We start from the raw sequence: 57,671 nt of genomic DNA on the forward strand, positions 1-57,671 counted from the left end.
GGCGTGCCGAATTCTCCGCTTTCGTTCTTTGAGGACAGCGAGTACCGGCGGCTCTATCACCACACCATCGATCGGCTGGCGGGACTAGGTGTCGAAATCACCCCGTTCAACTACACGCCATTTCGCGATACCGCGGCGATGCTCTACGACGGCCCATGGGTTGCCGAGCGGCTCTTTGCGACCGACGATTTAGCGGAGCATGATCTCAATCCGGTCGTTGCCGGCATCATTCGTGGCGGAAGGGCGAAGACGGCCCTGCAGACATTCGAAAGCTTCTACCGTCTGGCCGAGCTTCGCCGGGCAGCGGACGCCGAGTGGAAGCGCATGGACGTCATGGTTTTGCCGACGGCGGGCACGACCTACAAGATCAACGATATGCTGGCAGATCCGGTCCGGCTCAACTCGAACCTCGGCGCCTATACGAATTTCGTCAACCTTCTCGACCTCGCGGCGCTCGCCATCCCGGCGGGTTTTCGAGACGATGGCATTCCGTTCGGCGTCACCCTGATCGGCAGGGCATTCTCGGACGGCAAGCTCGCGACGATCGGCGATGCGGTTCACCGTGCCTTGCTCGGAGCCAAGATCGGAGCCACGGAGACGGCGCTCGACGATACGGTGCGGGTCGCCGTCAGGCCGGCCAAAAAGAAGACCGTCGAGGTTGCGGTCGTCGGCGCCCACCTTTCAGGGCAGCCGCTCAACAGCCAACTGACCGAGCGCGGGGCTATCTTTCGCGAAACATCACGCACAGCGGCTGGCTACCGGCTTTATGCGCTTCCCGGCACGTCGCCGCCGAAGCCGGGCCTCGTTTACGAAGGCACGGGGCCGGGAGCCATCGAAGTTGAAATCTGGGAAATGGACGACGCCGCCTTCGGTTCGTTCGTGGCGCTCATCCCCGCACCTCTCGGAATCGGAACGCTGGTGCTCGAGGATGGTCGGCGGGTCAAAGGGTTCCTTTGCGAGAGCCACGCCATCGTCGGCGCCGAGGACATAACGGGGTTTGGCGGCTGGCGGGCGTGGCTTGGTCGGGTGGCGGTAGCCTAACCTCCACAGCGCTCTGCTCGAATTCGTAACGAACGCCTGAGGTTAGGCGTATCCGAGTGAGAGGCGTGGCTCCCCACTCGCAAAAGATGACCTGATCCCCATGTTAGTGTAGTATTATATTTCAGATTTGGCTTACGTGGCGCACAAGACCGCCTGAAAGGCGGCGAGCGAGGAAACAATGCGGAAGGCTCTAGGCGGCATTTTCGGAACGGCCGTGCTGGTCGCGGCGATGAGTTTTGGCGCGCTCGCGGAAGACGGCAGTCCGACCGTCGCCAACCCCAGCGCGTGGGACGGGATTCGAAAAGACGCGTTCGGCCAGCGCGAGATTCTCGATGGAGCGGGCAAGATCGTTCTCGAAGCTCCGGTGCGAGCCGAGGACGCCGCGACGGTTCCGATTACGGTGCGCATGCCCGCTGCTTTTGCGGCAGGCGTCAAGAGCTTGACGCTCATCATCGATCAGAACCCGTCACCGGTGGTCGCAACGTTCAACTACGGCGACGCGGCCGGAAACGGGGAGCGGATGCTTGCGACGCGCGTTCGCGTCGACCAATATTCCGACGTCCGGGCGATCGCGGAAACAAACGACAACAAGCTTTACATGACCACCGCCTTCGTCAAGGCGTCGGGCGGATGCTCGGCGCCGGCCAGCAAAGACGCTGAAGAAGCCGCCAAGACGATGGGCAAGATGCACATCAAGACCGCTGTCGCGAAAGAGGACGGCAGCGAAGTCGCACAGGTGATGCTGAAGCATCCCAATACGTCCGGCATGGCCATGGATCAGATCACACATGCCTATCCGCCGGCGCGCTTCATCGACAAGCTATCTGTGACGACCGGAGGCAAGCTGATCTTCAGCATGGAAGGCGGCATCTCGATAAGTGAAGACCCGAACTTCCGCTTCACGTATCAGGGCAATCCTTCCGACGAGATGGCCGTCAAGGCTGAGGATTCAGCCGGAACGCAATTCAGCGGCCACTCGACTCCGAGCCAGTCCTGACCAGAGAGAGTCGGCCGCATGGCCGGCAAATTCTCAGACGATGAGTTGACGCCTGTCGCGGGCGGTGGGCTGTTGCACCGCCGCCTTTTTCTCAAGGCTGGCTTAGCGCTGGCGACCGCATCGAGCGCTGCGCCGGCTCTGCGCGCCAACGAGACAGCAACAAAAACGCAAGATCCCGCCGATCCTTCGTGGCTGCACGAAACCGGCGGCCCCTTCACTACATACGGCCAACCGTCGCCTTATGAAAAATATGTCATCCGCAATATCGGGGGCAATCGCCATCCCGCGGGCGATGGCGTGTCGTGGACGCCGCTCGAAGACCTCGAGGGCATCGTAACGCCCAGCGGATTGCATTTCGAGCGTCACCATGACGGTGTGCCGGCCATCGATCCGGCGCAGCACCGCCTCGTCATTCACGGTCTCGTTCGGCAACCGCTTGAATTCAGCGTCGAGAGCCTGCTGCGCTATCCGATGCGATCGCGCTTTCTCTTTATCGAGTGCGGCGGCAACAGCAACGCCGGATGGCATGAAGAGCCTATTCAGCGACCGGTCGGCGCGTTCCATGGGCTCGTTTCGTGCTCGGAGTGGACCGGCGTTCCGCTGTCGATCCTCCTCGATGAAGCAGGCATCGACGCGAAGGCATCGTGGGTTATCACAGAGGGCGCCGACGCAGGTCTTCTGAACGTCAGCCTGCCGGTTTCCAAGCTCGTCGAGGATGCTTTCATCGGCCTTTATCAGAACGGCGAACGACTTCGGCCGGAGAACGGCTATCCGATGCGGCTGATCGTGCCGGGGTGGGAAGGAATAACCAACGTCAAATGGCTTCGGCGCCTGCACGTGACCGACGAGCCGTCGATGACCCGCAACGAAACGGCGAAGTACACGGATCTGCTGCCGTCGGGCAAGGCGCGGATGTTCACGTTCGTCATGGACGCCAAGTCGCTCATCACGTCGCCGTCGCCGGGACAGAAAATGTACGGCCCGGACGTCTATGAAATTCGCGGGCTGGCGTGGAGCGGGCGCGGCAAAATCGCGAAGGTCGAAGTTTCGGCGGACGGCGGCAAATCATGGGCGGACTTCTCATCTTGAAGACCCCGTCATGGCGCAATGCTTCACCCGCTTTCGCAGCCCGTGGAAGTGGGACGGCAAACCGACAATCCTCAAAAGCCGAGCGACGGACGAGACCGGATACGTCCAGCCGGAGCGCGACGTTCTGGTGAAGGAACGCGGCCGCAATGGCTATTTCCATTACAACGCCATCGTCTGCTGGGCGATCGATGAAGACGGCGAGATCACGCATGTCTACGCTTAGGCAGTTCGCGCTGGTGTTGGGGATTGCCGCGCCATTCGGAATGGCAACGGCGGCGGAGCATAGCGGCAACTCTCCGCAGCTCGGACGTCCCATGACGGCAAGCGAAGTCGCGAAGTGGGATCGCACGATTTTCCCCGACGGACGCGGACTTCCATCCGGAAGCGGAACCGCCAAAGACGGCCGCGCGCTCTATCTGGAAAAATGCGCGAGCTGCCATGGCGACCACGGTGAAGGCGCGACAGCGGAAGACCTGATCGGTGGGCCGAAGCCTCCGACGGCGGACGACCCGAACAAAGCCATCGGCTCCTATTGGCCGTTCGCAACGACGATTTTCGACTTCATCTCTCGCAGCATGCCGCCCGCGGCGCCCGGCTCTCTGTCGGCCGATCAGACGTATGAGCTTACCGCCTATCTGCTGGCGGCAAACAGGGTGGTCGGCGAAAGCGATCCGATGACCGCCGAAACCCTTCCCAAAGTCAAAATGCCGAACCGCGACGGCTTTATCTGGATCGACGTCAAGAAAAAGAAATGAGCATGGCAATCAGGGCAGCGCCGTATCGTAGCTGAACCGCTTGGCGACCCAATCCAGCATCTCGCCGAGTTGCGGCCTGATCGATCTCAGGTAGGCGATCCGCTGGGGGTCGTTTTTATATACGTTCAGCGATCGGGTATCGATGCCGCGCAAGCCGTGCATTGCAGATTCGGCCTTGCCTGACGGCTTGAAGACTGAGGCGAGTTCGCTGGCCGAGGATGCGACTTCGAGGCCGAGTTCATTGGCGAGTTTTTTCTGAACGCCCGCGGCATCACCTGCCAAGTCTTCGTAGCGGATAATGCAAAAATTTTGTCTGCCATCTTCGAGCGCTGCTCGCAGCGCCGACATTTCACCGAGCCAACGCGCGACGTCGATATGATAGACGTGCGCGCTCGTTGGATTGTGGCTGGTCAGAACATCGAATGGATGCCGGATCGCGTAGGCGATCTTAATGCGAGCGGGAATCTGGGACAGTCGTTCAAACGAGACATTGTTGCGTTTCAAAACGAGCGTCCGCCCGGTCGTTGTCAGCTGTGCGAATAGCTCGACCGGAACTTCCTTGGCGACGACGCAAGTGTCCTTGAACGTCGACATCAGCCCCGTCAACAACCACGTACCCGAGCGGCCGCATCCCATGACGAAAATACGATCAATCGGCCGATGCCCGTCGATTCGATCGAGGCGGCCTTCAAGAGCGCCGGCATCGACGAATGCCGTCACATCCTTCTTCTTTACACGAAAGCTCAAAGGCTGAAGGCGTGCGTCGCCAGACGTGTGAAACCGCATCGCGCCAAAGTACATTAGCCCCCGTGCGATGAGTGGATTGCTCCACGCCGCCATCCATCCTCCGATGATTTGCTCTCCGTCAAAAACTTGATCCTAGTGTCATAAACGAGGCAAGCGTCGGGCGCTCCAGCAGCATAGGCGACGGCGCGACACAATATTTATTTCGCTCCCAAGATCAGCAAGATAGTCTATGTTGCGAGGATGGATGCCTGCTGCAATCGCATGCCGTAAGTCAATCCGATAACTGTATGTCAGTGGCGCAGGATGATCCGAATGGGGGTAATTACGCTTCGCGGCGTCTTGAAACGCCTGTCCAACGCCAAGGGCGCTGCAGCCGGCAAGTATACGGACCTTGTGCTCGATGAAAAAGCCATCGCGCGGGGCGATTACAAACAGCATCTCGGCGGAGGTAGCGAAGGGTGGGATGCGCGTGGGCGCTTCCAACTCGAACTGCTGCGGGCGGGTGGCCTGCAAACGTCTTCCAATCTGCTCGACATCGGCTGTGGCCCGTTGCGCGCAGGGGTCCATTTCATCCGCTATCTCGATGCCGGCCATTACTATGGCTTCGATTACAATCCGTCGTTCGTCTCAGCGGGCCAGCGCTTGATTGCCGAAAACAGTCTCGAAGAAAAGCGGCCGACGATCGTCGCACTCGCGAATTTCGAGCTGAAGACCATCGACCGGATATTCGACCACGCCATCGCCTTTTCGGTGCTCAATCATTGCAACGAAGCACAGCGGAGCATGTTCTTCGCCAACATCGGACGTTGCTTGGCGCCAGCCGCCAAACTTTTCATTTCGCATGCCAATTGGCTTAAGGAGGAGGATCTCGGCCCGGCCCGGCTTGCGATCCTGCGCCGCTTTGAGGCGGCCGATCTCAATCTCGGCCAGTACGGCTGGCCGCCGGAGGAGCAGCGTTCGGTCTGCCCCATCTATGAGCTTGGCCGGCTTCCGGATTGAGGAACGAGCTTCCGCGGCCTGTGGCGCCAGCTGTCCGCGTCTCGGTGAACGACCCGGAAAGAATCTGTCACAATTCTCTTTTTGCAGGAATTGTATCGACTTCGACGTCGTTCGCGGCCGCAAACAACGGAACGTATTGAATTAGTTGCCGGTCTGCCCTATTTCCCGCCCCCAGCGCGATTTTTCTCTGCGCGCTTTCTGGAGCCGGCAGGACCGGCCTTTCAACTCTGGGAGCAGCCGTTGGACAACGTACTCATTATCGGGGCAGGCGCTGCGGGCTCGGTCGTCGCCAAGAAGTGCGCGATGAACCGAGATGTGTTCAAGAAGATCCATCTCGCGTCTCGCCGTCTCGAGAGCTGCAAAAAGGTCCAGGCCGAATGCAAGACGCCGATCGAGATCCATCAGCTCGACGCCGATGTCGTCGCCGATACCGTCAAGCTCCTGAAAGAGATCAAGCCCGATCTCGTCATCAACATGGCGCTTCCCTACCAGGATCTGGCGATCATGGATGCCTGCCTTGAAGCCGGCGTCCACTACATGGACACCGCCAACTACGAGCCGCGCGAGGAAGCGAAATTCACCTACAAATACCAGTGGCCGTACCACGAGAAATTCAAGGCCAAAGGACTGATGGCTGTTCTCGGCTGCGGGTTCGATCCGGGCGTTACGAATATCTTCTGCGCCTATGCGCAGGAGAACCTTTACGACGAGATCCACACCATCGACATCATCGACTGCAACGCCGGCAACCACGGCAAAGCTTTCGCGACCAACTTCAATCCCGAGATTAACCTACGGGAAGTGACGCAGCGCGGCAAATACTGGAAGGACGGCGAGTGGATCGAAATCGATCCGCTGTCGATCCATACCATGATCGATTACCCCGAAGTCGGGCCGGTCAAATCCTACCTCATCTATCACGAGGAAGAAGAAAGCCTGGTCGAGAACATCAAGGGTCTGAAGCAGATCCGGTTCTGGATGACGTTCTCGGACAACTACATCAAGCATCTCGAAGTGCTGCAGAACGTCGGCATGACGCGGATCGATCCTGTCGACTACAAGGGCACACCCGTCGTTCCGATGGAGTTCCTGAAATCGGTACTGCCCGCCCCCTCCTCGCTTGCCGAGAACTACACCGGCAAGACGTCGATCGGCGTGGTGCTCAAGGGCGAGAAGAAGGGCAAGAAGAAGCGCTACATCATCTGGAACGTTTGCGACCACGCCGAAACCAACAAGGAAGTCGGCGCTCAGGCGGTGTCCTATACCACCGGCGTGCCGGCCGTCACCGGCGCGATCATGATGTTCAAGGGCATCTGGAAGGGCCAGGGCGTGTTCAACGTCGAGCAGCTGCCGCCCGAGCCGTTTCTGGAGGAACTCGCCGAGCAAGGTCTTCCATGGCACGCCAAGGAGATCGAGAAATCCGACCAGAAGAAACTGTTCGCGGTCGAGACCTGATGAGCGAAGCCGAGATTCTCTCAATCCGCAACGAACTGACGGGGCTTGTCATCTCTGTCGTTTCGGTGAGCTTCGGGATGATCTCGGCTTACATCGCCGGGCTGTGGCTTTTCCTCAGGGAAGCGCCGATCTCGCTGCGCCTGCTCGCGTTCTTCCTGTTGTCTTGCGGTCTGGCTTTCATGGGCGCGCTGACGGCTGGGCTCAACGCCCTCCTGCTCGGAACCGAGACGGCGTGGGCGAAGCTTTCAAACCCCGCAAGCGAAATTCCGGGTTTCGGCAACGTCCGGCCGGATTGGCTGCATGGACTGAGCCTTTATGATGCATCGGCGCTCCTTGGCGGATTGGCATTTGCGGCCATATACGTGTCGCTTGGCTATTTGACCTTCGTTTACAAATGGCCCGGCGCGACGGCGGGCGAGGTTCGCGTGTCGCGCGACTAGCTTTCAACATCAGCCGGTGACCGGAATTGTCCGACCTTTCCAAACTCAATTTGCAGTCCTTCGATTGGGCGCAGTCGATCGCCACGCCGTCCTATGTGCTCGACACGGCGGCGCTAAAGCGCAATCTGGCGCGGGCGGCGGAGGTCAAACGCGAAGCGGGCTGCAAGATCCTGCTCGCGACCAAATCGTTTGCGCTTCCGGCGGCCTTCCCGCTGATGCGCGAGGTGCTCGACGGCACAACGGCCAGCGGTGAATACGAGGCCCGGCTCGGACACGATGAGTTCGGCAAGGAAGTCCATGTCTATTCGCCGGCTTACGCGCCGGGCGAGGTCGAGCGGCTGACGAAGCTTGCCCAGCACATCTATTTTAATTCGCCTGAGCAGCTCACCGAGCATTTGCCGGTCATCCGGAAGCACCCCGGCGTCAAAATCGGGATCCGCATCAATCCGGGCTATTCGAACGCCACGCTCGGCGGCGCGCTTTACGATCCGTGCGCGCCCTTTTCACGCTTCGGTGCGACGCGCGACATGCTGGACCGCGTGCCGTGGGACGAGGTCGAGATCCTGCACACGCATGCCTTGTGCGAATCGGGAGACGAGGGCTCTGTCGGCCTCATCGAACACGTGGGGCGGGAGTTCGGCGACTATGTGCGGCGGGTGAAGACCGTCAATTTCGGCGGCGGTCATTTCATCAACAAGCCGGGCTACGACATCGCGAAGCTGATCGCGGCCATCAAGGCATTCAGAACGGAGTTCAATGTCGACGTCGTGCTGGAGCCGGGCGCGGGTCTGGTGGTCGACACAGGCTATCTTGTCGGTTCGGTTCTTGGCCTGCATCACAACGATAAGAATATCGCCATTCTCGATGCGTCCGCTTCGACGCATATGCCGGATGTTCTAGAGGTGCCGTACACGCCCAAGGTCGTCGGCGCAGGCGAACCCGGCGAAAAGCCGCACGGCTATATCCTTGGCGGCAAGACGTGCATGACCGGCGACATCATCGGTGAATACTCATTTGACCAGCCGTTGAAAGTTGGTGATCGGATCATTTTTACCGATATGATGCAATATTCGTTCGTAAAGAATAACACGTTCAACGGCGTCCCTCTGCCTGACCTCGCAATCCTCAACGAGGATGGAACCATCAGGGTCCTTCGGTCATTTGGCTACGATGATTTCCGGCATCGTCTCGGCTAAAACCTCTGCCCGCCGGGACGCTTGGAACTTTCTTTGAAAGCGCCTATGACGTTCGTTGTGGGGTGCCATGAAAGCAGACAATCCAAAGCCCGTTCTTCTTGCCGACTACAGGCCTCCTGAATTTCTGATCGACAGCGTCCATCTCGACATCGCGCTCGCGCCGGTTAAGACGCGCGTCACATCGAAGCTTCACATCCGGCGCAATCCGGATTCGGAGGCGGCCGGCAAGGTCCCGCTGAAGCTCGACGGCGAGCTTCTTAAGCTCGAAAGCGTCACACTCGACGGGAAGAAGCTCAAGCCTTCCTCCTATCGGGTCACCGAAACGGGGCTGACGATTTCGTCGCCGCCGAAAGAGCCGTTTACGCTCGAAATCGTAACGACGATCAATCCCAAGGCCAACACGGCGCTCCAGGGGATTTATCTCTCGCGTGGGGTTTACTGCTCGCAATGCGAGGCGCAGGGCTTCAGGCGCATCACGTATTTCCTCGACCGGCCCGACGTGCTGGCGAAATACACCGTGCGGCTCGAAGCCGATGTCGCAACCGCGCCGGTGCTGCTTGCCAACGGCAACCCCGTCGAGCGAGGCACGCTTTCCGGCGGAGACCGGCACTATGCGGTCTGGGAAGACCCGCATCCCAAGCCCTCCTATCTGTTCGCCGTGGTCGGCGGAGACCTTTCGTCGATCGCCTCGACATTCACCACGCAATCCGGCCGCGAGGTCGATCTGCGCATCTATGTCGAGCATGGCAAGGAGGCTCGCGCGCACTGGGCGATGGAGTCGCTGAAACGCTCCATGCGGTGGGACGAGACCCGCTTCGGGCGTGAATACGATCTCGACGTGTTCAACATCGTGGCCGTGTCCGACTTCAACATGGGCGCGATGGAGAACAAGGGGCTCAACATCTTCAACGATCGCCTGATTCTCGCGTCGCCCGAAACGGCCACCGACGCAAACTATGAATCGATCGAAAGCGTTGTCGCGCACGAGTACTTCCACAACTGGACGGGCAATCGCATCACCTGTCGCGACTGGTTCCAGCTATGCCTGAAAGAAGGCCTGACGGTTTTCCGGGATCAGGAATTCTCTGCCGATCAACGCAGCGCGACCGTGCAGCGGATCGGCGACGTCCGCCAGCTCAAAGCGTTGCAGTTTCCCGAGGACCAGGGGCCGCTCGCGCATCCGGTCCGGCCGGAGAGTTATGTCGAGATCAACAATTTCTATACGCCGACCGTCTACGAAAAGGGCGCCGAAGTCGTTCGCATGATCGAGACGATCCTGGGGCCTGAGAAATTCCGCGCCGGCATGGATCTCTATTTCGACCGCCACGATGGCCAAGCGGTCACGATCGAGGATTTCGTCGCCTGTTTCGAGGACGCGAGCGGACAGGACTTATCGCAGTTCCATCGCTGGTATTCGCAGGCAGGCACGCCGGAGCTGGTCTGCAATCTGACTTACGACAAGCGCAAGAAGTCGGCGGAACTCACGGTCCATCAGGTTTTGAAGCCATCGCCCGGGAAGGCGAAGAAGCAACCCTACTTCATTCCGATCAGCATGGCGCTGCTCGGTGAGAACGGCAAAGAAATGGATCTGGAGGTCGAAGGCGGCGTCCAAATTCGCGACGGCGTGGTCGCGGTGACGGATCGCACGACGACTTTCAAATTCAAAGGCGTCTCGTCGCGGCCGGTGCCGTCGATGCTGAGGGGCTTTTCGGCTCCGGTCATGATCAACATGCCGCTTTCCGATCAGGATCTGGCGTTCCTGATGCATCACGACAGCGACCTCTTCAATCGCTGGCAGGCGAGCAACGCCTATGCGACGCGAAGCATCCTGGCGCTGCTCGATGCGAAAAGGCCGAAGACGGTGGTAGCCTCCAAGGCCGTCAAGCTCGCCGACGCCCTTCGTTATGCCTTGCGCAATTCCGATCTCGACGACGCGTATAAGGCCGAGCTTCTGAAGCTGCCGTCTGTCGCCGACGTCGCGCGGGAAAAAGCGACCAAGGTCGATCACGCGGCGATCTTCAACGAGCACCGGGCCTTTAACCGTACGATCGGCGAGAAGCTGGCCGAGGATCTGGAAGCCATCTACGCCGCCTCGCGTGACAACAAGTTTTCACCCGACGCGAAGAATGCCGGCCGCAGGGCGCTGCGCAACGCGGCGCTGAGCCTACTCACCACCCGCGGGACCAAAGACGACATGGACCGGCTCGAAGCGCATTACTTCAATGCCTCGAACATGACGGACGCGTGCCATGCCATGTTCCTGATCGCGGGCGTCGATGCCGCCGGCCGCGACGGCGTCCTCAATGATTTCTTCGAACGCTGGAAGGACGACCACCTCGTCATCGACATGTGGTTTGCGGCGCAGGCGCAATCGCCACGAGCCGAAACGCTCGACGAGGTGAAGGAGCTTTGCCGGCATCCGTTGTTCAAGATCACGACTCCGAACAAAGTGCGTGCACTGATCGGAACGTTCGCGGCGAGCAACCCGCTGCAGTTCAATCGCACCGACGGCGCAGGCTACGAGTTCCTCGCCGACAAGGTGCTCGAGATCGATCCGCTCAATCCGCAAGTCGCGGCGCGCATGCTCGGGGCATTTCGCAGCTACCGGGCTCTCGAACCCAAGCGCAAGACGCTGGCGAAGGCGGCGCTGAAACGGGTCGCCGGGGCCACGAAGCTGTCTCGCGACTGCCTGGAGATGGTCACCCGGATGCTCGACGACTAGGCGCATTCGGAGCATTTTCGCCACAGATCGCGAACGTTCTGCTCAAGCTGTCCAAAGAGCGACAAATTTGATTCTCCGGCGATTTTTTCTCCCTCGACAGGTGAGTCGCAAATCGGCCAAGCTCAGATCATGCTCGGAGACATGATCGTCTTCGGCCTTGTGGGGCGGGGCACTTAGATCAAAATTCAGCAGGGGAATTTGAGGATGGCTCGGACCGTGTCCGTTCCTCAACGGGGAAGCATTGCCGTCGTCGGCGGCATCGGAACTCGTCACCAAGGCCAGCTTCTGGAGCTGGCAGGCAGCCGTCATCTCGGCCATCGCGGCTTGTTTTTGCTTCTCGGTGCAATGCTGACCGGGACGGGCGTTCTGATCCCTCACCTCGACTCCCAGCTTATCTCGACGTTATTCTTCGTGACTGGCGCCGGGCTGGCGATGCTCGTCGTCGTCCTCCCCTGGCAACCGGCAGAACAAGTCCGCGAAACGGACGAGCGCGGGCGAGCCGATATCCGGCCGGCGTTCAACGCCGAAACAGGCCGCCAGGTCCGCTTTCCCGAGCTGCTCGCCACACCGGCGCGCTCTGGCCTCGATCGCGCGGCCTGGGCGAAGCTCACGGCCCACATGAGCCATGAGTTGCGCACGCCTCTCAACGCGGTTCTGGGCTTTTCCGAGCTGATGTCGAATGAGGTCTTCGGCCCTCTCGAGTCGAGCTATAGCGCCTATGCCCGCGACATCCATGCCAGCGGCCGCATTCTTCTGAAGTCCGCCGAGGATGCGCTGGCGATCACCGCGCTGTTGACGGCGCCGGAACGCAAACGCGGCCGCGAAACCTGCTGCCTCCGCACCATCATTGACGACGCGTGCGCCTTCGCAGCTCCTGATCTTGCCGCCAATGCGGTGGCGGTTGCGGTCGACATCAAGGGCGACACCCTAATCGCGGCCGATTATCAGGCGACCCGGCAAATGCTCATCAACCTCATCGTCGAAGCCACCCGGCGCGCCGCCAACGGGGCCATGCTTCGGATCGAAACGCAGACCGGCTCGGAAGCCGTGTCCCTCTCGCTCGCTCTTCTCTCCGACAGCAAGCGCTGCCCGCGGGAAGAAGGCTTCGGCATCATCCTCGCTCGTACGTTCTGCGAGCTTTCGGGGACGGAACTCACGAGCCGGGTGAATGCTGCCGGCGAATGGACTTCGACCGTCGGCCTCCCGCGTGCGGTTCAGGCCGACCTTTTCGCAGCGGCCTGAATATCACCGGCAATAATCACTGGCGGGAAATCAGCTTAATTGGGCTTGCTGTCGCCGTCGCCGGGTTCGGGCTGCGGCTTTAGCAGCCTCGAGTGGCGTTGCTCGCGCCATGCCTGCAACAGCTTGCGTTCTTCCGGCGTCAGGTCCTGGGCAGTCTCGGCGACGCTCTTATAGATGGCGCTCTTGAAAGCATCCTCGGATGAGCGGAGCTGCATCAGCGCGGCGAGAAACTTATCCTTGTCGAAGGGTTCAGCGGTCAGCAGCTGATTGGCGTCGATCCAGGACTTTCGCATGTCGTCGCGCAAATTCTTCATCGACAGGCGGGCGGCGAGGATCTTCTGCTTTATGACGTCGCGACGCTCGGGCGACAGCTTATCGACGAAGCCGAGGAAACCATTGTCCCTCGGTTTCGGCGCTTCATGATCGTGATGCCAAATCGCCGCCGCCGCGAGGCCGATGAACAGAAGGTTCAGCGCGAGCGAAGCGATAAAGCCCGGATAGAGATATCGCGGACGTTGCGTCGGCAGCGAATGGTTGATTTCGGCCGTCACAGCAGGTCCTCATCAAGAAAACTATCGCCGTCATCCGTCAGCGCAACCTGCCTGCCGACGGACGATTTCGAGCTGTTGCCGTCGAGCAAAGCATCGGCCGTCGTATTGAACATGTTGAGCTGGCCGGCAAACACGCCAAGCACAAGCGATGCGGCGAGCGCGGTGGCCGCCACGCCGTGATGGCGGCGAATGCTGGACCATACGGAGCCGCTTTTCTTTGCCTGTCCGGCGCCGGTCGCAACAAGACGCGGCTGACGTTCAGCCGCCGCAGCGATGCGGTCGCTCAACTTGTCGAGGCGGGCAACGTCGTACTGCGGAGCGGTGTCCAGCAGCCGATCGAAGGCCTCGGCATCTTTCAGCATCTTCTGGGCGTCTGGATTGCCGGCGATCAGGCCGGACAATGCGAGACGCAGCGGCGCCGGCCATCGCGTGCGGTCCGCTCCGTATGTATCGAGCGCCGCCTCCAGTTTATCGAGCCCCACGGGGCTTAAACCATTGCGTGACATTGCCTTGCCGTCTCCTGCACTTCAGGGATCGCTATCATTGCGCAGCGATTCCCATTCCGATTTCAATTCCGCCTTCAATTGCCTGCGAGCGCGGCTCAGCAGCGACTCGATGGCTTCGTCCGACACGCCCATTACCTGACCGATCTCGATCTGGCTCATGCCCTCGAAATGGAAGAGCGTGAGCGCCAGCCGCTGCCGATCCGGCAGTTTCTGCATCGCCGCTTCGACCCGGCGCTGCGTATCCCTGCTCTCGAGGCCCGTCAGCTGCTTTGCCGGCTCGGGCACCTCGGGTAATTCCTCGACGACCGTCACGCGGCCCTGGCCCCGGACCCGGTCGAGGCACAAATTCGAAACCACGCGGCGCAACCAGGGCCTGATGCCGGCCGGGCCGATCTCGAGCGTTCCACTCGAACGCCAGAGCCGCAAGAATGCTTCCTGCGCCACGTCTTCCGCCTCCGCGTCGTCCCTGAGCATCCGGCGCGCCACGGCAACGATGCTGCCGAGGTGGCGTGCCATCAGCACGCGGAACGCGTTGCCATCGCCGCTTCCGACGGCGGCAACGAGCTTGGCCTCGTCGGCTCGACTCTCGGCTGCCGGCCGCGGTACGGCCGGAGTGCCATCGGTCCTGATCGCCGCCACTAAACCCCTCGACATTCTAGCCGCAGCCTCGCGTTCCAACGCCCCGGACGCCGCCGCCTAGTGGCGAGCTTTCCGTGTCGGTTGTCGCAAGAACGTTGCAGCCTGCCACAATCCGTCGCCGAAGCGGAGAAACTCCTAGGCGACCAAACGGTTAAAGGCCTCGAAAACGTCGGCAAGTGCCTTTTTCAGTTTCATTTCCAGGTCTTGGAACGTGTCCACTCCTCCCGACCGGGCGAGAAGGGATTTAAGGCCCTTAGGAGCCGTGGCCGGGTTGAAGGGGCCCTCGATCGTTAACCGCAGAACCTGGGTCAGATCGTGCAGCAATTGTCCGGCTTCCGCCAGCTGCCGATAGTCGTTGCTGTCCACCAGCCCCTGGGAGGCGGCGGCCGCCAGCGAAACCAGGGTCGTCTGGCTTAAAATCTCTGGATGATCGGCGCCGTGAACGAGTTGCAGGAATTGAACGATGAATTCCAGATCGACGAGGCCGCCGCGAACCTGTTTCAGGTCCCAGATATCGGCGGCGGCCTTTTCCCTCTCAATGCGGCGGCGCATGTCGTGAACGTCGGCAGCGATCCGGGAGCGGTCGCGCCTTGCCGTCAGAATTCTGTGAATTTCGGCATCGACGAGGCCTGAAAGTCCGCGCGAACCGGCAATGACGCGGGCGCGTGTCAGAGCCATATGCTCCCACGTCCAGGCCTCTTGCGCCTGATAGTCGATGAAGCTCGACAGGCGCGTGGCGACCGGGCCTTTCTGGCCGGACGGGCGCAGGCGCATATCCACATCGTAAAGGGCTCCTTCCGCCGTGCGCGCCGATATGGCGGTGATCAGTCGCTGCGTCAGGCGCGTGTAGTAGTGGGGCGGCGACAAGGACTTGGGCCCGTCCGACTGCACGGCCGCGGGCTCGAAATCGTAAATCAGGATGAGATCAACGTCGGAAGACGCCGTCATTTCGCGGCCGCCGAGCTTGCCCATCGCCAGAACGGTCGCTGCTCCCCCCGGCACGCGGCCGTGGTCGTCTTCGATCTCGCGGGTGACTTCCGCGAAGAGGGCCGAAATCAGAGACTGGGCGATCGTGGCGTAGGCGTAACCTGCTTCCTCCGCCGATATGCTACCTGCGAGGATTCGGACGCCGACGAGAAAAGCCTGCTCGCTGCCGATCCTGCGCGCGGTGTCGAGGATCTCTTGCATCGGCTCGCCGACGCTCGTGGCGCGGACAGTGGCGAAGGCTTTGCGGACGACATCGTCGATCGCGGCGCCGTTGAGTTCGCCGCCCATCACCTGCGGGTCGAGGACAGCATCCAGCAGGCGGCGGCGGCGGGACAGGATGTGTGCCAGCCGCGGTGCCGATCCCATGATGTCGGCGATCAGGCGGATCAGCGCCGGCTGCGCCTTGAGCAATGAAAAGAGCTGCACGCCAGAGGGAAGTTCGGCAAGGAAACGATCGAAGCTGGCGATGGCGGCGTCGGGATCGACGGTGTCGGCGAGCGCTTCGATCAAGAGCGGCTGGACTTCGGTCAGCCGTTCGCGGGCGCGCGGCGAGCGCACGACCGGCGTGCGGCCATGATGCCAGCCGCGGACGATCGCCAGGACCTGCGGGGGCTGCGAGTAGCCGAGGCGTTTCAATTCCGCGAGCGTGCGCGGATCGTCCTTGGCGCCGGCGAATACGAGGTTTGCGCCCGACGGCGTCAGTTGCGGAGCGTCGGCGAAAAGGCCGTCGTAGTGCTTTTCGACGGTCTCGAGCACCGGCGTCAGGCTGGCTGCCAATTCCGCGACATCAGCATAGCCGGCAAAGCGCGCAAGGGCTTCGAGGGCTTTGGGATCGGATGGCATCTCGTGCGTCTGCTCGTCGGCGACCATCTGCAGGCGATGCTCGAGACGGCGGAGATAGCGATAGGCGTGGTCGAGTTCGGCGCGGACGTCGGCCCTCACCCAACCGCGATGTTCGAGCGCCGATAAAGCGTCGAGCGTGGCGGGGACGCGAAGGTCGGGTTGGCGGCCGCCCGCGATGAGCTGCTGGGTCTGAGCAAAGAATTCGATCTCGCGAATGCCGCCGCGTCCGAGTTTCAGGTTCTGTCCGGCGACGGCGATGGGGCCGATCTCCTTGTGGGCGTGGATCTGCCGCTTCATTGCGTGGATGTCGGCGATAGCCGCGAAATCGAGATACTTGCGCCAGACAAACGGCGACAGCTCGGAGAGGAATTCGGCACCGGCTTCAAGATCGCCGCCGATGGGGCGGCCCTTGATCATCGCAGCGCGCTCCCAGTTCTGCCCGACCGTCTCGTAATAGCCGTGGGCGGCCACCGTCGCGAGCGCGATCTGGGTTGCGCCCGCGTCGGGGCGGAGGCGAAGATCGGTGCGGAAGACGTAACCATCCGGTGTGCGTTCATCGAACAGAAGCACGAGATCGCGCGTCAGACGCACAAAGAACGATTGCACGTCGCCGTCGCCGACGATGCGGGTCTTGTCGCGATCGAAGAAGACGATCAGATCGACATCGCTCGAATAATTGAGCTCGAACGCGCCGAGCTTGCCCATGCCAAGCACGAAATAGCCTGAGCCAAGCTCGGGCGCTTCGGGGTCGAGCGGATTCCACTGGCCGCGGGCCGAGGCCATGCGGAACAGAAAGCGGACGGCCGTGGCGACGGCGGCATCGGCGCATTCGGACAGCGTGCGGGTGACGATCATCACCGGCCAGACGCCGCCGAGATCGGCAAGCGCGGTGAGCAGCGCGACCGCCGACTTGTAGATGCGAAGCGCGCGCTTGGCGGCCGCCATATCGGTTGCCATCGCCATGGCTACCGTCAATTCATCGGTCAGCGCGGAAAACAGTTCCGCGGGCGGCTCGGCGAGAATGCGGAGAAGGCGCGCGAGGTCGCGCTTCGCCAAGGTCGTGAGATAGGGCGATCCCTCAAAGACGCCGGTCAGCAGGTTTTCGACGCGCTGATCATCAAGAAGCGTGGCCAAGCGAGGTGCGCCGCCTGAAGCTTCGGCTTTCAGCGCAGCGAAATGTTCAGCGCCGCGTCCACCCGGCAGAGCGCGCGGCCATTCGGTGATGCGTTCGGTGAAGCTTCGGGCGAGAGACTGGTCCATACTCTCATTGTGCCGCAAGCTCGGGCGCGGCGTCACCCTCCCGATCGGGCACCGCAACGAGACAGCGCTCGGACAGCAGAAGGACAACTTTCAGGCCCGGCTGGTTATCCTCGAGCCGGATCTCGCCGTGGTGCAGACGAGCTACGGCGGCGACGAGGCTCAGGCCGAGACCCGTGCCGGGCTTGGTGCGGCTTGCTTCCAGGCGGACGAAGCGTTTGAGCACGCGCTCGCGGTCGGCCGCTCCGATGCCCGGGCCGTGATCGCCGACCGAAATCGCGGGACGGCCGTCGAGACGAAAGGCGCGGACCGTAATGGCGCTGCCCGGCTCGCCGCCGCGTGAATACTTGATGGCATTGTCGATCAGATTGGCGAGCGCCTGACCGATCAGTTGCCGGTTGCCGCGAACGAAGACGTTCTGCTCGACGTCGATCGCAAGCGCGAAGCCTGATTCCTCGGCGGCAGGCAGATAAAGCTCGCTGACGTCGGCAACGAAGCGGCCGAGATCGAACGTCTCGGTGCTTTCCTCCAGCGGTCCGGCTTCCAGACGCGCGATGAGGAGAAGGGCGTTGAACGTCTTGATCAGATCGTCAGCCTTTTCGATCGTGCGTTCCAAGCCCTCGCGATAGGCATCCTCGCCGCGAGGATCGCGAAGCGCCGCCTCGGCCGAGTTGCGCAGACGGTTGAGCGGCGTTTTGAGGTCATGAGCGATGTTGTCGGAGACTTCGCGCAGGCCGTTCATCAGCCCTTCGATGCGCTCCAGCATTTCGTTGAGATTGTTGGCGAGCCCATCGAGTTCGCCGCCCCGGCCTGTCGTCGGAATCCGGCGCGAAAGATCGCCTTCCATGATCTGGCGGCTGGCGGCCGTGATCTGGTCCATGCGGTTGACGATCAAGCGGCTGACCGCAAGGCCGCCGAGAAGACCGATGATCGACAGGGCGCCGAAGCCCAACAGAAACACGAAGCGGATCGAGTTGGCGAAGGCGCGTTGATCCTCGACGTCGCGGCCGATGATGAGACGGAGACCGGGACCAAGCTCGACGGGAATGGCGACCGCGAGGTGGGAGATCTCTTCGTTGTCGGTCGGCTGATAGCGGAAGACGCCGCCGCCCTGCTCTTCGTCGAGTTCGGGCGGAATGCGATTGAGATTGCCCGCGAGCTTGGTGCCGGCATCGTCGGCGAGATAATAAAGCCCGCTGCCGTTGGGACGCGACAGGGCGGTAACCGTCTCGACCAGCTTCATCTGGCCGCCGACTTTCAACTCGGATGACAGGATGCGGGATTCGGCCGTCAGCGTCGCGATGACCTGATCGGTGAAAAGCTTGTTGGTCTGCCAGAACAGGAAGCCGACAACGATTGCCGCGGCGAACAGAAAGAACGCCACGGCCAATGCGCTCAACCCGAACGCCGTCGTCGATGCCGCTTTCGCGACGCGATCAAGCAGGGCCGTCACGAATGGTGTATCCTGCGCCGCGGACCGTGTGCAGGAGCGGCTTGTCGAAGTTCTTGTCGATCTTCGCCCTGAGACGCGAGACGTGCACGTCGATCACGTTGGTTTGCGGATCGAAGTGATAGTCCCAGACATGCTCGAGCAGCATCGTGCGCGTCACGACCTGTCCGGCGTGCTGCATCAGATATTCGAGCAGACGGTATTCGCGCGGCTGCAGCAGGATGTGTTCGCCGCTCCGCGTTACCCGGTGGGACAGCCGGTCGAGCACCAGATCGCCGACGGAATAACGGGTCTGCTGCTCTTCCGGCGCCGTGCGGCGGCCCAGCACCTCGACGCGAGCGAGAAGCTCGGAATAGGCGTAGGGCTTGGTCAAATAATCGTCGCTGCCGGCGCGAAGACCTTTCACCCGGTCATCGACCTCGCCCAGTGCTGACAGAATAAGGACCGGTGTCCGGTTACCCTCCGCCCGCAGCGATTTGATGACCGAAAGACCATCGAGCCGCGGCAGCATCCGGTCGACGATCAATACGTCGTAAATGCCGTCCATCGCCATCGCCAGGCCGGCCTCGCCGTCGTGGGCGAGATCGGCAGTGTGGCCGTTCTCTTTCAGGGATTTCTGCAGGAAAAGCGCGGTTTCTTTATCGTCTTCAATCACGAGCACGCGCATGATGTGGGTCCGACCTTCGTCCTCTCTCCGCTCACTGTTTAGCTGGATGTCCCCAAAACGTCGAGGCAGCCCCGCCGTTTGAGTAACGGAGCTGCCCGAGTTTGCCATGGCGTTTACCTCAGCCCTTCTTGGTCAGCTGGACGGCGACGAAGCGCTTCTGATCAGCTGACTTGATGTGCAGGAGAACGGCGGTGCGCTTCAGGTCCTGGGCCTTCTTGATGCCCGAGATAACGTCGTTCGGGGACGCGACGACCTGGCCCGACACCTCAAGAATGACGTCGCCGGGCTTCAGGCCCTTCTCGGCGGCATCCGATGTCGGGTCGACCTCGGCGATGGCAACGCCTTCGGCATCCTTGCCGGTACGGGCGGGCATCAGCGTGATGCCGAGCTGGCTCAGGTCGACGGACTTGGCGTCCTCATCATCCTTGCCGCTGTTGTTGTCCTCGTCGTTGTTGTCGCCGCTCATCGCGGCTTCGGCGTTCTTCGGGAAGAGGCCGAGCTTCACCTTGAGCGACTGCTCGGAGTTGTTGCGCCAGACCTTGACGTCGACATCCGAGTTCGGTGCGAGTTCGGCGATCTTGCGAGCAAGGTCGCGGCTGTCGGCGATCTTATCGCCGTTGACCTGCAGGATCGCATCCTGGGTCTTGATGCCGGACTTTGCCGCCGGGCCGTTCGGCGTCACTTCGCTGACGAGCGCGCCGTGGGGATCGTTCAGCCCGATGCTGGCGGCGGTGTCCTCGTCGACGTTCTGGATCTTGACGCCGAGCCAGCCGCGACTGACCGAACCGTCGGCCTTGAGCTGCTTGACGACTTCGGCGACCGTCTTTGACGGAACGGCGAAGGCGATGCCGACGTTGCCGCCCGATGGCGAGAAGATCGCGGTGTTGACGCCGATGACGTCGCCGTCGAGGTTCACTGTCGGACCGCCGGAGTTGCCACGGTTCACGGCGGCGTCGATCTGGAGATAGTCATAGGGGCCTGAGCCGATATCGCGGGCGAGGGCCGAGACGATGCCGGCGGTGACGGTGCCGCCAAGACCGAACGGGTTTCCGACGGCCAACGCCCAGTCGCCGACGCGCGGTGCCTTTTCGGAGAGCTTGACGGTCGGGAAGGTCTTGTTGCTCTCGATCTTGATCAGCGCCACGTCGGTGCGCGGATCGGTGCCGACGAGCTTGGCGTCGTACTTCGTCTCGTCGTTGTCGAACTGCACCTGGATCTTGGTTGCGCCGTCGATGACGTGGTTGTTGGTCACGACGTAGCCGTCGGGCGTGATGACAAAGCCCGAGCCCTGGCCCTGGACGATCTTCGGCTTCTCTTCCTGGCCGAACTCTTTCGGCAGGTTCTTGAAGAAATCATGCAGCGGGTGATCGGGAGGCAGATCGGGCAGCGTGAAGTTCTTGCCGCCCTTCTTATCCTTGTCGTTCGAGGCGAGCTTCGAGGCGCCGCCATCGTTGATGACGGACACGGACACGACGGCCGGCTTCACCTTGTCGACGATGTCGGCGAAGGACAGCGGCGCGCGGCCGAACGGGGTTTGAATCGTCTGAGCACCGGACTCGGCGCGTACCGGATGCGACGGCACCACAAGCCCAAATCCAACGGCGGCTACGGCCGCCAGCGCGATCGAGGCGGGTGCGATCTTTGAAGGCAATTTTGAAGAAGAAGTCGTCGACAAGCGGTGCGGAAATCGCATCCCAGGGTCTCCAGCTGAAAGGCAGGCTTCGCGAGCCTTACTACGACGCCTAGCGGAGACGGGGTTACGGCAGCATGTCAGGGACGTTAACTGTTGGTAATCTAGTGCCCCGACGAGAGCTTCGTAGGATCAGGTATCCTTGGCATTAAGGATATCGTCGAGCTTGGCTTTTTCCTGCGCGGTCAATGGGGCGCCTGCCCCCTGTTCGACCGGTCTCGTAGCGCGGAAGGCGAGCGCCAATCCACCTATCAGCACCAGCACCGGCGTCAGCCACAAGAGCAGGGTCGAGGTTTCGAACCTCGGCTTCAGCAGGACGAATTCGCCGTAGCGGGCGACGATATAGTCGAGCACCTGCTGATTGCTGTCGTGCGCCACCAGGCGTTCGCGCACGAGGCGGCGGAGATCGGCCGCGAGCGGGGCATCGCTGTCGTCGATCGACTGGTTCTGGCAGACGAGGCAGCGCAGCTCGGCCGAGATCGTGCGGGCGCGCTTTTCGAGCGCCGGGTCGCTCAGCATTTCGCCGGGTTCGACGGCGAGCGCTAACGGCGCCGTCGCCAACGCCGCCCAGATCGCCAATGTCATTGCCGCCAGCAAGCGCCGCAAGATCGTCACTCCGCAGGAACGGGGGTGGCGTGGCGCGGCCGGGCCGGAGCACCGATCCGCAGTCGCCGGTCGGAGAGCGAGATGCCGCCGCCGAAGAACATGAACAGCGCGCCGAGCCAGATGAAACGCACGAGCGGATTGAAGTAGGCGCGCACAGCATAGCCGCCGTTCGGCTGGGCGTCGCCAATGACGACATAGAGATCGCCGCCCCAGGAGGCATGGATACCGGCTTCGGTGGTCGGCTGCGGCGGCGCGTCGTAGAGACGTTTCTCGGGCTGGAGTCGCGTCACGACCTCGCCGTTGCGGGTGACGCTGAAGTCGGCGATGTCCTCGGTGTAGTTCGGGCCGCGGCCGCGCTCGACGCCTGTGAACGTAATCTGATAGCCGCCGACCGCGAGCGCCTCGCCCGGCTTCATGACCAGTATGTGCTCTTCGCGATAGGCGCTCGTCGCGACGATGCCGATCATCAGCATGCCGACGCCGAAATGCGCAAACAGCGTGCCGTAGGCCGAGCGCGGCAGGTTCGAGGCGCGGCGGACGACTTCCTCGCGTCCGGCAGAACCGAGCTTGACGCGATTGGCCCATTCGACGATGGCGCCCATCATCACATAGACGCCAAGCGCGATGCCGAAGGGCGCAAGCCAGGGCCCGCGATGCTCGACAGCGAACACGGCGACAAGCGCAACCAGTGCCGCGAGGACTGCAAACGCGAGGCGCTGCATCGCGCCGACGAGATCACCGCGCTTCCAGGCGAGCAGCGGTCCGACCGGCATCGCAATCAGAAGCGGGATCATCAGCGGTCCGAACGTCATATTGAAGAACGGCGGCCCGACGGAAATCTTCTCGCCGGTCAGACCTTCAAGCGCCATCGGATAAAGAGTACCGACGAGCACGGTCGCGGTCGCCGTCACCAGCAGCAGGTTGTTCAGAACGAGCGAGCCTTCGCGGCTGATCGGCTGAAACAGACCGCCTGCCTGCATATCCTTGGCGCGCAGCGCGAAGAGCGCGAGGCCGCCGCCGGTAAAGATCACCAGGATGGCGAGAATGAAAATGCCGCGCGCGGGATCGACGGCGAAGGAGTGCACCGACGTCAGCACGCCGGAGCGGACGATGAAGGTTCCCATCAGCGACAGCGAAAACGTCAGGATCGCGAGCAGCACGGTCCAAATCTTCAGGGCCTCGCGTTTTTCCATCACCAGCGCGGAATGGAGAAGCGCCGTGCCTGCGAGCCACGGCATGAAGGAGGCATTCTCGACCGGGTCCCAAAACCACCAGCCGCCCCAGCCGAGTTCGTAGTAAGCCCACCACGAGCCCATCGATATGCCGATGGTGAGAAACATCCAGGCGGCGAGCGTCCAGGGACGCACCCAGCGCGCCCAGGCGGCGTCGATGCGGCCTTCGATCAGCGCCGCGATCGCGAACGAGAAGGCGATCGAGAAGCCGACATAGCCGGTGTAGAGGAACGGCGGGTGGAACGCGAGCGCGGGGTCCTGCAGGATCGGGTTCAGGCCGCGTCCATCGGAAGGAGCCGGATCAAGACGGAGAAACGGGTTCGACGTCAGCAGCGAGAAGAGCAGGAAAGCGACGGCGATCGATGCCTGCACGGCAAGGACGCGGGCCTTGAGCGTCGATGGCAGATTGTTGCCGAAGAGCGCGACGGCAGCACCGAAGAGCGCCAGGATCAGCACCCAGAGCAGCATCGAGCCTTCGTGGTTCCCCCAGACGCCGGCCATTTTGTAGATGAGCGGCTTGGTCGAATGCGAATTCTCGGCGACGTTCAGAACCGAAAAGTCCGACGTCACGTAAGCGTGCATCAGGGCGAAGAACGCCAGCGCGATGAGCAGCAGTTGCGAAATGGCCGCGGGTTCCGCGACGCGCATCATGCGTTCGTCCTTCATGGCGGCGCCGAACAGGGGCACGACCATTTGCACCACCGCGACGAGCAGCGCGAGTATCAGAGCGAAGTGTCCGAGTTCGACGATCACGGTTTCGATCTTTCTAAGGCATCTCGGCTTTCAACTGACCCGGATGCGCGCTGGCTCCGAGCTTCACGCCTTTGGCTTCCAACGCCTTGGCGACGTCACGGGGCATGTAAGTCTCATCGTGCTTGGCAAGAACGGTGTCGGCCTTGAAGGTGCCGTCGCCTTCCAGCACGCCTTCGGTGACGACGCCCTGGCCTTCCTTGAAAAGGTCCGGGAGGACGCCGGTATATGTGACGGGAATGTCCTTCAGCGTATCCGTGACCTTGAACGTGATGGTCGTCCCCTGGCCGCGAACGACGGAGCCCTGCTCGACGAGGCCGCCCAAGCGAATGCGGCGGCCGGGCCCGACGCCCTTCTCGACGATGTCGCTCGGCGTATGGAAGAAGACGATGCTGTCCTTCAAGGCGAAGAGGACGAGGATCAGCGCGAGCGCCAGCGTTGCGACACCTCCCCCGATCAATACTCCGCGCTTCTGCTTACGTGTCATCGGAGACCCTGCATCAACTTCCGAGACCAAGCTGGTGCGCAAGATCTTCAACTTGCGCAAGCCCCTGCTGGTTGCCCTTGAGATTGGCACGGGCGTCGCTCAAAGCCTTGACGGCGTCGTCGCGGCGGCCAAGCACCTCATAGGCGCGAATGAGCTTCACCCAGCCCGCAGCATCGCTGCCGTCGGCCTTCAGGCGCGCAGCGAGACCATCGACCATCCGTGTGATGAAAGCTTGGCGCTCCTCGGGCTTCATCGACATGATCGCGGATGCGTCAGGTCCCGAAGGCGCAGCCGGAGCCGCGGCAGGAGCATCATTCGATGCGACCGGCTGATCCTTGTTGATCGCGGCGGCAGCGGCGGGATCGAGTTTGGCGAGGCGCTCCAGAAGAACCGGGCGCCATGGCGCATCGGCCGGCGCTTTGGCGATCAGGTCTTTGTAATCGGCGGCGGCATCCCCCATGCGGCCATCCTGCTCTTTCGAGAGCGCCAGCCAGATGCGCGGCTCGATCGCCTGCGGGGAGATGACGATAATACGTTCGAGCGCCTTGCGGGCATCATCGGGGATGACGCCGTTTTCCATGCGGATGCGCGAATTGGCAAAGCCCTGCAAACGACGGACGTCCTCGCCGACCAGCCGCAAGGCATTCTGGTACGCGGTCGCCGCGTCGGCGTAGCGGCCCATGGCATAATAGACTGGCGCGATGACGTCCCAGCCGGTGCCGTCGTCGGGACGCTGACGAAGCCGTTCCTCGACTTTGGCGACGAGATCGTTCGGCTTGCTGGCGTCGTTGACTTCAGCAAGACGTTCGGCGAGCGGCTGTGCGGGCATGCCCGGAGCGCCATAGGCGAGATAGAGGCCGAGGCTCACGACCGGCACGGCAATGGACATTACGAGAGAAACGGGAAGCACGAAGCGGCCGGTGTCGCGCGAACGCGAATCGGGGCTTTCTTGCGCCACGCGCAAAAGGCGGCGGGCAATCTCGGTGCGTGCGCTTTCGGCCTCGCCGGCGGCAAGCGTACCGCGCGCTTCGTCGGCGGCGATCTCTTTGAGCTGATCCTTGTAGACCGCGATATCGGCGTCGGCAGTGGCGGCTGCCTCGGCGGGCGCGCGCATCAGCGGCCGTATGATGGCAAGCGTCACGCCTGCCACGAGTGCGGCCACTAAAATCCAGAAAACCATCGCCAAGCGATCCTCAATCTTTGTGGAGGGAATAGGATCGCGCGCCCGTCCAGGCAAGCAGACAAAGCCAAAGACAGCCCTTCTGTCGCGGTGGAGGGGTTAAATTATAGAAATGTTTCCCGTCTCTTGCTGCGGTGCGTCAGCCGACGCTCTGCCACGTTCCATCTGAGCCGCGGCAGGCCGTCCCGCGCATCTGCTTCGGCTTACCGTCGATGTAGACCGTGTGCGTATAATCCCGGCAGTCCGCCACGCCGCGCTTGTAGGGCCGGCTCGGTACGACCTCTCCATAATTACCGGTATCGGGATCGTGCCACTGCCGCGACGTCCCGGACTGGCCGCGCTCGAGAGCGTCATATTCGGCTTCTTGAGCGTAGCGGCGGTCGCGTTCGTCCATGCTGGCGCCGATCTGGCTGCCGACGATACCGCCGATGACGGCGCCGGCAACGGTCGTGGCGACCTTGCCGTCACCCTTGCCAACGGAGTTACCGAGTAGGCCGCCTGTGATGCTGCCGATCACAAGGCCGGTGTTCGTATTGTCAACACCGCCGTTCCCGTTGCTGCATCCCGCCAGCATGGCGATCGCCAGCAGCGGTAGCGAAAAGCGCACGATGCGCATGCTCATCCCCCGTAATCGGTTTCTTCCAGCGCCGCTTTTGCCCCACCGGCGCATAGTCCCATTTATTGGCTAGACCGATATTGTGCCTTCGACAAGGCGGAAATCCACCACAGTTCGGGCAAATCCCCACCGCAGTTTTGGTGCTGCACCGCGGCACCACCGGCATCGAATTCAAGCGGCCGGAAGATCGAGAATGGCCTTCAGCCCGCCGTGGTTGGAGGCGTCGAGGCGAAGTTTTCCGCGGTAGGATGAGGCTAAATCGCTGACAATCGAAAGCCCTAGGCCCGAGCCCGGCTTTGTCTCATCGAGGCGCAAACCGCGTTTGCCGATCTTGGCGCGCTGCTCGGGCGAAAGGCCGGGGCCGTCATCTTCGACGGTGATTCGCAGTTTCCGGCGCATGGTCGTATCGGCGCCATCGACCGCGGCCACCAGATAGACGTGGCTCTTGCCCCACTTGCAGGCGTTGTCGAGCAGGTTGCCCAGCATCTCTTCGAGGTCTTGCTTCTCGCCCTGGAACTTGGCGCCGGGCTGGACGGCGAAGTCGATGGCTATGCCTTTATCCTGATGGATGCGTTCGAGAGCGCGGACGAGTGGTTCGGCGGTGGGCTCGACGGGAGTGACACGACCGATGGTGTTTGATCGGGCCGCGATGCGGGCGCGGTCGAGGTAATGGCTGATCTGGTCGCGCATCAGGTTTGCCTGCTCGGCGACTTTCTCGCCGAACGCACCCTCGCTCTCATGCGCTTCGTTGGTGATGACGGCGAGCGGCGTTTTGAGCGCGTGCGCCAGGTTGCCGACCTGGGTGCGGGCGCGGTCGATGATGTCCTGATTGGATTCGATCAGCGCGTTGAGCTCAGCTTGCAGCGGCTCGATCTCGGCGGGGAAATTGCCCTCAAGGCGCTCGGCCTGACCGGAGCGAATGCTGGCGAGGCTTCTCTCGACCCGCCGCAGCGGCAAGAGCCCGAAACGCACCTGAAATACGGTCGCCGCCAAAAGGCCCAGGCCCACGAGCGACAGCGCGCTCGTCAGGCGGGCGCGGAATTTGGCGACCGTCGCTTCGAACCAGTCCATCGGACCGGCGACGATGATCGAATATTTGGTCTTGTCCGGATCGTGGCCGGGACTGTCGATGAATTCGAGAATGCGGATGGTGGAGCCTGTGGGGCCCGGGACGTTCATCCAGCGCGTGCCGGTATCGTCGGTCGGAAACTTGCGATCGTAGGGAGAGGGCAACACGGCGTTGGCAAGCGAGGGGGAAACGAGCGTCCGCCCCGGTGCGCCGTCGATGGGGCGGATCTGCCAATACCAGCCCGACTGCGTAACCTCGAACAAAGGTTCATAGAGGTTCGGCGGAATGACGGGCTCGTCGCCCATCGTGCTCATGCTGTCGATGGTGATCTGCGTCAGCAGTTTCTTGAGCTGAGCGTCGAAGGAGAGCTGCACGTCTTCGCGATACAGCGCGTAAATGATGTAGCCCGCCAGCGGCAGGGCCAGAAGAGTCCAAGCTGCCGAAGTCGCAAAGAGGCGCAGTGCAAGTGAATTAAGCCTCATCCGGTCCTTGGCTCATGCGGTATCCAAGACCGCGGACCGTTTGGATAACGTCGCCTGGGATCTTCTTCCGCAGTCGGCCGATAAATACTTCGATCGTGTTCGAATCGCGATCAAAATCCTGATCGTAGAGATGCTCCACCAATTCGGTGCGCGAGACGACCCGGCCATTATGGTGCATCAGATAGGCGAGCAGGCGGAATTCGTGCGACGTCAACTTTACCGGGTGACCCTCGCAGGTGACACGGGCGGACTTGGTGTCGAGGCGGATCGGACCGCATTCGATCTCGGATTTGGCGTGGCCGCTGGCGCGGCGGACCTGGGCGCGGACGCGGGCCAGAAGCTCTTCCATGTGAAAGGGTTTCGCCAGGTAATCGTCGGCGCCGGCGTCCATGCCGGCAACCTTGTCGCTCCAGCGATCGCGCGCGGTGAGTATAATGACCGGCATCTTGCGGTCGCTTCGCCGCCATTGCTCAAGCACCGAGATGCCGTCGATTTTCGGCAGGCCGATATCGAGAATGACGATATCGTAAGGCTCCGTATCACCTAGGAAATAGCCTTCCTCGCCGTCTGCTGCCGTATCGACGGCGAAGCCGGCGTCCGACAGCGCAGAGGAAAGCTGGCGGTTCAGGTCTTTGTCGTCTTCGACTACGAGCGCGCGCACGGGTTGATCCCTCCCCTCGGGTGTGACGGTGCGAGTTATAAGAAACGCTGTCCGGCATTTCCACTCGCCGCGGCGGGCCGGCTAGCGACCCTCGGCCTTCATAACGGTCGTTTTGAGCTGTCCCGTCGGACTTCGGATCACGAGTTCGATAAAAATATCCGTCGTCGGATCGGCAAAGCGTGGTTTTGACCAGCACTCCGATGCCGTCAGCGGCAAGCGACTTGGAAACCTCCTCGACTGTTATCAGATTTTCCCGCCTGACGATCTGACCGGCCATCCCCCAGTCGGTCAGGCAGTCGAGAGCATGGACGGGCGCGCCTGGCAGAATGACCGCCACAGCCGCGACCGCCGCCGCTTTGCCAAAATCGACCATGCGCCTCTTCCGGGAACACCAGACCCATAAGAATAGCCGGTTGAATGGCCGATGAATACGGAGCCTTGTGCTTTGGCCCAGGGGTGTTGCCGTTAACTTTTACGCAAGCTGAGGACCGAGGAGGCCGTAAACCGGCCGTAGATGGCCAGTGCGCTGCCGATCAGGCCGCCGATGGCTTGGGCAGCCGTAATCGCCTGATCGCCGAACGTCTGGATGACGTCGGCGGGAAGGGACACGCCGATCGCCGGGGCCAGAGCCGGCAGGACCGTCGAGGCGGCGGTGATCAGGATTCCCCACATGGTCTTGGATTGCGCCCACCATTTTGCGCTGTCGTCGGTCGTTGTCGTCGTCGTTTGATTGCTCATCGTGTTTTCTCCTTTGGCGTTTTGTGCGGGCTCCAGCAGTCCGCGGGTGATGCCGTCGGCGGTGGCCCAGGAATTTCCGAGGGCCAAAGTGGCGTCGACGCGTTTCAGCCAACCGCGACCGAACCGCCAGAAATGCGGAAGGGCGCGATAGCGGGCGCGGCGGATGTCGGCGTAGCTTTCGATCAGGTCCGAGACGTTGCGCGTGCCGATGGCGCTGAGCGTTTCGGGACCGATCTCGCCATCGACCGTCGCGCCGGACGCCTGCTGCAGCATGCGGATGGCGGCGCCGACGCCGTGGTTGACGGCAGCGTCGAAATGCATGAGCGCCAGCGGGGCGGTGAAGGCCGGGCAATCGGCGGGATCGAAGTAGCGGCGACGATAAATAGTGGCGACGGTTGCGTCGGGGATCGATTTCAATTCCGAGATCAGACGGTCGCGCGAGCTTGCGTCCAGCGTCTGGCCCTTGAAATCAGCATAGACCTGAAGCGTGATGCCGCGATTGGTCGGTCCGCCCGGATCGTAGGGATCATCCGTATACCCGCCCTCCATTTCGAGGACGTGGGCGAGCGTTTTCGCGAAGATGCCGTCGTCGCCGACTGGCGCGGCCGTCTCGCTTTCGTCTTTCGGCCAGCGCAGGCCCAAAAGCCGCGTCTTGTCGAAAGCGGCGACGGCGACGGCGTCGCCCTGGTTGCCGCCGAGAAGAAAGAGCTTAGCGCCCGCCTCGCCGAGGACGAAGCCGACGTGGCCGGTCGTCGGGTCATCGCCGCGCGCCAGAACTGCAATCGCGCCGAGGCGCGTGTCGTCGAGTGCGTCACCCCAATCGAGATAGGATCGCGCAAGCAGCGAGCCGGTGCCTGACACTCCGGCGCGTTTCAGCATCGCGCCCGCGAACGCGGCGCACCAGGGCGTCGCCTCGGTTTCGACCGTTTCGTCGCCCGCGTCGCGGAAATAGCGCAGGATCTCGGGCGCATTGGCGTCGCCGGGAATTTCGCGCACGCCGAGTTCGGCCCACGCAGCTTGAAGCCACGCTGGTTGGTCCATTTCTGATCCTCGTTGTTCGACTGATCTTTTCCGTCATGCCGACGAAGGTCGGCACCCAGGCGAGGTTTCACGCGAAGAATGCGGATCGTTGGCTGGATCCCGGTCTTCACCGGGATGACGGGTAATGCAGGCTAGACGACTGCGGCGCGAGGGGTGCTGCGGCCGAAGAGGACGTTGGTCTGATAGACCTTGACCGACACGCTCGATTGTACGCTTCCAAAATCCGCGATCTGGTCGGCACTGGAATAGACCACACTTGGCGTCGTGGTCGTCAGCGTGCGCTTCACCGTGGTGCCGTCGAGAATATCGACCTCGTAGCTTTCGCTTTCCTCGCCGAGCGGCACTTCGGGAAGCTCCCAGTTGTCGCCGCCCGAGCGCGTGCGCCGGATCCATGTCAATGTGAGATCGCCCGACGCGCGCGAGCCTTTGACGTGAACCGGCGACAGCGGCCTCAGCCCCAACCCCTGATACGCGAACGGCGTGGTGATGTACGACGCGTCGCCGATATCGCGATTGCCGGGGCCATAGCGCCAGTTGAGCGTCAGCCTGCGTTCGCTTTCGTCGAGAGGCACACGCGTCACCGCGCCGTCGAGCAGAACGAATTGCGCGCCGGTCGCAAGCGTGGCCATCGCGCCTTCAGTGCCGAACTGGCCTCGAAGCAGGCCGCTCAGCCTCCCCGTCGGCTGCTGCAGATAGTGCGCGAGGCCGCGCAGTTCGGCCGTGAATGACGAACCGGTGCGGCGGACCTCGCCGATGCTGCCCGCGCGCATCAGGACGCGCTGGCTCGGGTCGGCCCAGTTGACGCGGTAGATTTCTATGCGGGCGTCGTCATAGCGGCCGGCGGCGAGGTCGTCGTCGGTCAGCGTTGCGGACGAGAGCGCGCCGGTCACTTCGAGATTATCGACCGAAAGACCGAGGCCGTCGGAAATGTCGCTGGCGGTGAACCCGCTGGCGGCTTCATAGGTGGTGCTGTCAAACGTCAGTGCGTTGTCATGATCGGTGAAGCCGAGCACCGTGCCGTCGCGGCGGGCGATGCGCCAGCACCAGCAGAGCGTTGTTGCGCCGGATGCCAGATGCGCTGCAAATTCGGGTGACAGCGATTTCACAGGCGAACCTCGACGATCGGAATGTTCGGAATGGCGCCCGAAGTGAAACCCGACAGATTGATCTCGAGCTTGTCGGTGTCGAAGCGTACCGGAACGTCGAATTCGAAACCTGCAGTGACGCTTTCGCCGATTGCGGGAATGCGGCCGGAAAGAAACGTGACGATGCCGGTGGACGCATCGACGACGAAATCAGTGCCCAGCGTTTTCTCGTCGCCCGCGACAGCAATCCTGACGGTGGCGGCGACGGGCTTCTTGATCTCGCGAGTCCACGGCGCGAAAGCGCTGCCATAAACTTTGACGAGCTGGAATGCCGCGAGCGCGCCGGTGCCCGTTCCGATGTTCTGGTCGAGCGGCGCCGGCGTCGCATTCGGCGGGCACGATTTCCAATCCATCGGATCGCGCCAGCGGAAGCCGTGCAACTGGCCGCGCCGTTCCTCGAAGAAGGCGATGATCTGATGGAGGTCGTCGAGCGATTTCACGCCATAGCCGGCGTTGTAGCTGCGGCGGCTATCGGCCCAGCGGCTGTTGCGTTCTTCGAAGCCGGAGCCGAGCACGACGACGTCGGTGCGCCGTTCGGGGCCGCCCTGCGCATTGCGCGAAATGGCGGTCGGAAAGCGGACGTCGTGGAAGGACATGATGGTAGCCCGGCCGATTATCCAAATTTTCGTCATCCCGACGAAGAGGGTGCTAAAGATTGCGCTGACCTGATGCGGCGGCGCGGGCGATCATCGCGGCGATCTGCGATTGCGAACGGCTGAAGCTCTGCGCATCGGGCGTCGAAATGTTGATGGTGACGTGCTGGCCGCCGCCTCCCGAATTCGCAACGCCAAGCCGGCCATCGGGTCCGCGCGTCAGCGGCATGATCGCTTCCGGCCCTCTCTCTCCCGCGAGCCCGGTGGCGCCGCCTGCGAGCGGAAACGAGATCGGACTTGCGATGCTGCCGTTGCAGTCACCGGAGGGTCGAGCGCGACGACGATGCGCTGCATGTCGGGTGCGGGTTCGACGCGCGCTTCCTCGATCCAATGCCTGCGCCACAGGCCGTCGCTCGCGTCTTCGACGATTTCGCCCAGCAGTTCCTGACGGCCGATGGCGGAGCCGGCATAGCGGCGTGTCATCTCGGCGAGGAATGATGGCGCGAGGTTGGTCGCGTTGTCGGCTGTGGCGAGATTGACGGTCACGGTCGCTTCATCCGCCATGATCTGTTTCAACAGCTTCGTGTTGCGCGGCGTCGTCGTCACGCACACGCGCGGCACGTCGCCGAGGCGCAGCGCGAACTGGAGCATGTCCCAGGCCTTCTCGGCGCCGCGCCATTTGGCAAGTTCATCGCACCACGCGGCCGTGAACTGCGGGCCGCGCAGCGCTTCGGCTTCATCGGCCGAAAACAATTCAGCAATCGCGCCGTTCGGCCATGTCAGGCGTCGCTTCGATGGTTCGAACGTCGGCCGCTCGTGCGCCGGATGGATCGCAAGCAAGCCGGATTCGCCCTCGATCATCACGTTGCGGACGTCGGCGAGCGTTTTGCCGACCAGTGCTATGCGCGCTGGTGGGCTTTTCGATTGCGCCTTCCGACTCGCGTTCCGCGAGCCGGCCGGAAGGCGCGGGCTTGGGTCTTCGTTCTTTGTTGGCGCCGCGGACGAATCCGTGTCCTCGCCGCACGCGAGGCTTCTCACCCATTCCGCGCCGGCGCGGGTCTTGCCCGAGCCACGACCGCCGAGAAGCAGCCAGACGCGCCAATTTTTGATTGCGCCTTCCGACTCCCGTCCGGGGAGCTGGCCGCCGGGCGCACTCGATGTTGCGCGCGGCGCCAGCTGATCATCCCGCGCCCAGATCTCCCAGTCGTGGGCGATGAACTCGAGCTCGGCGCGCGTCAGCTCATTCAGATCTTCGGCCAGACGCCCGCTTGCGATTGAGACGCTCAAGACGTTCCGCAATCTCGCGGCGTAGGTCTTCCGCATGGGCGAGCGCCTCCTTGCTCTTGGCGTCGCCTCCCGTCGTCTTTCGCTTCGTCATCTGGCGTTGCATATCAACGGCTTTCTCCAAGGCATTGACCATTTGCGACAGAGCACGCGATGCGCGCTCGCGATCCTGGGACGTCAGTCCCTTTTGCTTTTCGAGCTTCGTCAGCTCGCCGTCGATCGTGTTGTAGACGCGCTGGACGAGGGACTTCTTTGTTGGCGCCTTCCGACTCCCCTCCGGGGAGCCGGCCGGAAGGCGCGGGCTTACGTCGTCGTCTTTCGCTGGCGCTCGACGACTCGCGTTCGGCGAGCCGGCCGAGTTTTTTGTTTGTCCGCGGCGACTCTCCTTCGTCGAGTTCGGCCGCCGCGGATGGAGCTGTTTCGTCGTCTGTCGTTGTCGGCTGCGCCGCTGCGCTTTTCGATTTGGCGGCCGGTTTCGTTGGCTTTGACGGCTTCGGCTTCGCGCCGTTGGCGGCCGAGCCTTTCGTCGCGCGCGCAACCGATGCCGCCATGCGCCGCCCGACCTTTTCGAATTTTGATTGGGGATCCGCGAGGTGCGATCGAGGCAGGAGAAACTGCCTTTCACACTTTTCGCATCATACGCAAATGATGCCTTACAAGCGTCGCGCTGTCAATGGGAAAAACGAACTAATGCATTGAATAGCTTACAGAAATTACCTAGAGCCGTGAAAATCTTCCAGTATATCCGAGCCCCAGCGAACGGGGATAAGTTTGTGCGTTTTTTGAATGGTAGCGTGCACGCCTGCATCCAAGACGTCATGCCCGCGAATGCGGGGATCCGCCCCAATCTCCGGCTTGGCGGGATCCCGACCTACGCCGGGATGACGGTGAATGGACCGCTATTTCTTCCGATTTCTCGCATCGGACCCTTCGCCACGGCGACGCGCACGTGGTGGCGCTTCGGCTTCGTCGGGGAGATCGGGAATGATGTATTTCCAATAGTTCTCCTGCTTCACGCGACGCTCGGTCATCGCGAAGCTGCGAACTGAGATGCCGGCCTGATGCACCGTTTCAGGCGTGCCGGAGACGAGCGGATGCCACCACGGCAGATCACCGCCCTCGCCGACGATGCGGTAGGCGCAGGTTTTCGGCAGCCACGACAACTCTCGGGCGCGGGCGATGTCGATCTCGAGGCAATCGGGCATCTTCTGGAAGCGGTTCGGATAGTCCTTGCAGCGGCAGGTGCGGACGTCGAGCATCGCGCACGACAGGCGGGTCAGGTAGATCTCGGCCGTATCCTCGTCCTCGAGCTTGACGAGGCAGCAGCGTCCGCAGCCGTCGCACAGGGCCTCCCACTCGTCGCGATTCATCGCTTCGAGGGTTTTCGTGCGCCAGAACGGTGGATCGTTGCCGTCCAACATCAGGTGTTGCTCTTCCCTTCCCGGTGCGGCCGGGATAACCACAATTTTGTCGACTTGCGACGCGTATCGTCCGCAAACTGGTGATGCGGCGCATCCGGCGGGACGCGTCGCAATTGCTGTTGCGAAATAGATTCTCGCTGTAAAGGGCTTAAGCCCGCGTCTCGTCAGTGACAAGAGCGGCGTAATGCGACCGACGCGGCCAAGGGGTGCAGCTTCTTGAACGACTGGTTTCACAAGCAGGGCGGCCGGGATCGTTTCATCGATTGGCTCGCTCTTGATTCGAAACTCAATTCCGCGCTCGGGGAAGCGTGGTCGCGCGTGAAGGATTACTGGAACGCGGGGTCGAGCTATTTCGCGCGCTTCCAACTGGTGGGCTGGCGGCGGCTGCTCAACGAATTCGCGTCCGAAAGCCTGACGATGCTGTTCGGCGGCTTCGTCGTGCTTTACGGCCTGGCGCTGCCCGCCTTCCAGGAGTTCGACGAAAGCAAGTTTCTGACCGGGCGCTACGCCGTGACCTTCCTCGACGTCAACGGCAACGAGATCGGACGGCGTGGCATTCTGCACAACGACTCCGTTCCGCTGAATGAAATTCCCGACGTTCTGATCAAGGCGACGCTGGCAACCGAAGACCGGCGCTTCTTCGAGCATTACGGCGTCGACGTGTTCGGCACCTTGCGCGCGCTCGTCACCAACGTGCAGGCGAATGAAGTCGTGCAAGGCGGCTCGACGCTGACGCAGCAGCTCGCCAAGAACCTGTTCTTGTCGTCGGAACGCTCGCTTCAGCGCAAGATCAAGGAACTGTTCCTATCGTTCCTGCTCGAAAGCCGGTACTCGAAGAAGCAGATCCTGAAGCTTTACTTCGATCGCGCCTACATGGGCGGCGGCACATTCGGCGTCGAAGCGGCGTCGCAATATTACTTCGGCAAATCGGTGCGCGACATCAGCATGGCGGAAGCCGCCGTGCTTGCGGGTCTGTTCAAGGCGCCGTCGAAATATTCGCCGCTCGTCGATCTCGCGGCATCGCGCGCCCGTACCAACCAGGTTCTCGATAACCTCGTCGAGGCCGGGTATTACACCGCCGGCCAGGTGCACGCGGCGCGCATGAGCCCAGCGAAGATCGTCGAAGCACGGGCGTCGACGAGCCCGGACTGGTTCCTTGACTGGGCATACGAAGAAATCCAGCGCATCGCCGAGGGCAAGAACCAATACGTGCTGACGGCGCGAACGACCATCGATCTCACGCTTCAGCGGCAGGCGGAGGAAGCCCTCGCCGCCGCGCTGCGCAAGGAAGGACGGGACAACAATTTCCATTCCGGCGCCATCGTCGTCATGGAGACCGACGGAAAGGTGAAGGCGATCGTCGGCGGACCGGACTACGGCGAAAGCCAATTCAACCGGGCTACGCACGCCAAGCGCCAGCCGGGGTCATCGTTCAAGGTCTACGTCTACGCCACCGCGATGGAGAACGGCTATACGCCCGAAACCATCGTTCGCGACGCATCGCGCTCGTGCGGAAACTGGTCGCCGTCGAACTACGGCGGCGGCGGCGGTTCGGGCGGCCGGCTGCCGCTCTGGGAGGCGTTGGCGCGCTCGCTCAACACAGTGGCGGCCGAATTGTCGTTCGCGGTCGGGCGTGAAAAAGTCATCGAGATGACGAAGCGGCTCGGCATCGAAGGCGTCAAGAAAACATGCTCGATGGCGCTCGGCGACGGCGGCATCACGGTACTGGAGCATACCGGCGGTTTTGCGACCTTCGCCAATGGCGGCAAGCTCGCCAAGCCCTACGGCATCCTCGACATCACGACATCGAAGGGTGATCTGCTCTATTCGCGCGAACGCGACGAGCCGCCTGCGCCGCAAGTCCTTTCCCGGCACGTCGCCGAAGAGATGAACGTCATGCTCAATCGCGTCGTGACGCAGGGCACCGGCGGCATGGCCAATCTCGATTTCACCAACGTCGCGGGCAAGACGGGAACCTCGACCGGCCCGAAGGACGCGTGGTTCATGGGCTTCACCGGAAAATACGTGGCGGGCGTCTGGATCGGCAACGACGACAACAGGCCGATGCGAGCCGGCGTAACAGGCGGCCATCAGGCGGCGCCGATCTGGCATGACGTCATGACCGTCGCTCATACCGACATGAACATTCCGACGATCCCCGGCCTCGCGCCGCATCCGCGACAGGTCGAGGAACAGCAACGGCTGGCGCAACTCCGGGCGCAACAAGTCGCGGCGGGGCTCGAGCCGGCGCAAGCGTCCGACGCTCAGAAGCCGCAGAGCATCATGCCGCCGAAGACGCGCGAGGCGCTCAAGGTCTTGATCGCGGCGCTGCGCAAGGCAAACGACGAAGGTCCGGCACCGGCTCCTGGAAATGGCGGCGCTTCACAGCTGCCGATGCCTGCCGATCCAAAGGAGCCGCAGCCGACGGCGGACAAGCCTGACCGGCGCGCATTGCTCGATACGTCTCATGATGATCTTTCGATTCCAGCAGCCGGGGCGGCTCCGGTATCGAAAGCCTCAGCTGCCGCGTTGCCCTGAATACGGATGCGATAGGAAAGCGGACAAACGTGGCAACGATCGAATTGGAGCCAGCATCGATACAGTCGAAACTGAGCGTCGCACGCGCGATCATCGGCATCATCGTCCGTGCGATCACGGTGCTGCTGACGATCATGCTTGCGATCGCGATCGGGCTATGGTCGAGCCGGTACATGGTTTCGCGAGGATCGCCGCTGTCGGTTGCGACTTACGGGCCGTGGCAGCAATGGCCGAACATCGGTCGCGACGATGCCGATCCCTACACCAAAGCGCACATGGTCACGACCGGAAAGCTTCGCATCGGTTCCGACAGCGCCGGCATCTTCGAAGCGCGAACGGACTCCGATGGCGCGCGACTGCATTCGTCGTGCAATTACGTCATCGACGGTGCCAACATGCGCGGATTGTGGTGGAGCCTCGCGGTGTTCGATGCGCGCGGCAATCTGATCGGCAACGACGCGGATCGCTACGAATTCACCGCCGATACCATCGCGCCCAATCCGAACGGCTCATTCGTCGTTACGCTCGGTCGTGACGCGCGGCCCGGCAACTGGCTGCCGACGAGCGGCGCCGGCCGGCTGGTTTTGGTTTTCACGGTGCTCGATCCCGCCACCGGGCTTTCCGCGGAGGAACGCGCGGAGCGCAACAAGCATCTGCCGATCATCAAGCGCGAGGGCTGCTCATGAGGCTGCTGCGGAGCTTCGACTGGCGTTTGCTGCTGATCTTCTTCGCCGTGCTCGCGATCGTGCACATCGTCGCGACTTTTCTTGCGGTCAACGACACGCGCGGGTCGGCCTATTGGCGGCTCGCGCATGCGTTCGCGAAAAACAAGATGACGATCGCGCAGGAGGTTGCGCCGAAGCGGCAGCCGCTACCGTTCCTGGCACCCGACGCGCGCTACGCGATCTGTCCGTTCGAAACGGCGAACGGGACGCTGCGGGTTCGCGCGCTGCTGCCGGATCTCGGATGGACGGTCGGCGTCTATGCGCCCGACGGGACGAACCTTTATTTCGCTGCCGCGTCGGCCGACCGCGAGACGACGATCGATCTTTCGATCATTCCGTCGGATGAACGATTTCTCGGATTGCCGAGCGTGAATGCTGCCAACACCGACCCGCAGCAAACGATAGCCGCGGAAAAAGGTCTTATTGTCGTTCGCGCACCCGACAAAGGTGAACCCTACCGCGCCGACGAGCTTGCAGCGCTTGCCAAGGCGTCGTGTTCGCTCGGCGGGGCTTGATGAGGTCGCGGATGACGGCTTTAGCGATGACGGTGCCGTATCGCTTTTTGTCGCCGTCGGTTTAGGCCGAAGTCCACCGTTCAGGCGTGCCAGGGCGCAGTTCAAATAAGAAGCTTGGCCCGATCGCGGCCTGGAGCGGAAAGAAATTGAGATGCGCGACGATGGCGCAGCAGTTATCGGCGCGAGAGAGACTCAGCTTTCGTAATCGGGCTCTTCGCGGTGGCGCCTGGCCTTGTTCATGTCTTCCAGGCTCTCCTCTCCCTGCCGCTCGTAGCGGACGCCGGGAAAGAAAACGATCTCTGCCGACGCCGCCGCTTCGCATGCGGCCAGCATCGACGCCGCGGTAGGTCGCGGCACTGATTTGAATTCCAGTATCGTCGCCATGCGCATTCCCCCAAAAGCGCGAGCTTCGCTCACGCCACGCGGCACTCCCCGCCTAGAAGGCACCCGCCACCGGGATCCGATACGCGAAACCGATGTGGCGAATATGCGCTGCGGCCGCCAGAATCATCGCATCAGATGAATTACAGTCGTCCACAAGTTAAAGGATTGTAAACACGAAATTCGACTTCGCGCAGATGCGCCACGCGCTGTTGCTATTTCATCAATTCATCGCCGAGGAAGTTGCGACCTTCGCGATCCTCGATCTCGACGACCCAGATGTCGCTGTCAAAACTCGCCTCGCGTTTCAACATCGCTTCGGCTTCGAACTCCGGCACGAAGCCGTCCTTGAAGCGCGACACCCAACGGCGATCGATGTCGGCGTCATCGAGACCTGCAGGCGCGGGAGAGAACACAGCGGCGGCGCCGTCGGCTCGTACGATCTTGATGAAGATCGCACCGGCATCATCGTCGCCGTGGCGCGCGATTACACCCATCGCGCCATTGAACTGGCAGCGGCGCAGATAGGCTTTGACCCAGATTTCTGATTTGAGGCGCATGGCGCTACGTTAGCAGGAGAGGCCCGAAAATCTCTAGCGCGCCGATGCCTTGGCGATAGCCGCGCGGCGCGCCTTGGGTTCGCTCTTCAGGCGCAACAGCCGGCTCACCATCGGGGCGGAGATGCGGCCGCTGATCTTGAGTTTCTGATCGGTCTCGAATTCGCGAATGGCACGGGCGAATTCAGGCGTCAGAGCGGAACCCGGCACACCAGTCTGATATCCAAGCGCCGAGAGCTGCTGCTTCACCGTGCGCACGAGGCTTTCGGCGTCCGGCGTCATCGTCTTGCCCGGTCGCGCGGGATTGGCCGCGAGCGAAGAAGAGCCGAGGATCAGCTGACTCAAAAGCTGGTCGCTTGGCTCGCTCGTAAGCACCAGGCCGTTATCGTATTCGTAGGCGAAGATCGCAGCGCGCGTGACGAGGCCAAGCATTCCGTCGGCCGGGCCCGGCTCATAGTTGATGGCGTTGAGTTCGCGCTGCACGCCTTTGGTGATGTCGGCGCGGTTGGCGTCGTCCGTGGTTCCAAGTGGCGCGGGCGGCAAAGTGCCGGCATCCGCAGTCGACTTGTCGGCGCCAGGGCCTGGCGCCGTCGGGCCAAGCTCGATGCCCGGGCCGTCGACCCAAGCGGTGCGGTCGGTGATGCCGCCCGTTTCGATCGCGTTGGCCTTGTTCCCGGAATTCTGGAAGACGAGCATATTGAGGGCGACGCTGGTGGTTGCCAGCAGCGACAGGATAGTTGCGAGCTTGCGGTCCCTCTCAGTCATCGTCTGCCCTCTTCTACGCGCGCCCCTCAAACGGCGAGTATCATTACCAGCCGTTAAGACGTCCTTAACTGTCGAAGAAAATGGCTTTCCGATTCGTTAATCTGCGCTTTCGCATTTTGCGAAAATGCCCGTCAAATTGTGCGTCGCGGGCTAGCTTAACCTTGATACGCAACTGGTATCGATAGTGGCGAGGGAAAGTCCTCGTTCCATCCGCTTCCCCGTCCGGCATGACGCCGGACGTTAGATGCGAAGGTTTGTGTCATGGGTTTGTTGCGTATTGCTACAGTCGCCGCGATCGGGATCGCGCTGCTTCCCTCCGACAAGGAACAGCAGCAGCGGCTCTACGAACGCGCGGGCGCAACGGCCGAATGGGTCGTCACCTTTTGCGACCGGAACGCGACGGTGTGCACGAAGAGCGCCGAGTTGTGGACCCAATTCGTGGCCAAGGCTCAGTTCGGCGCGCAGCTCGCCTACGAGATGGCGCGCGAGCGCTACGCCAGCGGCAGCATGAGCACCGCAAGTCTGAAGCTCGACGACAATGGCCGCGGCAAGGGCATCGCGCCGGCGTCGCTCGAGCGCGACAGCGGCACGTTGACGCCATTCGATAAAACGCCGGATTGGCGCGGCAAGCAGACGAGCCACAGCGGCATCTGACCGGCGAACCGGCCGAAGACCGCCTTCCGGCCTTGCCCTTTTACCGGCGCGGCCCCTATGTGTAGGGCGAACGGGCCGCCGCTTGCGGGCCGAAGCCGGATTTTCCTGATGACGCTTGAAGACATTCGCGCCGATTTCGCGCTCCTCGATGATTGGGAGGACCGCTACCGCTATGTCATCGAGCTCGGCCGGGCGCTGCCGCCCTTCCCCGAAGAGCTGCGCACCGACGCCAACAAGGTTCGCGGCTGCGCCAGCCAGGTATGGCTCGCGACCAAACGCGTCGGCGTCGCGGGTAAGCCCAGCGCGAGCGACAGGCTCGAGATGCAGGGCATGAGCGACGCGCACATCGTGCAGGGTCTGATCGCGCTGCTCTTCATCATCTACGAGGGCAAGACGCTGGACGAAATTCTCAAGACCGATGCCGAAGGGATTTTCGCGAGCCTCGGCCTCAAGGAGCATCTGACGCCTCAGCGTTCCAATGGTCTTGCGTCGATGGTGAAGCGCATTCGCTCGGACGCGGCAGAGATGCTCGCGGCTTGAACTCGCTGCCCTGGATGGCCGGGTCACGCCCGGCCATTATAGCGCGGGGTCGATCTCCGGCCGGTAGTCGCTCGTGCCCCAGTGCCTGACGCGAACCGGACGATCGTCGCGTGGCAGCGCGGATGGCAGAAGCCCATAGTGACGCGCGAGCTGCCGAAGCGCGATCTGCAGTACGATCTTGCCCGAGCGCTGCGGCCAGCCGCTGGCCTTCTCGCTCGCTTCCAGACCGCGCAGATGGCAGCAGACGTCGATCAGGACGTTGGCGAGATCGGGGCCGACGGCTACGAGCGCGCGCTTCACACGCTCCTGCGCGGCGACGACGGAATCTCTGATTTCGGGGCCGATATCGGGCGCGCCTTTGCCGCCACCGCCACCGGAGAGAAGCAGCGACCAGTTCGCGGTAGTGCGCGGCGTCATCTGCGCGAACCAGAAATCGGCGCGAAGCCTTTCGCCGGCATCGAACTCGGTATCGGCGATCATCGGCTGGCCGTCCTTATCCTTGCGGCGGGCGAGCCACGCGAGAGGGCTTTCGGCGAGGTTACGTGCCGGCGCGGTGCAATCCTGGGCGGTTTCCGCTGTCCGGCGGCGAAGCGATCTTACAGCCATTCGTGGTCCTCGTTTGCTTTGATAGCGTTGATCCGATCGCGTATCGGATTGCGAAGCACGAGCGTCGGCATCGCCCAACCCAATATGTCTAATGCGCGGTCGAAACTCGGATCGTCGCGGCGGTATTCGACCTTCAGGCAGCCGTGCGCGACGGTGGTGCGGTCGCGACCGAACATGGCGCCGACTTCCGTCAGCGTCATTCGACAGCAGACATGGGCGAGATACATCGCGACCTGGCGCGCCTCGGCGATATCGCGGACACCACGCGAGCAGCTCCAGAGGCTTCCGGCATCGACTCCGAAGACGTTCGATATCGCAAGATCGATCGCGATCCGCGCCTGCCGGTGGCGCAAGCTTTCGAGCGCTTCGTGAGATGCGGCCGTGCGACGGCGCATCTTCAGTGTCGAAGAAAGCGAAGCCTGTAACATCTATCCTTCCCGTGGCTCCAATCGCAGCCCACTGACAGTCGTTGAGGTGCAAGCCCGCGCCGTTGATGGCGGTAGTTGTATCGTTCGCGAGTAGAATACGAGCGCTCCAAACAGCGGGGATAAGTTTTTTTTTCGATGTCGTCGTTCACCTTAGCGGCGACGAAATCGGAAAAGTTATCCTCGCCTCCCGCGACGGCTTCACAGTCGTCGGCCATGAAGAAGCTCGTTCCGAAACGGTACATACCCACAGCCGCGAACACGCGGCCCGGCATCAGTCGCAAGGCAGAGTCCAATTGCAGCAACGGGCCGAGGGAATTTTTGCCTGTCTGGCCGAAGGATCTGAGCGACAGGTCGCGCGAAGGGAGATTAAAGCTGATTGCCGTTATCGAGCGTGAGCTGAGACGCGAGCGACGGCGCGGCGCCTCAGGCAATCGCGCTTACGATATCGCGCGGCACGCGCATCTGGTCCAACTGCTGAGACAGGAACGCGCCGAATTCTCGGTGTTCGAGCGAAGCGGTCTTACGGCGCTCGCAAAACGGTTCTCGACTTTCACGAAGCCGATGTGATTTGCAAAAAGGCAGGAAGAAAAAGTCGGGCGAGGAAACTATTTTTCTCGCCGCGTACCGAGGCCCATCTTCTTGGCGAGCTGCGAGCGGGCGTTGGCGTAGTTCGGCGCGACCATCGGATAATCCGGCGGCAGACCCCACTTCTCGCGATATTCTTCCGGCGACAAGTTGTAGTGCGTCCGCAAATGCCGCTTCAGAGATTTGAACTTCTTGCCGTCTTCGAGGCAGATGATGAAGTCCGGCATGACCGACTTCTTGACTGCGATCTTGGGCTTCGACTCTTCGCGCTCCGGCGGAACGGTCCGGCCGGCAGCGCGGCTGAGGGCGGCGTGTGTTTCGGCGATAAGACCAGGAAGCTCGGTCGAGGCGATCGAATTGTTGCTGACGTAAGCGGCAACGATCGTCGCGGTGATCGTCACGAGCTCAGGCGGAGCTGAACTGTCCATTTGATTGTCTTCCGCTTCATCCAACGATCGAGAAACCCGCCCGGACCGCCCGTCCATGTCGACACCCCGCCGCTGTATCGCCGCCGTCGGCGACGTGAGTCCGGATTCCCAATATCAAGAACGTAGAAAACAAGATCAACTCGGCTTCACTTGCGAAAGCTTTGACTACAGGACGACTTCATTGTCAATCTCCGCTCGAGATTAGATTACGACATTGCTAATTCTTGACGCGACCCCCGCTCCATTTGACCATTACTCTATAGTCTGCGCCGCGTTGACGGAAGGCGCCGGGCGGCGGAGAAGAATGCGCCCAAACCAAATTCAAGCGTCGAAAGGTGTGCCGACCGATGACTGGTGCGAAGATTGACCGATCCGACAAGGCCGCGCTGGCGGAGGAAGCAATTTCGCCTGAGCCGCCCGTCGCCAAGCGCCTGCCAGTCGTTTCAATACACCACGGCGTTACCCTTACCGACGACTACGCATGGATCAGGGCCGGCAACTGGCAAGAGGTCATGCGCAAGCCGGACACGCTCGATGCCGAAATCAGGGGCCATCTCGAAGCCGAGAACGCCTATACCCAGGCAATGATGGCCGACACGGAGCCGCTGCGCGAAGAATTGTTCCGGGAGATGAAGGCGCGGCTCAAAGAGGATGACCAGCAGGTTCCGCAGCCGGATGGGCCGTATGAATACTTCCCGCGCTTCGTCAAAGGCGGCCAGTACGCGCAGATGTGCCGGATTGCGCGCGGCGGCTCGGTTGCCGATGCGCAGGTCCTGCTCGACGGCAACAAAGAAGCGGAGGGCAAGCGCTATTGGGATCTCGGGGCGACGGCCCATACTGAAGATCACACCCTGCTCGCCTATGCGACCGACGACAAAGGCTCGGAGCTTTACACGGTTCGGATTCGTGACCTTGCGAGCGGGCAGAACCTCGCGGACGAGATTCCGGATACGCATGGCAGTCTCGAATGGTCGAGCGACGGGCGGACGCTTTTCTACATCAAGGTCGATGAGCACCAGCGGCCGCTGTTCGTCTACAGCCACAAACTCGGCACGCCGGTTTCGGAAGACAAGCTCGTCTACGAGGAAAAGGATTCCGGGTTCTTCGTTGGACTGTCGTCGACGCAATCGCGCAAGTTCATCCTTATCGACATTCACGACCACGATACGAGCGAAGTCCGGCTGATCGACGCAGACAAGCCGGACGCTGCGCCTCGAACTCGTTGCCGCCCGGCGCGTCGGGCATCAGTATAGCGTCGAGCACCATGGGAATAATCTCGTCATCGCGACGAATTCCGATGGCGCAGAAGATTTCCGTGTGGTTATCGCGCCGGCGGACACTCCTCAGGAAGCGAACTGGCGCGAGATCGTTGCGCACAAGCCGGGGCGGCTGATCCTCGATGTCAGCGTGTTTCAAAATTTCATGACACGGCTCGAGCGTGAAGAGAGCCTGCCGCGCATCGTCGTTACGCCGATCGCGGCGGCGACGACACGCGCCGACAAGTTCTTGGATCAGGGCGGCGAGCACACGATTGCCTTCGATGAAGAAGCCTACGCGCTCGGCATGGGCTCGGGCTACGAGTTCGACACGACGCGCATCCGCTTCACGTATTCCTCGCTGACGACGCCGGCGGAGACTTACGACTACGACATGGCGACGCGCGAACGCACGCTTCGCAAGCGGCAGGAGATCCCGAGCGGACACAATCCGGCAGACTACGTGACGCGCCGCCTGCTGGCGCCCGCCAAGGACGGCGCCCTCGTTCCCGTGACGCTGCTCTACAAGAAGACGACGCCGCTCGATGGCTCGGCGCCGCTGTTCCTCTATGGCTACGGCGCGTACGGCATCGCGATGCCCGCCTCGTTTTCGACGGCGCGGCTGTCGCTGGTCGATCGCGGTTTCATCTTTGCGATCGCCCACATTCGCGGCGGCAAGGACAAGGGCTACCGGTGGTACACCGACGGCAAAATGAAGAAGAAGAAAAACACGTTCACCGATTTTATTGCGGCGGGCGAGCATCTCATCGCACAGGGCTTCACGAAACAGGGACGGATCGTTGCCAACGGGGGCTCGGCCGGGGGCATGCTGATGGGCGCTATCGCCAACATGGCGCCCGACCTTTTCCTCGCCGTCATCGCTGACGTGCCGTTCGTCGATGTTCTCAACACCATGCTCGACAAGGACTTGCCGCTGACGCCGCCGGAATGGCCGGAGTGGGGAAATCCGCTCACCAGCAAAGACGATTTCGACTACATCCGCAGCTATTCGCCGTATGACAACGTCGAAGCGAAGGATTATCCGCACATCCTCGCGCTCGCCGGGCTGACCGATCCGCGTGTCACCTACTGGGAGCCGGCGAAATGGATCGCGAAGCTCAGGGTGAAAAATACGAGCGGCAATCTCGTGCTGCTCAAGACGAACATGGGCGCGGGCCATGGCGGCGCGTCAGGCCGCTTCGATGGCTTGAAGGACACAGCCTTCAATTTTGCGTTCGCTCTGAAGATGGCGCAGGTGGCATAAAACCGAGGACGACGATCGAGCCTGTATCGCCGCTCGCGTTTCAGTTCGGCGCACCCACGTCATGTGCAGCGGTCAGGACTTCCGATTGACGGACGCCGTCCATCAAGCTCGCGATGTCGGCATCTCGCATGTTCCACAGACGAAACCACTGCATGAACGTCTCGCCCGTCGCATCGGGCTGTTCGACGAGCAGCTTGTGCCATGCCGCGAGCGCGTCGGCCTTGCGCCCGAGCCGACCGTAAATGGGGATGTATTCGATGTAGATATAGAACGTTTGCTGATCTGAGCTTTGTCTCAGCATCGTCAGGGCGCGCTGCGCATCGCCTTTCAAATAGGCGTCGATCGCTACGGTCGACTGATACCAGCCCGTCGCCGCGTAGGAATTGAGAGTGTTGGCTTTCTCGACAAGTGCGACGCCGCGCGTCCAGTCTCCGGACTTGGCGTACATCGTGCCGATGGCTGCCAGAATTTCCGCGTCGTAGGGCGCGAGGCGCAGCGCTTCTTGCGCATGTCGTTCGAAGAGATCCATCTGGCTGGTCCAGAAGTATGCGGCTGCGGCGACCATCCGGGCACGGGCATCGACCGGATCGATCTGAACGGCCTTGACGGCTTGCGCGATGATCTCGTCTTGCGGGTCGGGTTTTAAATCGAAGCGAAAGACCCAGCCGATTGCCGACAGGTAAGCCAATTCACGCAGTGCGCGTGCGTTCATCGGATCGAGCGCGATGGCTTGGCGGAGAAGGCCCTTTGCAGTCGCGAACGTCTCGCGGCTCCATTCCGGCCGCATCGCGTCCTGAGCGCGGAGCACCAAGTCGTAGGCCTTAATCTCATCCTGGCTCTTGCGCTTGGCCGAACTGCTTTCGGCGACGCTGATGACGCCGTAACCGCCGGTCAACTTCGCGACGATTTCGCTGACGATTGCGTCCTGGACCACGAGCAGATCGGACATCTGGCGATCAAGGCGGTCGGCCCAGACGTGTTGTCCGGTCTCGGCATCGATCAGCTGGGCCGTGACCCGAAGCCGGTCGCCCGAACGCTGGATGCTTCCTTCGAGAACGTAGTTTGCCTTGAGTTCGTGTCCGAGCGTCGTCGCGTTCATGGGCTGCCCCTTGAGGGGGAACGTCCGGTCCCGGGAGAGAACAACGAGATCGCGTGCACGTGAGAGCTCGGTCAGGATATCTTCGGTCAGACCGTCGCTGAAGTATTCCTGTTTCGGATCGCCGCTCAGGTTGGCAAAGGGCATCACCGCGACGACCGGCCCCTTCGAGCCATCGATGGGTGTGGAGACCGATGGCGAGCGCACCGCGCTCTGCCACCACACGAACGATCCGATCGCCGCGGCCAAGAACGCTGCGATGATGACGTTGCGCCGCGGCGGTAGATTGTTCGCCTTGGGCGCCAGATGCTGAACCTGGCTTTGCGTCCCCGGCTCGTCCGCACCGGAATCATTATGCGGCGGAGCGGGTTCGAGTGGCGGCTCGCGAAAGTCAAAGACCGGCTCGTAGCTGCCCTTCGGCAAGTCGATCAAGACAGGATCGGTGGCGCCCTCGCCGTAATAATAATCCCTCAGCTTGTCTCTGAGGCGCCCGGCTTCGACACGGACGACGGGATCGATAGCCGGATCGAAGGATGCCTGGCGGTCAAAGACTTCAACTGCGATCGTGTAGCCCTTCAGCCGTTCGGCACGACCGGCGAGCGCTTCCTCGACGAGAAATTCCAGAAAGCGCCGCCGACGCTGCGACTGCTGAAACGAACTGCTGTTCACGACGCGATCGAGTTGCGCGCGGATCGCTCGCTGCTGAGGCTCACTCCAGTTATGCGCACCCCTGGCGGACATAACGAGTTACTCCGAAAGTATTTATTCGCCAATGATTTGGGTTCAATATTCGATACCAACGACACTGTTACATACTAGGACCGAAGACACCCAGCTGTCACTTCTCGTGCCGGCCGATAGGCCTCATCGCACGAAAGGACAGCGCCATGGATTACAGATCATCGCTGATTGTTACGTGTACAGCGTTTCTTGTCATCGGGTCCGCCGCCGCGCACGCGGGCCAGACCATCAAAGAAGACGGCATCATCGTCTGCGCCACCGACAAGTGGGACGAGAAGGAAGTCGAAAAGGGGCACAAGCTGGTCGACGCCACGAGCCGCTGCGTTCTGCTTTCCGATGCCGACAAGACCTATAAGGTCAGCGAGGCGTGCGCCGCCAAATACGAATACCTGCCGGATGGTAGCTGGAAGGGCAACGGAACCTGCACCGACACGCACCCCGGCGGCGACAAGGTCTTTCTCACTTACACAGAGGGTTCCGATCTCAAAGAGTATACGTTTCAAAAGACCGGCGGCACCGGGAAATATCAGGGCGCCAGCGGCGGCGGCACCTACATGTACGAGGGCCTGACCGATACGCTCTTTGCCGGACGATACAAAGGCACGATCGTGTTGCCCTGAACGACGGGTTCTGTGCCTCTTCAATACTTGAAGTTATATTGCTTGCAATTTTGCATTCATTTACGGGCGGCCGATGTCCAACAACGTCGGCCGCCTCGCAATTTGCGATCTGTGATAACGTCGACGAGGCGTCATGATGGGGAACCTCTCGACAAAGTCGTTCGAGGCGCTAATCTCCGCCTATTGATCGTCAATCTCGAAGTCCCGACCAACACGTCTTCCAAGCATACCGGCCGCGGAATTCTCCCGAGCCAGATCTGGAGGCTAGAACATGTTGCGTGCTTCGTTGACCCATCCGACAAAGATCGAACCCGCTGCCTCAGTCGCGATGATTTCCATGCTACTGATCGCCGGTGGCGGGCTGGCGCTTGCGGCGTCCGACAAATACAGCGCGAAAGTTCCGGGTGGCCTCTCGTTCTCCGAATTCCGCGGATATGAGGACTGGCAGACCGTCGCCGTCAGCCAGACAGAGAGCGCGATGGCCGTGATCCTCGCCAATCCGGCGATGATCGAAGCCTATCGCTCGGGCATTCCCGAAAACGGCAAGCCTTTCCCGGAAGGGTCCAAGATCGCGAAGGTCCATTGGACGCCGACGCAGAGCAAAGAGTCGCCCTCGCCCGCGACGGTGCCCGGCGAATTGCAAAACGTCGACTTCATCGTGAAGGACAGCAAACGGTTCGCGGACAGCGGCGGCTGGGGATACGCAGCCTTCATCTACGACCCAAAATCGGATTCGTTTTCACCCGCCACCACGGCCGACTCTCCGCCGCAAGAGAACGACGCCAAGTGCGGGTATGCGTGCCACACGATCGTGCAGGCAAAGGATTATATCTTTACGGCATATCCTAAGCGTTAGCGGCGCAGGTTCCCCCGCGTGGCTCAATGCACGCGCGTAACAGGGTATGCCGGCTCCCACTCGCCTGTTCCCAGGCGTCCGGTCGCAACGAAGGCTCCTGAGGGCAAAACTTCGTACGAGCCGCCATCGGTGTAACCGCTCGTCGCCTGTATCGACCATTTGCCGTTACTGGCATCGAACCGTCCATGATGCGACGGAGCGCCGTCCGATGCCTCGCTATGAAAATCGTAGGTGCCGTTATCGCGGGTCACCCAGATCCAATGACCGCGTGGGACGGTCAGGACCCATGCCCCAAGGGTTGCGGGATCGATATCGACTGAAGAGGGAGCGGCTGGATCGGCCCCGCTGGACGGGCCCTCGCCCGCCTTGCACACCGCAGGAACCATTGCTTGCAGGTTCGGCAGATACCGCATGCAGTCCTTGGCCTCGCTCATCTCTCCAGACACCCGCCCCGTCATTGTCGGGCCTTGGCCGATCCATTTGTAATCTAGCGTCGCACCATCTGCGCCGGCGACGGTCAACTCGATCTCGGCGGTGCGGCCGCATGTGGAGCCTTTGGTGATTTTCTCTCGAAAGACGTAGGCCGGTCCGCGGCGCAGAAGGTACTCCAATGTTCCGGTGCAGTTTACGTCCGGATAGCTCACCGTGCCTTTGCCAACGCTCTGAAGTGAGATGTCGACGTTATATTTTCGACCGCCACTTTCTCCGACGATGCCCTTCCACTCACCGGCCAACTGGCGGTCGGCGCCACTCTCCGTTTGGTTGGTATTGGCAGTGGGACGCGTGTCCGGGATTGTCGCGGCGGCTGGGGATGCTTGAGCGACTGCTTGGGGCGGCTTGGGCTGAGCGACAGGGGCTGCGGCGCTCACGCCTTCGGTTGCGTTGTGACGCAAGGCGACGAAAGCGACCAATCCCAATGCGGCGACCGCCGCGGCCGCAGCACCCCGCCAAACGCGATTTTGATACGCCCCGAAGAGCCCCGCTGCTTTCGGCGTTCCCAATTGTTCGAGCGAGACCGTGTAGGCGTGGATGCGATCCGGCAAATTCTTGAGTTGCTGCTCGCCGACGTCGGCGAATTTCAGGGATATCTTGTTCGCCACCGCTTCATGGACTGAGCGAGAGACGCAGATGCCTCCGACCGGCGCGATGCCCTCGAGGCGGGACGCGATGTTGACGCCCTCGCCGAGAAGGTCGCCCTCGCGCTCGACCACGTCACCAATGGTAATGCCTATCCTGAAGTTCATCTGCCGGCTCGGCGGATAAGCGAGATTTCGCGTCCGGAGACTTTCCTGTGTGTCGACGGCGCAGCGAACGGCATCGACCGCGCTGGCAAACTCGGCGAGGATGGCGTCGCCGGCGGTGTTGAATATCCGGCCACCGAAGCGGGTAATGAAATCGCCGAACACCGCCCGGTAATTTGCCAATCGGCCGAGCGTTTCCTCTTCGTCATCACCGACGAGTTTGCTGTAGCCGACGATATCGGCCGCAAGGATCGCTGCGATCTTCCGTTTCATGTCGGACCTGGCGCCTGATCTACCGACAGAGGAGAATAGCCTGGGCGGACTTATCTGTCAGCGTACAGACTTCGAAGGCAAATCAACGCTCAAGGCTTGGCGTAAGGGCGATGGGACCCCGTATCAACGATTGCCCCTAAAAACAGAAAGGCCCGCAGAGGCAGGCCCTTCATTCCATTCAATACGGGCTTCCGACTACATCGAGATCTTGGGCTTGACCTCGTTGGTGCAGGTCCATTTTTTCGCGAAATAATCTTTGTGCTGCGTTTCCCAGTCATGCACGAGATCGAACGTGAATTTCGCGCATAGGGTCGGCGTGATGCCGAAGCGAAAATCTTCCTGCGGGGCGACGGGAATGGTGAAGTCCTCGCAGAAGTCCGGATTGCTGTGAAGGCAGCCTACGATCAGAACATGAATGAGCAGCATCGGCGTCTCTCCAGGTTGCCGCTTGCCGATCGGGAAGCAAGCGAAGCAGCGCGTATTGCCGAGGAGAGCAGAGAGCCTTGAACCGGATGGAATGCTCGCACGATCACCTCGTTTGCCCACGTTGGTGAGCAGTGATCCCTTCGAGCGTGCCTCCAAACATCCCAGGTCCGTTGAGGTAAGGCCGGGCTGGAATTCAGGCTAAGCCAGGAAGATTTTGCAACTCAATAAAGAAAATTGCCGCATCCACCGGGAATTTGTCGGATGCGATGCCGTTTGAACGTGGAGCCGTCTCTCCTTCATCCCCCAAAAACAAAAAGGCCCGCCGAAGCGGGCCTCTCGTTTCTAGAAAGCAGCGCTTAGGCTGCAACCGTGCCGAAGATAGGCGATTTCGTAGCCTCCTCGAGTGCCATGTCGGATTTGAGTGCGATACCGATATACCGGACTCTGCCGGCCACTTTCTCCTTTTTCACGCCAAGCTCGGCGAATTCACGTGCGAAGCTCGGAAGTGCTGCAGGCTCCTTGTTCTTAGATTCACACCAAGAGCAGTAGTCTTCATAGAGTTCAGTAGCCGTTACGCTTGATCCATCACGGACCTCGATATTCTCCTTGTAGAAACGTTCGGTGTTGGTTTCCGGAGCGAGACGCCGAACTGGCGCCGCGACCCGGCTCTCGGCAACCTTCGTCTCAGCCTGATGCACTTGTGCGGGCTGAGCTTCGATTGCGCGCGCCGGGACAACTGGGGCTTCGAGAGGGATCTCGAGCGACCGGTTGTCGTTGGCGCCAGAACGCGGCCTTTTCTGCTGAACGGTAACCGGTGTGAGCACCGGAACCGCCACCGCTGCCGCAGCGGTGTTTGCCTCCATCTGCGCCAACTTTGGCGAGACGGGCTTGGGCAGGCGATCATACAGTCGCCACTGGCTGAATGCGACGTACATGCCGAATCCAGACCCGATCTCGAGCAGCAGCGCGACGAACAGCGTCAACGCCATCTGCACGTTGTCGATCTTCACGTTCGGGAAGAACGCGTTGACAAGCTCGGTCAAAACCTTCGCTTGCGGGTCGGCTTCGGAGAGCGCAGGCGTACCTGCAGTCGCATCCACCTTTGCCTTGAGTTCGGCGATACGGGCATCGGCCTGCTTTGCTGAACTTGCCGAAGCAAGCTCCGCCTCAAGCGACGTCAACTGCTGGCAGAGCGTGCGCTCCGACTTCGAGTTGACGGCCGTGCAGCCGTTCGACCACTTCCAGGCTTTCTGGAGCTTCACGCCGTCGATCTCGCTCTGCACCGTCTCGTAGGGACGATGCTGGGGGATCCAGCCTGCCTGCTCTTCGGCACGCTTCAGCTCGCTTCTCAGGTCCTGATAAGCTTGAGCTTCCTGTGCGCGATGCCCGGTCGTATCGAAGCGGTTCAACGCCGCGTGACCGAGTGCGGAGGTCATCGAGTAGGCCGTCACGACCACCCAGACCAACGCGGACGCTGCCGCTTGCGACCAAATTCGATTTCGTACTGCGGCAAAGAAGAAAAACGGTACCAATGCCTTCATGCAGTCGGCGGCAGCGGAAGCCGCCCCGTAGATTTGGCCATCGAGCTCGGTTCGTCCGAGACTGAAGCCAAAACGCCAGTTCATTGCAGCGGATACGGCGAGCAATACGCCGGCTGCAAGAACCCCCAACACGCCTAAAACGTGTCTCATCGTGTGCCCTCTCCTGTGAGGACCGATCGGCTACGCGGTTACGAGACCGGCCATTTCGTTGTGGTCCAAGCGAGCAGAGGGATGCCGCCGACCAAGCTCCGGAACGCCAACGGGCGAGATTGCAGACAGTGTCCGTTCGTTCGGCTGTGAGCTCCGATGTCATCCCCATGACGATCGGCAGACGAGCGACGCGAAGACCGCACAATCACGCAAGCCAGAGCTGCAACCTTCGTTACCGGCAGGAAACTTCCGCCACGATTTCGCCGCAAGAAATCAGGGTGGAAAACTTGTGCCTCGATGCCGACGCGAAGGTGGAAAACTAACTGGAATTAAACTCCCCTCTGTTTCTGGGTAGCTGAGTCGGATGGCTATGGGAAATGTGAATCGATAGCGGAATCAGAATTCTAGAAATCCGTGCTCGCTATGACGCGCATGTCATATGACACTCTCCACAGGCATCCCGCAGCGGTTGAAAAGTTCCGGTTATCAATAGGTTTTGCACCGGGACCACAAGCTTCGCGCAAGGCTGAAATTGTGGCGAAGACGTGCCCCTGATTTGTAGTTGCCGTGGCGAGCAAAAGCCTCCCCGCCGTTCTACGCGGCCAAGGTATGAGCCATTTGCCGTTTACCAAGACCGCCGAGTGAGTCATTGTCTGTTTTTGGTGGACTGGCGTTGTTGCGCGAGTTGGTGGAGTCCGTGTCATGTCGCGTCCCGGTGTGTTCCTGCTGATCGCTGCGGGAATTGCGCTTGGGGGCTATATCGCGCCGCCGCCCGAAGATGCGTCCCACAACGTCACTGAAATCGCGCGCATCACGGTGGCGCCTGACCGGGACTATCGCGACACCGGCGGGATTGCGACGTTCGCCCCCACAACGCCCACCTCTTACAACGAAATTTCAAGTGACGGTCGCCAGCCCCCGGCCCGGGAACTGCCGAAACCCGGCACGTGGACCACCGTCGTTTCGACCGAGAGATCGATCCTATCGCCGGTCCGATCGTCCCGTCCCGCCGATCCCGAAACCCGCAGCCAACTGGCGCGCGACCTGCAGCAGGAATTGCAACGCGCCGGCTGTTATGGGGGCGAGATCAACGGCAGCTGGACCAACTCCACGCGGCGGGCAATGGCAGCGTTCATGGACCGCGCCAATTCGGTGCTGCCCTTCAACCAGCCGGACTACGTGCTTCTTGCCCTGGTCCAAAGCCACCGTGAGATCATGTGCACCGCCGACTGTCCGTCCGGTCAGGTCCTGCAGGACGACGGACGCTGCATGCCAAGGGCTGTTATCGCGCAGGCGGCAAAGCGACAGACGCGGGTCGAAACACAGCGCGTGGCGGACGCGCGGTCCGACGTGGACGAGCCCCGCGAGCCCGCGGCCGTGTTGAAAGCGCCGGAACGTGAGGTGCTTCCGTGGCTGAGGTCGAGAGATGTCGCTTCATCGCCGCTCGATAGCATCGCGCTCGTTCCGCGCCAGGATCCGCTGCCGGGACGAATGTCGATAGGCGGCCCGCTGCCGCCAAACGACGGCGCTGCCGCTGCGACGACCGAAAGCGCGATGCCGCCGCTGCCCGAAGGCTCCGCGCCCGTTCCGCCTCCGAAGGTCGCGTCCTTGCAGCTTGAACCCGACGCCGACGATCTTTCCGATGGAGCGGCCACCGCAGCGGGCGATATGCCGCCCGCCATGACGGATGCCGATACGGCGCAGAAGCCAAAGAAGTCACACCACTCCGATCGTGACAGCAGGCGCAGGCGGGACTCAGGTTCCTTCGCCTACAGCGGAAAGCGCCGGCACGGCGATCCTCGTCCCGGCACGGCGCGCTATAACCTGATGCAGTCGCTCGGCGGAATCTATTGAAGCCATCAGAGACGCGTGCCGGTCCTGACCCAGTCGAGGTATGCGTCGCTGCCGCCGGTCACCGGCAGGACGAGGACAGCGGGCGTTTCATAGGGATGATTGGCGACGATGTAGGCCGCCGCTCGTTCAGCGCCTTCGGCGGCGAGCTTGGCGATCAAGACCGCTTCCTCGGCAGTTTCGGTCGCGCCCTTCCAAACGTAAACCGACGTCATGGCCGGGAGGACGTTGACGCAGCCGGCAAGGCCGCGCTCGACCAGATCGCGCCCGGCGGCAAGCGCCGTCGCCTGGTCGGGAAATGTCGCGTAAATCATCACCACGCCGCCTGCTGGCGTGCCTGTGCTCTTTTCGCTATGCCCCGAGGGGGGCTTGTCGTTTGCCGGCACTTGAGCGAGCTTCCCCTGCCTTGCACTCCGCACTCCCTAATAACCGAAGGGCCTTGATGGCGAAAGAGAAGCAGAAATTCGAGCGTATCGCTTTCGTCGCGAGCGAGGTGCCGGAGGCGATCGAAGCCCAGTCGGCCTTGATCAAGCGCTATGGAGAAACGGAGCCCGCGGACGCCGATGTGATCGTTGCACTCGGCGGCGACGGCTTCATGTTGCAGACGCTACACCGCTTCATCAACGACAAGATCCCGATCTACGGCATGAACCGCGGGTCGGTCGGCTTCCTTATGAACGACTACAAGGAGGAGGATCTGCTCGAGCGCCTTTCGGCCGCCGAGACCAGCCGCATCCATCCGCTGGCGATGATCGCCACGGACGCCAACGGCAAGGCGCACAAGAGCCTGGCGATCAACGAGATCTCACTTTTCCGGCAGCGCTATCAGGCTGCCAAGTTGCAGGTCGCGATCGACGACAAGGTGCGGCTGGAGGAACTGATCTGCGACGGCATCCTGGTTTCGACGCCCGCCGGATCGACGGCCTACAATCTTTCGGCGCACGGGCCCATTCTGCCGATCAAATCGCAGCTGCTCGCTGTGACGCCGATCAGCCCGTTTCGGCCGCGGCGCTGGCGCGGGGCGATCGTGCCGAGCAAGGTGCGCATCTCGATTTCGGTTCTGGAGCACGAGAAGCGGCCCGTCAGCGCAGTGGCCGATCATTTCGAGACGCGCAACGTCATCAAGGTCGACGTCGAGCAGGCGCGCGCCATCGAGCTTTACATGATGTTCGACCGCGAGCATGGCCTCGAAGAGCGCGTGCTGGCCGAGCAGTTCCGATATTAGTTTTTTGGCGCTTGGCGTAGAAACCGACTGGCCCTCCGCCGGGTGCCTCGGAAGCACGCGTGGAGGGCCATGATGTGGTTTGGAGTGCGGCGTTCTCGATTTCCTAGCCGGCGGTGCTGATCCCGCGGCTCCCCCGAATCAAGTTGGCGCACATGAATGACTGGAGCTTGCCAGCTCATAGTTAATTGGGAGTTAATACTCCGGCTGGCGTTCAGGCCGGCCAGTGCTTCACCAGGGCATCGAGCTTCGGGCGCTCTCGTTCCTCCGGCTTCTCCATCGGCGTGCCGATGTAGATGAAGCCGGCGATTTTCTCACGTTCCGTCAGGCCGAAAGCCTCGCGAACTGTCGGACTATAGGCGATCCATTCGCTGATCCAGGACGTGCCGAAGCCAAGGGCGTTGGCCGCAAGGCAGAGATTGAAGCACAGCGCGCCGACGGAGAGCACCTGCTCCCATTCCGGGGCGCCTGGACGTGGTTTCACCGAAGAAATTACGGCAACGACCATCGGCGCGCGGAGAAATCGCCCCCGCTCCATGTCGAGGCGGACGTGAGATGGCGGCTCGCGCTCTTCCTTTTCGCAGGCCTGGGCGAAGATTTCCCCTGCCGCGGCGCGGGCATCGCCCTCAAAGACAATGAAACGCCACGGCGACAGCTTCTTGTGGTCGGGAACGCGGGTTGCGACCGTCAAGATCTTGTTCAGTTCTTCCGCACTTGGAGCGGGCGCAGCGAGGCGGTCCGGCTTGACTGAACGTCTTGCCGCAAGAAATTCAAAAAATGCGGTATTCATGCGTTGATCCGTAGCTTTGCGTGCCCGTCTCGCTATACGAGGCCTTTGGCTGTTACAAGCCGCCCGTTACAGTCAGAGCCGGAATAAGGCCCGGGAAATCCGGGCGTGAAACTCGGGCATGGGGGAATAATGCGGCTGAAATTGACGAGATTGGTCGCTTCTCTGATCGCGGTTTCGGCATGCGCGGTCGCTGGGCTTACATTCGCGGCCCCGTCGGCCCGGAGCGACGATGCACCGACCGCGATGCTGATCATCGACGGATCGGGCTCGATGTGGGGCCGTCTCGGTCCGGCAAACAGGCCGAAGATCGATCTCGTGCGCGACAAGCTCGGCGCGGTGCTCGCGAATGCGACGTCGGCCCATGTCGGCCTCGTCGCCTTCGGACATCGGCGCCGCGGCGACTGCAACGACGTCGAGCTCATCGCCACGCCGGACAGCCCGATCCAGGGCCTCCTTGATCCGATCGCCAAACTCAATCCAAGGGGGCCCGGGCCTGTCACGGCCGCGCTCCGAACAGCGGTCGGGGCCATCGGGCAGTCGCGACCGGCGCAGATCATCATCGTCGGCGACAACGCCGACAACTGCCGCCAGGATTCATGCGCCGCCGCACAGGAGATCGCGAAGACGGCGCCGGGCGTTGCGGTGCAGGTCATCGGCATCGGCGTGCCGGCGAACGAACGTCCGCGCCTCGCCTGCATCGCCGAGGCGACGGGTGGCCGCTTCTACGACATTACCGACTCCGACGGCCTCAACGCCGCCCTCGATGAGACGACGAAGCTCGCGATGCTTTCGCCCGGTGCCGTTGCAGGCGCAGAGAGCGCAGGGCGTGCAGAAAAGCCGGCCGCGCCGCCGCCTCCTGCGGGCGCGTCGCTTCGTGTCTCGGCCGCACTCGCGGAAGACGGCGCGCTTCTCGATGTTCCGCTCAACTGGCGCATCTATAAGGCCGACGGGGCGACCGTCCTGCTGCAGCGGATCGGCAAGGACATTACCGCCAAGCTCGACGCGGGCGATTATGTGATCGAAGCCGCGCTCGGAGATATCAAG

51 protein-coding genes and 4 pseudogenes (2 of these 55 cut by a window edge) are annotated in these 57,671 nt (G+C 61.9%); 22 read left to right on the forward strand and 33 right to left on the reverse strand.

The features are described 5' to 3' along the window. From atzF to QM780_RS06145, 4 genes and pseudogenes are all read left to right on the forward strand, one after another. A protein-coding gene (atzF, locus tag QM780_RS06130) for an allophanate hydrolase (protein WP_415069597.1) crosses the window boundary here: on the forward strand, positions 1-1,041 show its 3' portion. The gene continues 744 nt to the left of window position 1, outside the view; only the last 1,041 of its 1,785 coding nucleotides appear in the window; its start codon lies off the left edge, out of view; it ends in the stop codon at positions 1,039-1,041. 178 nt (positions 1,042-1,219) lie between these two features. Then, entirely contained in the window at positions 1,220-2,038 is an 819-nt protein-coding gene (locus tag QM780_RS06135) for a quinoprotein dehydrogenase-associated SoxYZ-like carrier (protein ID WP_415069598.1), read from the forward strand. Between the two features lie 18 nt (positions 2,039-2,056). Then, positions 2,057-3,350: pseudogene (gene soxC / locus QM780_RS06140) on the forward strand (sulfite dehydrogenase). Then, on the forward strand, positions 3,337-3,882 hold the full coding sequence (locus QM780_RS06145) for a c-type cytochrome (protein WP_415069599.1): 546 nt from the start codon (positions 3,337-3,339) through the stop codon (positions 3,880-3,882). The pseudogene soxC and the gene QM780_RS06145 overlap by 14 nt, the downstream one beginning before the upstream one ends. 9 nt (positions 3,883-3,891) lie before the next feature. Here QM780_RS06145 and QM780_RS06150 read toward each other — a convergent pair whose 3' ends face one another. Then, a complete protein-coding gene (locus tag QM780_RS06150; protein ID WP_415069600.1) occupies positions 3,892-4,722 on the reverse strand; it encodes a hypothetical protein in 831 nt (276 codons plus the stop codon). Positions 4,723-4,941: 219 nt separating this feature from the next. Between QM780_RS06150 and QM780_RS06155 the strand changes: the two genes are divergently transcribed. The 6 genes from QM780_RS06155 (at position 4,942) to QM780_RS06180 (ending at position 12,683) form a co-directional block, all read left to right on the forward strand. Next, positions 4,942-5,628 carry a class I SAM-dependent methyltransferase gene (locus QM780_RS06155; RefSeq protein ID WP_415069601.1) on the forward strand — a complete coding sequence of 229 codons (687 nt, stop codon included), beginning with the start codon at positions 4,942-4,944 and terminating at the stop codon, positions 5,626-5,628. 240 nt (positions 5,629-5,868) lie between these two features. Continuing rightward, positions 5,869-7,083 (forward strand): saccharopine dehydrogenase family protein, encoded by a 1,215-nt coding sequence (locus QM780_RS06160; protein ID WP_415069602.1) that lies wholly within the window; start codon positions 5,869-5,871, stop codon positions 7,081-7,083. Further along, complete coding sequence (locus QM780_RS06165) at positions 7,083-7,523, forward strand: hypothetical protein (protein ID WP_415069603.1); 441 nt, start codon at positions 7,083-7,085, stop codon at positions 7,521-7,523. The genes QM780_RS06160 and QM780_RS06165 overlap by 1 nt, the downstream gene beginning before the upstream one ends. Positions 7,524-7,549: 26 nt before the next feature. Further along, the gene (nspC, locus tag QM780_RS06170) at positions 7,550-8,719 is read left to right on the forward strand and encodes a carboxynorspermidine decarboxylase (RefSeq protein WP_415069604.1); all 1,170 of its coding nucleotides are present in this window, start codon (positions 7,550-7,552) and stop codon (positions 8,717-8,719) included. Between the two features lie 67 nt (positions 8,720-8,786). Continuing rightward, positions 8,787-11,441, forward strand: coding sequence for an aminopeptidase N (gene pepN, locus QM780_RS06175; protein ID WP_415069605.1), 2,655 nt, complete (start codon positions 8,787-8,789; stop codon positions 11,439-11,441). A gap of 216 nt (positions 11,442-11,657) precedes the next feature. Continuing rightward, a complete protein-coding gene (locus QM780_RS06180; RefSeq protein WP_415069606.1) occupies positions 11,658-12,683 on the forward strand; it encodes a sensor histidine kinase in 1,026 nt (341 codons plus the stop codon). A gap of 35 nt (positions 12,684-12,718) precedes the next feature. On the opposite strand, the gene QM780_RS06185 is transcribed toward QM780_RS06180, so the two are convergent. The 20 genes and pseudogenes from QM780_RS06185 to QM780_RS06280 all read right to left on the reverse strand — a co-directional run bounded on the left by QM780_RS06185 (position 12,719) and on the right by QM780_RS06280 (position 34,578). Continuing rightward, positions 12,719-13,234: a periplasmic heavy metal sensor gene (locus QM780_RS06185; protein ID WP_415069607.1), complete on the reverse strand. Its 516-nt coding sequence runs from the start codon at positions 13,232-13,234 to the stop codon at positions 12,719-12,721. Then, the gene (locus tag QM780_RS06190) at positions 13,231-13,740 is read right to left on the reverse strand and encodes a hypothetical protein (protein ID WP_415069608.1); all 510 of its coding nucleotides are present in this window, start codon (positions 13,738-13,740) and stop codon (positions 13,231-13,233) included. The genes QM780_RS06185 and QM780_RS06190 overlap by 4 nt, the downstream gene beginning before the upstream one ends. 21 nt (positions 13,741-13,761) lie before the next feature. After that, the gene (locus tag QM780_RS06195; protein WP_415069609.1) at positions 13,762-14,394 is read right to left on the reverse strand and encodes a sigma-70 family RNA polymerase sigma factor; all 633 of its coding nucleotides are present in this window, start codon (positions 14,392-14,394) and stop codon (positions 13,762-13,764) included. A gap of 120 nt (positions 14,395-14,514) precedes the next feature. Then, complete coding sequence (locus QM780_RS06200; protein WP_415069610.1) at positions 14,515-17,469, reverse strand: bifunctional [glutamine synthetase] adenylyltransferase/[glutamine synthetase]-adenylyl-L-tyrosine phosphorylase; 2,955 nt, start codon at positions 17,467-17,469, stop codon at positions 14,515-14,517. Between the two features lie 4 nt (positions 17,470-17,473). Beyond that, on the reverse strand, positions 17,474-18,919 hold the full coding sequence (locus QM780_RS06205) for a sensor histidine kinase (RefSeq protein WP_415069611.1): 1,446 nt from the start codon (positions 18,917-18,919) through the stop codon (positions 17,474-17,476). Continuing rightward, entirely contained in the window at positions 18,903-19,583 is a 681-nt protein-coding gene (locus QM780_RS06210) for a response regulator transcription factor (protein ID WP_415069612.1), read from the reverse strand. Before QM780_RS06210 ends, QM780_RS06205 begins: the two co-directional genes overlap by 17 nt. Positions 19,584-19,701: 118 nt before the next feature. Then, a complete protein-coding gene (locus QM780_RS06215; protein ID WP_415069613.1) occupies positions 19,702-21,234 on the reverse strand; it encodes a Do family serine endopeptidase in 1,533 nt (510 codons plus the stop codon). 171 nt (positions 21,235-21,405) lie between these two features. After that, positions 21,406-21,879: a cytochrome c-type biogenesis protein gene (locus QM780_RS06220; RefSeq protein WP_415069614.1), complete on the reverse strand. Its 474-nt coding sequence runs from the start codon at positions 21,877-21,879 to the stop codon at positions 21,406-21,408. 5 nt (positions 21,880-21,884) lie between these two features. After that, positions 21,885-23,864, reverse strand: coding sequence for a heme lyase CcmF/NrfE family subunit (locus tag QM780_RS06225; protein WP_415069615.1), 1,980 nt, complete (start codon positions 23,862-23,864; stop codon positions 21,885-21,887). Between the two features lie 13 nt (positions 23,865-23,877). Next, entirely contained in the window at positions 23,878-24,348 is a 471-nt protein-coding gene (gene ccmE / locus QM780_RS06230; protein WP_415069616.1) for a cytochrome c maturation protein CcmE, read from the reverse strand. Between the two features lie 13 nt (positions 24,349-24,361). After that, a complete protein-coding gene (gene ccmI / locus QM780_RS06235; RefSeq protein WP_415069617.1) occupies positions 24,362-25,528 on the reverse strand; it encodes a c-type cytochrome biogenesis protein CcmI in 1,167 nt (388 codons plus the stop codon). A gap of 139 nt (positions 25,529-25,667) precedes the next feature. Further along, the gene (locus QM780_RS06240) at positions 25,668-26,144 is read right to left on the reverse strand and encodes an RT0821/Lpp0805 family surface protein (protein WP_415069618.1); all 477 of its coding nucleotides are present in this window, start codon (positions 26,142-26,144) and stop codon (positions 25,668-25,670) included. Positions 26,145-26,315: 171 nt separating this feature from the next. Further along, complete coding sequence (locus QM780_RS06245) at positions 26,316-27,695, reverse strand: sensor histidine kinase (RefSeq protein WP_415069619.1); 1,380 nt, start codon at positions 27,693-27,695, stop codon at positions 26,316-26,318. After that, entirely contained in the window at positions 27,685-28,356 is a 672-nt protein-coding gene (locus QM780_RS06250; RefSeq protein WP_415069620.1) for a response regulator transcription factor, read from the reverse strand. Before QM780_RS06250 ends, QM780_RS06245 begins: the two co-directional genes overlap by 11 nt. A gap of 465 nt (positions 28,357-28,821) precedes the next feature. Further along, positions 28,822-30,135, reverse strand: a complete 1,314-nt coding sequence (locus QM780_RS06255; protein WP_415069621.1) for a TIGR02594 family protein — start codon at positions 30,133-30,135, stop codon at positions 28,822-28,824. Between the two features lie 131 nt (positions 30,136-30,266). Continuing rightward, entirely contained in the window at positions 30,267-31,241 is a 975-nt protein-coding gene (locus tag QM780_RS06260; RefSeq protein ID WP_415069622.1) for a DUF2163 domain-containing protein, read from the reverse strand. Continuing rightward, positions 31,238-31,876: a TIGR02217 family protein gene (locus tag QM780_RS06265; RefSeq protein ID WP_415069623.1), complete on the reverse strand. Its 639-nt coding sequence runs from the start codon at positions 31,874-31,876 to the stop codon at positions 31,238-31,240. The genes QM780_RS06260 and QM780_RS06265 overlap by 4 nt, the downstream gene beginning before the upstream one ends. A 52-nt stretch (positions 31,877-31,928) precedes the next feature. After that, a pseudogene (locus tag QM780_RS06270) lies at positions 31,929-32,183 on the reverse strand (phage tail tape measure protein); the annotation flags it as partial. After that, a pseudogene (locus QM780_RS06275) lies at positions 32,174-33,196 on the reverse strand (terminase large subunit domain-containing protein); the annotation flags it as partial. The pseudogenes QM780_RS06275 and QM780_RS06270, both read right to left, overlap by 10 nt. 860 nt (positions 33,197-34,056) lie before the next feature. Further along, positions 34,057-34,578: a YcgN family cysteine cluster protein gene (locus QM780_RS06280; RefSeq protein WP_415069624.1), complete on the reverse strand. Its 522-nt coding sequence runs from the start codon at positions 34,576-34,578 to the stop codon at positions 34,057-34,059. Positions 34,579-34,794: 216 nt separating this feature from the next. Here QM780_RS06280 and QM780_RS06285 point away from each other — a divergent pair, with 216 nt between their 5' ends. Genes QM780_RS06285 through QM780_RS06295 form a run of 3 tightly spaced genes read left to right on the forward strand, consistent with a single transcriptional unit; the run spans position 34,795 to position 38,356 of the window. After that, a complete protein-coding gene (locus QM780_RS06285) occupies positions 34,795-37,116 on the forward strand; it encodes a PBP1A family penicillin-binding protein (protein WP_415069625.1) in 2,322 nt (773 codons plus the stop codon). 29 nt (positions 37,117-37,145) lie between these two features. Beyond that, on the forward strand, positions 37,146-37,802 hold the full coding sequence (locus QM780_RS06290) for a DUF1214 domain-containing protein (protein ID WP_415069626.1): 657 nt from the start codon (positions 37,146-37,148) through the stop codon (positions 37,800-37,802). Beyond that, on the forward strand, positions 37,799-38,356 hold the full coding sequence (locus QM780_RS06295; RefSeq protein ID WP_415069627.1) for a hypothetical protein: 558 nt from the start codon (positions 37,799-37,801) through the stop codon (positions 38,354-38,356). Before QM780_RS06290 ends, QM780_RS06295 begins: the two co-directional genes overlap by 4 nt. A 192-nt stretch (positions 38,357-38,548) precedes the next feature. Here the strand turns inward: QM780_RS06295 and QM780_RS06300 are convergent, their stop codons facing one another. The 3 genes from QM780_RS06300 to QM780_RS06310 form a co-directional block, all read right to left on the reverse strand. After that, the gene (locus QM780_RS06300; RefSeq protein WP_415069628.1) at positions 38,549-38,740 is read right to left on the reverse strand and encodes a hypothetical protein; all 192 of its coding nucleotides are present in this window, start codon (positions 38,738-38,740) and stop codon (positions 38,549-38,551) included. 212 nt (positions 38,741-38,952) lie between these two features. Continuing rightward, entirely contained in the window at positions 38,953-39,297 is a 345-nt protein-coding gene (locus QM780_RS06305; protein ID WP_415069629.1) for a DUF1491 family protein, read from the reverse strand. Between the two features lie 33 nt (positions 39,298-39,330). Beyond that, complete coding sequence (locus QM780_RS06310) at positions 39,331-40,059, reverse strand: peptidoglycan-binding protein (protein ID WP_415069630.1); 729 nt, start codon at positions 40,057-40,059, stop codon at positions 39,331-39,333. 261 nt (positions 40,060-40,320) lie between these two features. Between QM780_RS06310 and QM780_RS06315 the strand changes: the two genes are divergently transcribed. After that, positions 40,321-40,713: a DUF5330 domain-containing protein gene (locus tag QM780_RS06315; RefSeq protein WP_415069631.1), complete on the forward strand. Its 393-nt coding sequence runs from the start codon at positions 40,321-40,323 to the stop codon at positions 40,711-40,713. Between the two features lie 108 nt (positions 40,714-40,821). After that, positions 40,822-41,253: a SufE family protein gene (locus QM780_RS06320; RefSeq protein WP_415069632.1), complete on the forward strand. Its 432-nt coding sequence runs from the start codon at positions 40,822-40,824 to the stop codon at positions 41,251-41,253. A gap of 36 nt (positions 41,254-41,289) precedes the next feature. Here the strand turns inward: QM780_RS06320 and QM780_RS06325 are convergent, their stop codons facing one another. Both QM780_RS06325 and QM780_RS06330 read right to left on the reverse strand, forming a co-directional pair. Then, positions 41,290-41,859 carry a DUF6456 domain-containing protein gene (locus QM780_RS06325; RefSeq protein ID WP_415069633.1) on the reverse strand — a complete coding sequence of 190 codons (570 nt, stop codon included), beginning with the start codon at positions 41,857-41,859 and terminating at the stop codon, positions 41,290-41,292. Continuing rightward, the gene (locus QM780_RS06330) at positions 41,850-42,287 is read right to left on the reverse strand and encodes a helix-turn-helix domain-containing protein (protein ID WP_415069634.1); all 438 of its coding nucleotides are present in this window, start codon (positions 42,285-42,287) and stop codon (positions 41,850-41,852) included. Before QM780_RS06330 ends, QM780_RS06325 begins: the two co-directional genes overlap by 10 nt. A gap of 318 nt (positions 42,288-42,605) precedes the next feature. On the opposite strand from QM780_RS06330, the gene QM780_RS06335 reads away from it, so the two are divergent. Further along, positions 42,606-42,854 (forward strand): hypothetical protein, encoded by a 249-nt coding sequence (locus tag QM780_RS06335; protein WP_415069635.1) that lies wholly within the window; start codon positions 42,606-42,608, stop codon positions 42,852-42,854. Positions 42,855-42,892: 38 nt separating this feature from the next. On the opposite strand, the gene QM780_RS06340 is transcribed toward QM780_RS06335, so the two are convergent. Then, positions 42,893-43,300, reverse strand: coding sequence for a MucR family transcriptional regulator (locus tag QM780_RS06340; RefSeq protein ID WP_415069636.1), 408 nt, complete (start codon positions 43,298-43,300; stop codon positions 42,893-42,895). Between the two features lie 347 nt (positions 43,301-43,647). Between QM780_RS06340 and QM780_RS06345 the strand changes: the two are divergent. Continuing rightward, a pseudogene (locus QM780_RS06345) lies at positions 43,648-45,820 on the forward strand (S9 family peptidase). 40 nt (positions 45,821-45,860) lie between these two features. On the opposite strand, the gene QM780_RS06350 reads toward QM780_RS06345, so the two are convergent. Further along, positions 45,861-47,657, reverse strand: a complete 1,797-nt coding sequence (locus QM780_RS06350; protein WP_415069637.1) for a hypothetical protein — start codon at positions 47,655-47,657, stop codon at positions 45,861-45,863. 146 nt (positions 47,658-47,803) lie between these two features. Here QM780_RS06350 and QM780_RS06355 point away from each other — a divergent pair, with 146 nt between their 5' ends. Continuing rightward, entirely contained in the window at positions 47,804-48,277 is a 474-nt protein-coding gene (locus tag QM780_RS06355) for a hypothetical protein (RefSeq protein WP_415069638.1), read from the forward strand. Between the two features lie 271 nt (positions 48,278-48,548). Continuing rightward, entirely contained in the window at positions 48,549-49,133 is a 585-nt protein-coding gene (locus tag QM780_RS06360; protein WP_415069639.1) for a cytochrome P460 family protein, read from the forward strand. Between the two features lie 23 nt (positions 49,134-49,156). Here the strand turns inward: QM780_RS06360 and QM780_RS06365 are convergent, their stop codons facing one another. The 3 genes from QM780_RS06365 to QM780_RS06375 form a co-directional block, all read right to left on the reverse strand. Then, positions 49,157-50,647: an adenylate/guanylate cyclase domain-containing protein gene (locus QM780_RS06365; RefSeq protein WP_415069640.1), complete on the reverse strand. Its 1,491-nt coding sequence runs from the start codon at positions 50,645-50,647 to the stop codon at positions 49,157-49,159. 195 nt (positions 50,648-50,842) lie between these two features. Continuing rightward, positions 50,843-51,073, reverse strand: coding sequence for a hypothetical protein (locus QM780_RS06370; RefSeq protein WP_415069641.1), 231 nt, complete (start codon positions 51,071-51,073; stop codon positions 50,843-50,845). A gap of 356 nt (positions 51,074-51,429) precedes the next feature. After that, a complete protein-coding gene (locus QM780_RS06375; protein WP_415069642.1) occupies positions 51,430-52,764 on the reverse strand; it encodes a hypothetical protein in 1,335 nt (444 codons plus the stop codon). Positions 52,765-53,466: 702 nt separating this feature from the next. Here QM780_RS06375 and QM780_RS06380 point away from each other — a divergent pair. Next, the gene (locus tag QM780_RS06380) at positions 53,467-54,618 is read left to right on the forward strand and encodes a hypothetical protein (RefSeq protein ID WP_415069643.1); all 1,152 of its coding nucleotides are present in this window, start codon (positions 53,467-53,469) and stop codon (positions 54,616-54,618) included. Positions 54,619-54,623: 5 nt separating this feature from the next. Here QM780_RS06380 and cutA read toward each other — a convergent pair whose 3' ends face one another. After that, positions 54,624-55,001: a divalent-cation tolerance protein CutA gene (gene cutA, locus QM780_RS06385; protein WP_415069644.1), complete on the reverse strand. Its 378-nt coding sequence runs from the start codon at positions 54,999-55,001 to the stop codon at positions 54,624-54,626. A gap of 56 nt (positions 55,002-55,057) precedes the next feature. Here cutA and QM780_RS06390 point away from each other — a divergent pair, with 56 nt between their 5' ends. Continuing rightward, the gene (locus tag QM780_RS06390) at positions 55,058-55,840 is read left to right on the forward strand and encodes an NAD kinase (RefSeq protein WP_415069645.1); all 783 of its coding nucleotides are present in this window, start codon (positions 55,058-55,060) and stop codon (positions 55,838-55,840) included. Between the two features lie 211 nt (positions 55,841-56,051). On the opposite strand, the gene QM780_RS06395 is transcribed toward QM780_RS06390, so the two are convergent. Next, the gene (locus QM780_RS06395; RefSeq protein WP_415069646.1) at positions 56,052-56,627 is read right to left on the reverse strand and encodes a nitroreductase; all 576 of its coding nucleotides are present in this window, start codon (positions 56,625-56,627) and stop codon (positions 56,052-56,054) included. A gap of 129 nt (positions 56,628-56,756) precedes the next feature. Here QM780_RS06395 and QM780_RS06400 point away from each other — a divergent pair, with 129 nt between their 5' ends. After that, positions 56,757-57,671 carry the beginning of a vWA domain-containing protein gene (locus QM780_RS06400; RefSeq protein ID WP_415069647.1) on the forward strand. The gene runs 1,035 nt beyond the window's last position, so 915 of the gene's 1,950 nt are visible here — the first part of the coding sequence; its start codon is at positions 56,757-56,759; the stop codon falls past the right edge of the window.

This window comes from Hyphomicrobium sp. (genome assembly GCF_047600905.1).
In the GTDB taxonomy this organism is placed as follows: domain Bacteria; phylum Pseudomonadota; class Alphaproteobacteria; order Rhizobiales; family Hyphomicrobiaceae; genus Hyphomicrobium_B.

What these genes read in the sequence shown, in the direction of transcription:
- QM780_RS06145 (WP_415069599.1), top strand. Translation starts at nt 3,337, where the DNA reads ATGTCTACGCTTAGGCAGTTCGCGCTGGTGTTGGGGATTGCCGCGCCA.
- QM780_RS06340 (WP_415069636.1), bottom strand. Translation starts at nt 43,300, where the DNA reads ATGGACAGTTCAGCTCCGCCTGAGCTCGTGACGATCACCGCGACGATC.
- pepN (WP_415069605.1), top strand. Translation starts at nt 8,787, where the DNA reads ATGAAAGCAGACAATCCAAAGCCCGTTCTTCTTGCCGACTACAGGCCT.
- QM780_RS06370 (WP_415069641.1), bottom strand. Translation starts at nt 51,073, where the DNA reads ATGCTGCTCATTCATGTTCTGATCGTAGGCTGCCTTCACAGCAATCCG.
- QM780_RS06320 (WP_415069632.1), top strand. Translation starts at nt 40,822, where the DNA reads ATGACGCTTGAAGACATTCGCGCCGATTTCGCGCTCCTCGATGATTGG.
- QM780_RS06280 (WP_415069624.1), bottom strand. Translation starts at nt 34,578, where the DNA reads ATGTTGGACGGCAACGATCCACCGTTCTGGCGCACGAAAACCCTCGAA.
- QM780_RS06395 (WP_415069646.1), bottom strand. Translation starts at nt 56,627, where the DNA reads ATGAATACCGCATTTTTTGAATTTCTTGCGGCAAGACGTTCAGTCAAG.
- QM780_RS06295 (WP_415069627.1), top strand. Translation starts at nt 37,799, where the DNA reads ATGAGGCTGCTGCGGAGCTTCGACTGGCGTTTGCTGCTGATCTTCTTC.
- QM780_RS06150 (WP_415069600.1), bottom strand. Translation starts at nt 4,722, where the DNA reads ATGGCGGCGTGGAGCAATCCACTCATCGCACGGGGGCTAATGTACTTT.
- QM780_RS06365 (WP_415069640.1), bottom strand. Translation starts at nt 50,647, where the DNA reads ATGAAACGGAAGATCGCAGCGATCCTTGCGGCCGATATCGTCGGCTAC.
- QM780_RS06305 (WP_415069629.1), bottom strand. Translation starts at nt 39,297, where the DNA reads ATGCGCCTCAAATCAGAAATCTGGGTCAAAGCCTATCTGCGCCGCTGC.
- ccmI (WP_415069617.1), bottom strand. Translation starts at nt 25,528, where the DNA reads ATGGTTTTCTGGATTTTAGTGGCCGCACTCGTGGCAGGCGTGACGCTT.
- QM780_RS06265 (WP_415069623.1), bottom strand. Translation starts at nt 31,876, where the DNA reads ATGTCCTTCCACGACGTCCGCTTTCCGACCGCCATTTCGCGCAATGCG.
- ccmE (WP_415069616.1), bottom strand. Translation starts at nt 24,348, where the DNA reads ATGACACGTAAGCAGAAGCGCGGAGTATTGATCGGGGGAGGTGTCGCA.
- QM780_RS06300 (WP_415069628.1), bottom strand. Translation starts at nt 38,740, where the DNA reads ATGGCGACGATACTGGAATTCAAATCAGTGCCGCGACCTACCGCGGCG.
- QM780_RS06390 (WP_415069645.1), top strand. Translation starts at nt 55,058, where the DNA reads ATGGCGAAAGAGAAGCAGAAATTCGAGCGTATCGCTTTCGTCGCGAGC.
- QM780_RS06375 (WP_415069642.1), bottom strand. Translation starts at nt 52,764, where the DNA reads ATGAGACACGTTTTAGGCGTGTTGGGGGTTCTTGCAGCCGGCGTATTG.
- QM780_RS06155 (WP_415069601.1), top strand. Translation starts at nt 4,942, where the DNA reads ATGGGGGTAATTACGCTTCGCGGCGTCTTGAAACGCCTGTCCAACGCC.
- QM780_RS06380 (WP_415069643.1), top strand. Translation starts at nt 53,467, where the DNA reads ATGTCGCGTCCCGGTGTGTTCCTGCTGATCGCTGCGGGAATTGCGCTT.
- QM780_RS06165 (WP_415069603.1), top strand. Translation starts at nt 7,083, where the DNA reads ATGAGCGAAGCCGAGATTCTCTCAATCCGCAACGAACTGACGGGGCTT.
- QM780_RS06355 (WP_415069638.1), top strand. Translation starts at nt 47,804, where the DNA reads ATGGATTACAGATCATCGCTGATTGTTACGTGTACAGCGTTTCTTGTC.
- QM780_RS06310 (WP_415069630.1), bottom strand. Translation starts at nt 40,059, where the DNA reads ATGACTGAGAGGGACCGCAAGCTCGCAACTATCCTGTCGCTGCTGGCA.
- QM780_RS06135 (WP_415069598.1), top strand. Translation starts at nt 1,220, where the DNA reads ATGCGGAAGGCTCTAGGCGGCATTTTCGGAACGGCCGTGCTGGTCGCG.
- QM780_RS06350 (WP_415069637.1), bottom strand. Translation starts at nt 47,657, where the DNA reads ATGTCCGCCAGGGGTGCGCATAACTGGAGTGAGCCTCAGCAGCGAGCG.
- QM780_RS06325 (WP_415069633.1), bottom strand. Translation starts at nt 41,859, where the DNA reads ATGGCTGTAAGATCGCTTCGCCGCCGGACAGCGGAAACCGCCCAGGAT.
- QM780_RS06190 (WP_415069608.1), bottom strand. Translation starts at nt 13,740, where the DNA reads ATGTCACGCAATGGTTTAAGCCCCGTGGGGCTCGATAAACTGGAGGCG.
- QM780_RS06245 (WP_415069619.1), bottom strand. Translation starts at nt 27,695, where the DNA reads ATGAGGCTTAATTCACTTGCACTGCGCCTCTTTGCGACTTCGGCAGCT.
- QM780_RS06255 (WP_415069621.1), bottom strand. Translation starts at nt 30,135, where the DNA reads ATGGACCAACCAGCGTGGCTTCAAGCTGCGTGGGCCGAACTCGGCGTG.
- QM780_RS06210 (WP_415069612.1), bottom strand. Translation starts at nt 19,583, where the DNA reads ATGCGCGTGCTCGTGATTGAAGACGATAAAGAAACCGCGCTTTTCCTG.
- QM780_RS06200 (WP_415069610.1), bottom strand. Translation starts at nt 17,469, where the DNA reads ATGGACCAGTCTCTCGCCCGAAGCTTCACCGAACGCATCACCGAATGG.
- QM780_RS06240 (WP_415069618.1), bottom strand. Translation starts at nt 26,144, where the DNA reads ATGCGCATCGTGCGCTTTTCGCTACCGCTGCTGGCGATCGCCATGCTG.
- QM780_RS06330 (WP_415069634.1), bottom strand. Translation starts at nt 42,287, where the DNA reads ATGTTACAGGCTTCGCTTTCTTCGACACTGAAGATGCGCCGTCGCACG.
- QM780_RS06195 (WP_415069609.1), bottom strand. Translation starts at nt 14,394, where the DNA reads ATGTCGAGGGGTTTAGTGGCGGCGATCAGGACCGATGGCACTCCGGCC.
- QM780_RS06360 (WP_415069639.1), top strand. Translation starts at nt 48,549, where the DNA reads ATGTTGCGTGCTTCGTTGACCCATCCGACAAAGATCGAACCCGCTGCC.
- QM780_RS06315 (WP_415069631.1), top strand. Translation starts at nt 40,321, where the DNA reads ATGGGTTTGTTGCGTATTGCTACAGTCGCCGCGATCGGGATCGCGCTG.